Origin of the sequence: Mucilaginibacter sp. SG564 (assembly GCF_013149275.1) — a bacterium.
Classification (GTDB): domain Bacteria; phylum Bacteroidota; class Bacteroidia; order Sphingobacteriales; family Sphingobacteriaceae; genus Mucilaginibacter.
The window spans coordinates 288,358-346,028 of the sequence record NZ_JABGNA010000008.1 but is presented as its reverse complement, the minus strand read 5'-3'; the positions used below and the strand labels follow the sequence as shown (position 1 = coordinate 346,028).

52 protein-coding genes (2 of these 52 only partly in view) are annotated in these 57,671 nt (G+C 42.6%); 23 read left to right on the top strand and 29 right to left on the bottom strand.

Features of this window, described 5'->3' with window-relative positions; translation table 11 throughout:
- The 4 genes from FHW89_RS20115 to FHW89_RS20100 all read right to left on the bottom strand — a co-directional run.
- On the bottom strand, positions 1-904 hold the 5' portion of the coding sequence (locus tag FHW89_RS20115) for a cytochrome C (RefSeq protein ID WP_172336832.1). The gene continues 86 nt to the left of window position 1, outside the view; the window shows 904 of its 990 coding nt (coding positions 1-904); the start codon lies at positions 902-904; its stop codon lies off the left edge, out of view.
- 233 nt (positions 905-1,137) lie between these two features.
- Positions 1,138-1,857, bottom strand: coding sequence for a head GIN domain-containing protein (locus FHW89_RS20110; protein ID WP_172336831.1), 720 nt, complete (start codon positions 1,855-1,857; stop codon positions 1,138-1,140).
- A 186-nt stretch (positions 1,858-2,043) separates the two neighbouring features.
- On the bottom strand, positions 2,044-2,655 hold the full coding sequence (locus tag FHW89_RS20105; protein WP_172336830.1) for a GIN domain-containing protein: 612 nt from the start codon (positions 2,653-2,655) through the stop codon (positions 2,044-2,046).
- A gap of 485 nt (positions 2,656-3,140) precedes the next feature.
- Positions 3,141-3,437, bottom strand: coding sequence for a hypothetical protein (locus tag FHW89_RS20100; RefSeq protein WP_172336829.1), 297 nt, complete (start codon positions 3,435-3,437; stop codon positions 3,141-3,143).
- Positions 3,438-3,537: 100 nt separating this feature from the next.
- Here FHW89_RS20100 and FHW89_RS20095 point away from each other — a divergent pair, with 100 nt between their 5' ends.
- Together FHW89_RS20095 and FHW89_RS20090 are read left to right on the top strand one after the other, a co-directional pair.
- Positions 3,538-4,368 carry an AraC family transcriptional regulator gene (locus FHW89_RS20095; RefSeq protein ID WP_172336828.1) on the top strand — a complete coding sequence of 277 codons (831 nt, stop codon included), beginning with the start codon at positions 3,538-3,540 and terminating at the stop codon, positions 4,366-4,368.
- Between the two features lie 15 nt (positions 4,369-4,383).
- A complete protein-coding gene (locus FHW89_RS20090; protein ID WP_172336827.1) occupies positions 4,384-4,923 on the top strand; it encodes a shikimate kinase in 540 nt (179 codons plus the stop codon).
- 133 nt (positions 4,924-5,056) lie between these two features.
- Here FHW89_RS20090 and FHW89_RS20085 read toward each other — a convergent pair whose 3' ends face one another.
- The 3 genes from FHW89_RS20085 to FHW89_RS20075 all read right to left on the bottom strand — a co-directional run bounded on the left by FHW89_RS20085 (position 5,057) and on the right by FHW89_RS20075 (position 8,368).
- On the bottom strand, positions 5,057-6,265 hold the full coding sequence (locus FHW89_RS20085; RefSeq protein ID WP_172336826.1) for an MFS transporter: 1,209 nt from the start codon (positions 6,263-6,265) through the stop codon (positions 5,057-5,059).
- Between the two features lie 82 nt (positions 6,266-6,347).
- On the bottom strand, positions 6,348-7,268 hold the full coding sequence (locus FHW89_RS20080) for an AraC family transcriptional regulator (RefSeq protein ID WP_172336825.1): 921 nt from the start codon (positions 7,266-7,268) through the stop codon (positions 6,348-6,350).
- 116 nt (positions 7,269-7,384) lie between these two features.
- Positions 7,385-8,368 (bottom strand): phytanoyl-CoA dioxygenase family protein, encoded by a 984-nt coding sequence (locus tag FHW89_RS20075; protein WP_172336824.1) that lies wholly within the window; start codon positions 8,366-8,368, stop codon positions 7,385-7,387.
- Positions 8,369-8,496: 128 nt separating this feature from the next.
- Between FHW89_RS20075 and FHW89_RS20070 the strand changes: the two genes are divergently transcribed.
- Together FHW89_RS20070 and FHW89_RS20065 are read left to right on the top strand one after the other, a co-directional pair.
- On the top strand, positions 8,497-9,363 hold the full coding sequence (locus tag FHW89_RS20070; RefSeq protein ID WP_172336823.1) for an AraC family transcriptional regulator: 867 nt from the start codon (positions 8,497-8,499) through the stop codon (positions 9,361-9,363).
- Between the two features lie 60 nt (positions 9,364-9,423).
- On the top strand, positions 9,424-10,098 hold the full coding sequence (locus FHW89_RS20065) for an SGNH/GDSL hydrolase family protein (RefSeq protein ID WP_172336822.1): 675 nt from the start codon (positions 9,424-9,426) through the stop codon (positions 10,096-10,098).
- Between the two features lie 67 nt (positions 10,099-10,165).
- On the opposite strand, the gene FHW89_RS20060 is transcribed toward FHW89_RS20065, so the two are convergent.
- The 7 genes from FHW89_RS20060 to FHW89_RS20030 form a co-directional block, all read right to left on the bottom strand.
- On the bottom strand, positions 10,166-10,768 hold the full coding sequence (locus FHW89_RS20060; protein WP_172336821.1) for a GIN domain-containing protein: 603 nt from the start codon (positions 10,766-10,768) through the stop codon (positions 10,166-10,168).
- A 234-nt stretch (positions 10,769-11,002) separates the two neighbouring features.
- Complete coding sequence (locus FHW89_RS20055) at positions 11,003-11,851, bottom strand: oxidoreductase (RefSeq protein WP_172336820.1); 849 nt, start codon at positions 11,849-11,851, stop codon at positions 11,003-11,005.
- A 104-nt stretch (positions 11,852-11,955) separates the two neighbouring features.
- On the bottom strand, positions 11,956-12,552 hold the full coding sequence (locus tag FHW89_RS20050) for a TetR/AcrR family transcriptional regulator (RefSeq protein ID WP_172336819.1): 597 nt from the start codon (positions 12,550-12,552) through the stop codon (positions 11,956-11,958).
- Positions 12,553-12,647: 95 nt separating this feature from the next.
- On the bottom strand, positions 12,648-14,543 hold the full coding sequence (locus FHW89_RS20045; RefSeq protein WP_172336818.1) for an ATP-dependent DNA helicase RecQ: 1,896 nt from the start codon (positions 14,541-14,543) through the stop codon (positions 12,648-12,650).
- Between the two features lie 227 nt (positions 14,544-14,770).
- Complete coding sequence (locus tag FHW89_RS20040) at positions 14,771-16,057, bottom strand: citrate synthase (RefSeq protein ID WP_172336817.1); 1,287 nt, start codon at positions 16,055-16,057, stop codon at positions 14,771-14,773.
- 262 nt (positions 16,058-16,319) lie between these two features.
- Entirely contained in the window at positions 16,320-16,853 is a 534-nt protein-coding gene (locus FHW89_RS20035; RefSeq protein ID WP_172336816.1) for a DUF3347 domain-containing protein, read from the bottom strand.
- Between the two features lie 7 nt (positions 16,854-16,860).
- Positions 16,861-18,108 carry an ABC transporter permease gene (locus FHW89_RS20030; protein ID WP_172336815.1) on the bottom strand — a complete coding sequence of 416 codons (1,248 nt, stop codon included), beginning with the start codon at positions 18,106-18,108 and terminating at the stop codon, positions 16,861-16,863.
- Positions 18,109-18,356: 248 nt separating this feature from the next.
- Here FHW89_RS20030 and queA point away from each other — a divergent pair, with 248 nt between their 5' ends.
- On the top strand, positions 18,357-19,406 hold the full coding sequence (gene queA, locus FHW89_RS20025; protein ID WP_076374303.1) for a tRNA preQ1(34) S-adenosylmethionine ribosyltransferase-isomerase QueA: 1,050 nt from the start codon (positions 18,357-18,359) through the stop codon (positions 19,404-19,406).
- A gap of 192 nt (positions 19,407-19,598) precedes the next feature.
- The gene (locus FHW89_RS20020) at positions 19,599-20,327 is read left to right on the top strand and encodes a 2-C-methyl-D-erythritol 4-phosphate cytidylyltransferase (RefSeq protein WP_172336814.1); all 729 of its coding nucleotides are present in this window, start codon (positions 19,599-19,601) and stop codon (positions 20,325-20,327) included.
- 42 nt (positions 20,328-20,369) lie between these two features.
- Here FHW89_RS20020 and FHW89_RS20015 read toward each other — a convergent pair whose 3' ends face one another.
- The 3 genes from FHW89_RS20015 to FHW89_RS20005 form a co-directional block, all read right to left on the bottom strand.
- On the bottom strand, positions 20,370-20,516 hold the full coding sequence (locus FHW89_RS20015; RefSeq protein ID WP_172336813.1) for a lmo0937 family membrane protein: 147 nt from the start codon (positions 20,514-20,516) through the stop codon (positions 20,370-20,372).
- Between the two features lie 101 nt (positions 20,517-20,617).
- On the bottom strand, positions 20,618-20,839 hold the full coding sequence (locus tag FHW89_RS20010) for a DUF2795 domain-containing protein (protein ID WP_002996718.1): 222 nt from the start codon (positions 20,837-20,839) through the stop codon (positions 20,618-20,620).
- A 92-nt stretch (positions 20,840-20,931) separates the two neighbouring features.
- Positions 20,932-21,480, bottom strand: coding sequence for a cob(I)yrinic acid a,c-diamide adenosyltransferase (locus tag FHW89_RS20005; protein WP_172336812.1), 549 nt, complete (start codon positions 21,478-21,480; stop codon positions 20,932-20,934).
- A 242-nt stretch (positions 21,481-21,722) separates the two neighbouring features.
- Between FHW89_RS20005 and FHW89_RS20000 the strand changes: the two genes are divergently transcribed.
- Together FHW89_RS20000 and FHW89_RS19995 are read left to right on the top strand one after the other, a co-directional pair.
- Entirely contained in the window at positions 21,723-22,733 is a 1,011-nt protein-coding gene (locus FHW89_RS20000; RefSeq protein ID WP_172336811.1) for a chitinase, read from the top strand.
- Positions 22,734-22,747: 14 nt separating this feature from the next.
- Positions 22,748-23,797: a cyanophycinase gene (locus tag FHW89_RS19995; protein ID WP_172336810.1), complete on the top strand. Its 1,050-nt coding sequence runs from the start codon at positions 22,748-22,750 to the stop codon at positions 23,795-23,797.
- A 124-nt stretch (positions 23,798-23,921) separates the two neighbouring features.
- Here the strand turns inward: FHW89_RS19995 and FHW89_RS19990 are convergent, their stop codons facing one another.
- From FHW89_RS19990 to FHW89_RS19975, 4 genes are all read right to left on the bottom strand, one after another.
- Complete coding sequence (locus tag FHW89_RS19990; RefSeq protein ID WP_172336809.1) at positions 23,922-25,568, bottom strand: serine hydrolase; 1,647 nt, start codon at positions 25,566-25,568, stop codon at positions 23,922-23,924.
- Between the two features lie 44 nt (positions 25,569-25,612).
- Positions 25,613-26,353: an ABC transporter ATP-binding protein gene (locus FHW89_RS19985; RefSeq protein WP_172336808.1), complete on the bottom strand. Its 741-nt coding sequence runs from the start codon at positions 26,351-26,353 to the stop codon at positions 25,613-25,615.
- Between the two features lie 124 nt (positions 26,354-26,477).
- A complete protein-coding gene (gene gatC / locus FHW89_RS19980; protein ID WP_172336807.1) occupies positions 26,478-26,768 on the bottom strand; it encodes an Asp-tRNA(Asn)/Glu-tRNA(Gln) amidotransferase subunit GatC in 291 nt (96 codons plus the stop codon).
- On the bottom strand, positions 26,765-27,496 hold the full coding sequence (locus tag FHW89_RS19975; RefSeq protein WP_172336806.1) for a 1-acyl-sn-glycerol-3-phosphate acyltransferase: 732 nt from the start codon (positions 27,494-27,496) through the stop codon (positions 26,765-26,767). Before FHW89_RS19975 ends, gatC begins: the two co-directional genes overlap by 4 nt.
- 112 nt (positions 27,497-27,608) lie before the next feature.
- Here FHW89_RS19975 and trpS point away from each other — a divergent pair, with 112 nt between their 5' ends.
- From trpS to FHW89_RS19950, 5 genes are all read left to right on the top strand, one after another.
- Positions 27,609-28,604, top strand: coding sequence for a tryptophan--tRNA ligase (gene trpS, locus FHW89_RS19970; RefSeq protein WP_172336805.1), 996 nt, complete (start codon positions 27,609-27,611; stop codon positions 28,602-28,604).
- Positions 28,605-28,727: 123 nt separating this feature from the next.
- A complete protein-coding gene (locus FHW89_RS19965; RefSeq protein ID WP_172336804.1) occupies positions 28,728-29,342 on the top strand; it encodes a deoxynucleoside kinase in 615 nt (204 codons plus the stop codon).
- A gap of 103 nt (positions 29,343-29,445) precedes the next feature.
- The gene (kdsB, locus tag FHW89_RS19960) at positions 29,446-30,180 is read left to right on the top strand and encodes a 3-deoxy-manno-octulosonate cytidylyltransferase (protein ID WP_172336803.1); all 735 of its coding nucleotides are present in this window, start codon (positions 29,446-29,448) and stop codon (positions 30,178-30,180) included.
- 350 nt (positions 30,181-30,530) lie between these two features.
- Positions 30,531-31,109: a hypothetical protein gene (locus FHW89_RS19955; protein ID WP_172336802.1), complete on the top strand. Its 579-nt coding sequence runs from the start codon at positions 30,531-30,533 to the stop codon at positions 31,107-31,109.
- Between the two features lie 346 nt (positions 31,110-31,455).
- On the top strand, positions 31,456-32,031 hold the full coding sequence (locus tag FHW89_RS19950) for a dihydrofolate reductase family protein (protein ID WP_172336801.1): 576 nt from the start codon (positions 31,456-31,458) through the stop codon (positions 32,029-32,031).
- Positions 32,032-32,440: 409 nt separating this feature from the next.
- On the opposite strand, the gene FHW89_RS19945 is transcribed toward FHW89_RS19950, so the two are convergent.
- Positions 32,441-35,479: a DUF2723 domain-containing protein gene (locus tag FHW89_RS19945; RefSeq protein WP_216650635.1), complete on the bottom strand. Its 3,039-nt coding sequence runs from the start codon at positions 35,477-35,479 to the stop codon at positions 32,441-32,443.
- Positions 35,480-35,886: 407 nt separating this feature from the next.
- On the opposite strand from FHW89_RS19945, the gene FHW89_RS19940 reads away from it, so the two are divergent.
- From FHW89_RS19940 to FHW89_RS19920, 5 genes are all read left to right on the top strand, one after another.
- The gene (locus tag FHW89_RS19940) at positions 35,887-36,984 is read left to right on the top strand and encodes a hypothetical protein (protein ID WP_172336800.1); all 1,098 of its coding nucleotides are present in this window, start codon (positions 35,887-35,889) and stop codon (positions 36,982-36,984) included.
- Positions 36,985-37,514: 530 nt separating this feature from the next.
- Positions 37,515-39,125, top strand: coding sequence for a CTP synthase (locus FHW89_RS19935; RefSeq protein WP_172336799.1), 1,611 nt, complete (start codon positions 37,515-37,517; stop codon positions 39,123-39,125).
- A gap of 211 nt (positions 39,126-39,336) precedes the next feature.
- Positions 39,337-41,151: a membrane protein insertase YidC gene (gene yidC / locus FHW89_RS19930; protein ID WP_172336798.1), complete on the top strand. Its 1,815-nt coding sequence runs from the start codon at positions 39,337-39,339 to the stop codon at positions 41,149-41,151.
- A gap of 400 nt (positions 41,152-41,551) precedes the next feature.
- Complete coding sequence (locus tag FHW89_RS19925; protein ID WP_172336797.1) at positions 41,552-42,919, top strand: exonuclease domain-containing protein; 1,368 nt, start codon at positions 41,552-41,554, stop codon at positions 42,917-42,919.
- Between the two features lie 115 nt (positions 42,920-43,034).
- Entirely contained in the window at positions 43,035-43,574 is a 540-nt protein-coding gene (locus FHW89_RS19920) for a pyridoxamine 5'-phosphate oxidase family protein (RefSeq protein WP_172336796.1), read from the top strand.
- Positions 43,575-43,628: 54 nt separating this feature from the next.
- Here FHW89_RS19920 and mutS read toward each other — a convergent pair whose 3' ends face one another.
- Complete coding sequence (mutS, locus tag FHW89_RS19915) at positions 43,629-46,238, bottom strand: DNA mismatch repair protein MutS (protein ID WP_216650634.1); 2,610 nt, start codon at positions 46,236-46,238, stop codon at positions 43,629-43,631.
- A gap of 173 nt (positions 46,239-46,411) precedes the next feature.
- On the bottom strand, positions 46,412-46,891 hold the full coding sequence (locus tag FHW89_RS19910; protein WP_172336795.1) for a hypothetical protein: 480 nt from the start codon (positions 46,889-46,891) through the stop codon (positions 46,412-46,414).
- Positions 46,892-47,118: 227 nt separating this feature from the next.
- Between FHW89_RS19910 and FHW89_RS19905 the strand changes: the two genes are divergently transcribed.
- From FHW89_RS19905 to FHW89_RS19890, 4 genes are all read left to right on the top strand, one after another.
- Positions 47,119-47,637 carry a hypothetical protein gene (locus FHW89_RS19905; protein ID WP_172336794.1) on the top strand — a complete coding sequence of 173 codons (519 nt, stop codon included), beginning with the start codon at positions 47,119-47,121 and terminating at the stop codon, positions 47,635-47,637.
- Between the two features lie 266 nt (positions 47,638-47,903).
- Positions 47,904-48,332, top strand: a complete 429-nt coding sequence (locus FHW89_RS19900) for a DUF2809 domain-containing protein (protein ID WP_172336793.1) — start codon at positions 47,904-47,906, stop codon at positions 48,330-48,332.
- Entirely contained in the window at positions 48,313-49,068 is a 756-nt protein-coding gene (locus FHW89_RS19895) for an oxygenase MpaB family protein (protein ID WP_172336792.1), read from the top strand. The genes FHW89_RS19900 and FHW89_RS19895 overlap by 20 nt, the downstream gene beginning before the upstream one ends.
- A gap of 38 nt (positions 49,069-49,106) precedes the next feature.
- Complete coding sequence (locus FHW89_RS19890; protein ID WP_172336791.1) at positions 49,107-49,952, top strand: DUF817 domain-containing protein; 846 nt, start codon at positions 49,107-49,109, stop codon at positions 49,950-49,952.
- Between the two features lie 209 nt (positions 49,953-50,161).
- Here FHW89_RS19890 and FHW89_RS19885 read toward each other — a convergent pair whose 3' ends face one another.
- The 3 genes from FHW89_RS19885 to FHW89_RS19875 all read right to left on the bottom strand — a co-directional run bounded on the left by FHW89_RS19885 (position 50,162) and on the right by FHW89_RS19875 (position 53,287).
- A complete protein-coding gene (locus FHW89_RS19885) occupies positions 50,162-50,650 on the bottom strand; it encodes a hypothetical protein (RefSeq protein ID WP_172336790.1) in 489 nt (162 codons plus the stop codon).
- Positions 50,651-50,753: 103 nt separating this feature from the next.
- Positions 50,754-51,542: a hypothetical protein gene (locus FHW89_RS19880; RefSeq protein ID WP_172336789.1), complete on the bottom strand. Its 789-nt coding sequence runs from the start codon at positions 51,540-51,542 to the stop codon at positions 50,754-50,756.
- A 20-nt stretch (positions 51,543-51,562) separates the two neighbouring features.
- The gene (locus FHW89_RS19875; protein ID WP_172336788.1) at positions 51,563-53,287 is read right to left on the bottom strand and encodes a hypothetical protein; all 1,725 of its coding nucleotides are present in this window, start codon (positions 53,285-53,287) and stop codon (positions 51,563-51,565) included.
- Positions 53,288-53,709: 422 nt separating this feature from the next.
- Between FHW89_RS19875 and FHW89_RS19870 the strand changes: the two genes are divergently transcribed.
- Positions 53,710-53,955 carry a hypothetical protein gene (locus FHW89_RS19870; protein ID WP_172336787.1) on the top strand — a complete coding sequence of 82 codons (246 nt, stop codon included), beginning with the start codon at positions 53,710-53,712 and terminating at the stop codon, positions 53,953-53,955.
- Here the strand turns inward: FHW89_RS19870 and FHW89_RS19865 are convergent.
- Together FHW89_RS19865 and FHW89_RS19860 are read right to left on the bottom strand one after the other, a co-directional pair.
- A complete protein-coding gene (locus FHW89_RS19865; RefSeq protein WP_172336786.1) occupies positions 53,952-55,886 on the bottom strand; it encodes an LTA synthase family protein in 1,935 nt (644 codons plus the stop codon). The two genes, FHW89_RS19870 and FHW89_RS19865, sit on opposite strands and share 4 nt — an antisense overlap.
- 518 nt (positions 55,887-56,404) lie before the next feature.
- Positions 56,405-57,671 carry the 3' portion of an alpha-L-fucosidase gene (locus tag FHW89_RS19860; protein ID WP_253952277.1) on the bottom strand. It continues 530 nt past the right edge of the window, so 1,267 of the gene's 1,797 nt are visible here — the last part of the coding sequence; its start codon lies off the right edge, out of view — the gene reads right to left on this strand; the stop codon is at positions 56,405-56,407.

Genomic DNA, 57,671 nt, shown 5'->3' with positions numbered 1-57,671 from the left:
GGTCGCTTACTTTCATTTTGCCGTATTTGTACCAGGGCATAATGGTTTGAAATTCGCCCGGTATTATTCTCTGGTGCTTATGGGTGCTATCGGCATATTGCGTAAACTTGCTTAAAAACTGCTCCTTAGTCCAGCTGCCAATACCGGTTTCCCGATCAGATGTAATATTTGCCGATCTGATGGTACCACCATTTGGCGAGGTATATTCATGCCCGCCGGCAAATTCCAGTCCTTCAATTATTTTACCCTTATTGGCCTGGCTATGGCAATCTTTACAGGCTGCAATCTGTACCAGGTAAGCACCGTAGGCCAGTGTATCATGCTGATCTGGCACGGTACCCAGGGTTGCTTTTGCCGGCATGGTATGCACCAGTATATTTAATGGAAAATCGAGTTGGCGCGCGGGATAATCGGTTCTTTGCGGTTTCAGCGTACGGAGATAGGCTATAATGGAGTAAACATCCTCCCGGCTCATTTTGGAGTACGACTCCCAGGGCATGATCGGAAATATAGCTGATCCATCCTTTTTAACACCCGTAGTAATAGCCCTGAACAGTTCGCCATCGGTCCAGTTTTTTAAATGGTATGGGGTAATATTGGGTACATAAACACTGCCCGGGAAACCAACATTAGCATCAAACTTTTCGCCACCGGCTCCTAATGTTTCCTCTTTTATGGGTCCGGCCAGTATTGTCCAGTCGCGGGTGGAGTGGCAATCCACACAGGCAGTTACATGATTGGCCAGGTATTTACCGCGCTCAATACGCTGCGGTGTGGCCTCAACTTTAATATTTTCGGGCGGGCCCACATTGGGCAAGGCCAGGGTAATGTAGCTTATACCGGCTACAACAATTAAAACAATGGCTATTACAATATAGCTCGCATACTTTAATATCTTTTTCATGACAGGGGTAATAATAAGGAGGCAAAACTAAGGAACTTTCCAGGGCCTTTTGCTCCGTATTTCCACGGGAAAATCAGCGTAGAATTACGTAAAAGCCTCACCCCAACCCTCTCCAAAGGAGAGGGAGCAAAACAACATGATATTAAAAGCCCCCTCCCTTGGAGAGGGTTGGGTGAGGTCAAAAAAAAAGCAGGAACCTTAGCTCCTGCTTTTACCCATAGTGGATATTTTACTTAGTCGACCTTTTCAACACTTGAGGCGCCCGATTTATTATTATTAATAGTTGATGGCGAACCTTTGTACCTGATCTCTGAAGCACCTGATGAATGGATATTCAGCGTTTTTAATACGTTGATCTTGCAGTGGGTTGCACCTGATGAATTGATAGTGTATTCGCCAACTACAAAATCAAAAGCGTTGATCTTGCCTACGCCACTAAAATCTACCTGATGTGTTGTTGCCTGTCCGGTTAAATTCAGTTCGCTTACACCGCTGCCATGGCTGTTTACGTTGGCAGCGTTCAAATCAAGGTTAACCTTGGTAGCGCCCGATAAACGAATATTCAGATCGCCGGTATTGATCTTTCCGGTTGATGATACTTCTACTGCCCCTGATGCTTTCAACTCCTCCAGCTTACGGATGCCAATGTTGATAACTACACTATCATCAAAACACACTGTTTTTGTGGTTTTGATAGTAAGCTTATCACCATCAACAGAGGTTGACACATATTTAAGCAGGTTATCGTCGCCGCTGATAGAAATACCCAGGGAGCTATCCTGTTTCAGATGGATCTTATAGGCGCCCGAGATATCGATCTTGGTAAAATCATTGGCTTTACGTTGTTCGGTAGTTGTTTTTCCTGAGCCATGTACGCATACCAGCTTACATGACGATATGATCATTAATGATGCGCACGCGATAACCGCGACCGCTAAACCTGCTTTTTTCATAGTAATTAAGTAATTAGATTTTTCTTTGATCATAAAACTATTATGAGCCATAACTCATGATCGTTTATGCTATCTTTTATTTTTTTGACGCTGTTTATAATATTGAAGTTACATCAAAAATAAAAAAAGCTGCCACATTTAGTGGCAGCTTCTCAGAATATATGATGAACTTTTGCAAAAGTTGGATTAAAGACCGGCAAACTCGTTTGCTATATCTACCTTAGGTGTACCATTCAATTTGTCGGTAAAGCTTTCGGCAGCAAAGTTGTTATTATTTACACTTGATGTAATGCTATGATTTAAGCTGTATATAGTAGCGTTACCACTCAGGTCAATTTTCGCTTTATCATTCAGGTTAACATTTGCGGTATATGCATCTACATTTAAGTTAGCAGTAGCGTTATTGTGCAGGTTAACTTCCAGGTCAATGGCTGATAATTTACCAAATGTTTTTACCTGGGCGTTGTCGTAAGCGGTAATAGAACGCAGATCGGCAGCGGTTACCCAAACAACCAATTTTTCGGCTTTATATGATGTAACACGTAACACACCGTTTTCATTTTGAACAAGGGCGTTTTCGCCATAGTAGCGGTTGTAAACTTTTACCTGGTCGGCAGATCCGTCAGATACAAACAGTTCCACATTACCGCGAATCTCGATCTTACTGATCCTGCTTACTTCTTTTACCACGGTTGCGGTGTTACGGGTGTTGTTATTGTTGGTAGTTGCATAAGTTGTGCCTGCGATACCACCTACTAAAACTAACATAGTTGCGATGGTGAATAATTTTGTTTTCATGATATTAATATTTTGATTGTCAATTAATTGTATGTCCTTATTTTTTAAATACAACTATATGACGCCTCCATTTTTAAAACGTTACAGCTATTTGGGGCCAATTAGATGTACGGCCTTATTTTGTCGGTAAACGGCGGATTTGTATCGGTGAACGGCGAAAATATTTTTATGGAGAAATGGGGGAAATGGCTGATTATGGTGACCGCAGTCGCTCGGCTCCAGCCGAGTGACGATTATCTACAGGCCTATGGCCTGCGATCTGAGTATATTATGGTATAACATCGGCCGGAGGCCGGGTAATAGTGGTCACTCGGCCAGAGCCGAGCAACGGCAGAGTAGTATTATATTAATTATATATAATAAGAAGAGAGGTAATTCTGAACTTGTTTCAGGATCCCACAAGGCAGGTTAACCGTCGTGTTGTACACTTTGCTCATGGGGTGCCGAAACAAGTTCGGCATGACCCATAGTTTGAATATACGGCCTCAGTTAACCACCGCATTTACCGGCCTATAATAAACCTCACTGCGGCCATTCACAGTTTTGACCACAAAGCCGTGCTCAATAAGCCACTGCAGCACCAGGTAAATACTGCTGGTACTCACTTTAACCCCATTGATACGGATATGTCTGGACAAGGTATCCACATCGGCGTCCTGACCCAGTTTTAAAATATGCGCTATAATATGTTTTTTTTTAACCGACAGGCTATACTGATGTAGTTGACAGTATTGTACAAATTCGTCAGGAAGGGCTATTGCCGACAAGTTGAAGTGTGTCATAACTGTGACTCTATTGAATTACCGTTTTATATTTCAAAGAAAAAAATATATGCACGTACAATTGTTGTACATAGGGGCGATATAATTGTAAATTTACGACATGAAGAAAAAGCAATTTGCGCCCCTGGTAATTTGCGATGTGGAGGGTGCCGCCATCATGCAATCCCGGCACAGCCACACCTACTATGAAATTATTTATGTACACAAAGGCTCTGGCACACACATCCTTAATCAGAACCGCCTGCCCTATAAACCAGGCGACCTGTTTTTAATATCCCCGGAAGACGAACACTGTTTCGACTATAAAAAGTACACCTATGTTACCCTCATCAAGTTTACTGATGAGTTTTTTAGTTCGCAAAATCAGGCCATTCCGCATGTGGGTATCATGTTTAGCCCACAGGATCTGATGCGGCACAAACTATTAAAAGAGATAAAACTTACCTTCGATGAGCCTTTCAAAACCATTTTACGCAGTACTATTGATAATATTACCGCGTACAATGGGTCGACAGATATAGCCACCTGCCCCTATATCTTTTACCAGATATTGTCGCTCTTTGGTTTAATAACCCAGGCACTGGGACGTATCGACGCGCAATTGGTCAACTGCCCCCCAGGCAAGCAGGAGCTGATATCCTATATCCACCAGCACATTTATGAGCCCGAAAATATACAGGTAAAAAAGGTGGCAGCGCATTTCAATATCGCTCCCAGCTATTTTAGCGCCTGGTTTAAAAGAAATTTTGATATCAGCTACCGCGATTACATCAATGGGTACCGGGTTAAATTGATCGAGATACGTATCAGCAACAAAACCGCAACCCTAAGCCAGATAGCCGAAGAGTTTGGTTTTACCGATGTAAGCCACTTATCTAACTATTTTAAAAAACAAACCAATATTAACGCGAGCCATTACGGTAGGGTCTGAAGTCTATACTTAAATATGAAAATACACATCATGGGCGCATCCTGTGCCGGTTCAACAACATTAGGTGCCGCTTTGGCCGAACGATTGAACTATCCGTTGTTTGATAGCGATAAGTATTTCTGGGAGCCTACCGAAAAACCCTTTACTTTAAGGCGTGATCCTGAACTGCGCAATGCCAGGATATTACATGATACCGCCCAACAGCCCGATTGGATTCTCAGCGGATCGATGGTAAGCTGGGGATCGGAATGGCTGGACATGTTTGACCTGGTGGTATTTTTATACATCCCCCACCACATCCGGATGCAGCGCCTGCACAACCGCGAACTGGAACGCTACGGCGATGCCATTTTTACCGATCCGGAACGCGCCGCTAACTATCAGGCATTTATTAAATGGGCAGCTGGTTATGATGATAACACCACCAAAGGCCGTACCCTACAGGTACACCAAAATTGGCTAAACCAGGTAAGCTCCCCAGTTTTAGAGATTAAAGGCGATACTACCCTACAGCAACGAATAGACCTGGTTTTGGAAAAGATGAACGAGCTGTAACGCCTTAAAGACTTACGAAGTTCCAGTCCACCCAGTGTCCTCTGCGAGAGACCCTGAGTTATAAGCCACGCAGCCTCAGGGTCCCTTTCAGGAGACACTGAGAGGACAAAAATTCTTCTCTGTACTTTGAATCTTACGCGACACTATTGGCTATGTTCTCTTTTTTTAAAGATAATAAGGCCACTGTAATAGCCACCGAAAGCACAATATAAATGGTTGCAAAGCTACGCTGATCATGAATATTGATGAGGCTTACCAAGGCTGAGCTTACAATGGAAACCACAACATATGAACCGCCGCTGGTTATGCCGCTCGCTGTTCCGGCATAGGCGGGGAACCGCATAAAACAGTAAGTGAGATAAATGTTATACACAAAACCGGCCAAAAAGTGCAGCATGACCACAAAAATCAGCAACGAAAAAATATTGAAATAGCCGGCATAAAACACACCAAACATAAACATTAGCAAAGCCACACCAAATTGTATCAGGTTGCCGAGTTTTAATTTTTTATGAAAAGGTTTATCTATCAGCATCCGGCTCAGCATACCACCCGTTAATAATGATACACCAGAACATAACGAAGCGTATCCCGTAATTACAGGGGAGTAATGAAATACGTGTTCGATAATAAAGGGGGCAGACATACCAAAGATGATCACCATGGAATAGCTTAATCCCAAAACAAGCACACCAATACTAAAATCCTTTGCCGATAAAAACTCCCGGTAGGTATTTAAAATGGTTTTAATGTGAAAGGGTTTATAAGCCGCAATGGTTTCGCCGCTGTATATCAACTCTAAAACCAGCATCACCGATCCGTATAAGGCCAAAAAATAAAAGTTAGCCTCCCAACCGATAAAGCTTTGCAGGTAACCACCCACAAAAGGCGCTACCACAGGCGCGGTTGACCATACTACAGAAAGCAAGCTGGTATATTTTTTCCGCTTATCACCGGTATATATATCTATAAAAAAGGTTCGCTTTGCCACCATGATCAGCGAAATCACCAGGCCCTGAAGTGCCCGCATTACAAAAATAACTTCGATGCTTTTGGTAATAACAATGGCAAGGTTACTTAATACAAACACCAGTAAAGACACAAGCGCTATCTTATACCGGCCAAAACTATCTACAATACTGCCTACAAACAATTGAGATACACCATAACTGATCAGGAAAATAGAGAGCGTTAACCTGATATCAGATGGCGTGGCGTGAAGGTCGTTCACCATTTGAGGAAACGATGGCACATAAACATCTATTGCGAAACCCGATATGGGTATGATCATAAATGCTAAAATAGTACCTATCCATTCGTTTTCTTTTTTAAGCCGCTTCATATTACTTCTAAATTTTCTGATGCAAAATTAGAAATAGCCGGGCGTACCTATATTACACCATTCAAAGCAATTATTAAACAATTCAAACATTTTCGACTAATTGACCTCGAAATGATTTTGGACTGCTGCCGGTTTGCTTTTTGAAAAAAACATTAAAATGCTGCGGATACTCAAACCCAAGGCCGTTACCAATTTCCGAAATATTCCAGTCGCTGTTCTGGATCAGCGCGACAGCTTCTACCGCAATCCGTTCATTGATAAGCTGCGTGGTTGATTTTCCCAATACAGCTCTTAACGAATGATTGAGGTGATTTACATGTACATGCAATTGATTGGCAAAATCTGCCGGAGTTTTATACAAGATGCCATTTTGCGGTGATTCTACAGGGAACTGGCTATCCAGTAATTCTATAAAATTATTTACCAGGCGATCTCTTTTTTGTACGCCGACATCCTCGGGACTAAGCGCACTTTGAATTTTTATGGCTGTGTAAATAATCAGCCGGAGTATATTTTCAACCAGCTCTTTTTTATAAGCAAAGTTGCCGTTGTATTCATTATACATCAGGCCGAAGTAATACATCAGCGTATCGTATTGTTCTTTATCCAAAAAAATGATCGGATAAACACTATTCTTAAACAGCTCGTACAATTTTTTAAATTCCTTCCTGAGCTCTGTACTCAGATATTGCTCATTGAAAAGGCATATGTAACCATCCTGTTCGCTTGAAAGCCCTTTCCAGCCAAATTTCACATTCGGACTGGAAAAAATGATAGCGTACCGGTCAATAGCTACCTCACCGTTTGCCGTATACAGCATTGCTTTGCCATATATCAAACATATCTTGTAATAATCCCTGCGCTGAAAAGGGAACGCGCTTAAACAATTATTCCGCTTCAAAACATTAAAATGACTCGTAGTACCCTTGGTATTGAGCAACTCAGATGGGATTTCCCTATTGGTGAGTTGATAATAATGTAATAATGTTTCTACCTGCTCCATGTTACAAAATTAAACAATTCAAATAAAGCAGATAGTATCTATCCTTAATCTTTATGTCATTATCAGTAGATTGATCCTGATCATCAGGGGTGGTTTAAAAGCCAGGGCACTGCGATTCACCATTTATCCAAACCCAGCAACTTTTTACCCAGAGGTGAAAGTTCCGCGACGGGATTTTTCTTCTCCCGTTCCAGCGGATCGCCCGGGAAAGCGTAGCCTTGCATGGCCTCCCTGTTTTGCCAGCTGTTGATGCGCCATTGCCGCAGCTCCTCATTATGTTCCTGCGCGGGCATCATAGCCACATACTGGGCAATACGTACTTTATTACCACTGGTATTGGGCCTGATGCCGTGCGGCTGTAAACTATTGAAAATCAAAAGATCACCGGCTTCCAGCTTTACTTTAACAATATCAAAGCCCGTAGTATCGGGTTTATAATGGTCGCGATCAGCGGGTTGGGTCAGTTTCCAGGTATCATAGGTGCGGTAAAGTTCGGGGATACATTGAAAGCCGCCCATGTTTTCGTCGGTTTGATCGGCCAGTGCCAGCACGCCCTGCACATTTTGTGGCCTGGTTTCGGGATCGTAATCCCAATGGATAAAACCCTTGTACTCAAAACCGGGCCGTACCGGAAAATTCAGGTTGGCGCGGTCGATATTGGCCCAAAGCTTTTCGGTACCCCAGATATCGGCAAAAGCCTGGTGCACACGAGGATACTGGCGGTTGTCCCACAAATACTGGTGGTTGTAAATTTCAACCATACCGGTATTATTGAGTTCTTTCATTTGCATTTGTATATTGGGCCTTTTATACCAGCTTTCTATATCGTTTGGATCTTTATCCTCATATTGCCACAGGTAATCGGCTGTGCGTTGGGCCATTTCTTGGGGAATAGCGTTTTTAACTACCACATAACCATTGGTGATCCAGAAAGCCCAGTCGTCTTCGCTCAGCACCCGCAAAGGTTCGCCGTTGCTGCGGTCGTTCAATTTTACCTGGCTCGATTTGGCCGCGGAGGGATTGCCAGGGATATCTTTATGAGCCTCATCAGGGTTCATTGTGGGGGCCATAGCGGCCATTGTTTTGCTTGTTGCATCCATGATCTACGTATTGGTTAATAATTCAAAATTATCGGGATACAGCAGATGATATATTCGTTACAGTGATCAATATTTGCTCTACATTGACCTATTTACTATATTTAGAATAAAAAATATAACAATGTAAGATGAACCAGATACAACTGGAGCGGGTAGAATTTGAGCCGGGAAAATCATTCAAACTGTTTTCGCCCAGGTTGCGCAACACTTTTCTGTGGCATTATCACCCGGAGGTGGAGCTGGTGTATGTGGAGGCCGACGCCGGCATCCGCCATGTAGGCACCCATGTTTCGAGCTATACCCAAAGCGACCTGGTATTTATCGGCCCCAATCTCCCCCACCTAAATTTTGATTATCGCCTGCGCAGCGACTATCACCAAATAGTAGTGCAGTTACGGACTAATTTTATGGGTGATGCCATCAAGTACGCGCCCGAGCTTCAACTGGTGAATAAGCTATTTAAAAACGCCGCATACGGTATTGCCTTTCATGGCGATACCCGAGCCCTGGTGGCGCAAAAGTTGAAAGCCATTGGAAACCTGAGCAATTTTGATCAGCTGCTGGAATTGTTGAACATTTTTCGCATACTGGCTGATTCTAAAGAATATACCCTACTCAATAACGATGAAAGCAGTACAGATTTTATCTTGAAGGACAAGATCAGGATGGGCGCCATTTACGAGTACATTGATGCCCATTACGCTAAAAAACCAGATGTAAATGTAGTAGCCGGAAAGGTAAATCTCACTACATCAGCTTTTTGCCGGTATTTTAAACGGCAAACCCATATCACTTTTACCGATTTTGTAAACCAATACCGTATCGAACGCGCCAAAAATCTGCTCATGCAGGATAAAAACATCACCGAAACCTGTTATGCTGTTGGATTTGAAAGCTTGAGTTATTTTAATAAACTGTTTAACAAATTAGTTGGTCAAAATCCATCAGCGTTTAAAAAGAGATGGGTTTCCGGTTCGGCTCCTGCAAAAAGCTGAACTGTGGCTCATACCCTGAAAATAAAGATTTTATATCTTTAACACCACAATACAACACCTATGAAAATAAACCTGTTAATCATTGTACTCCTTTTACTTTCAATAGTATCATCAGCGCAAACGCAGCTGGTTAAAAACCTGCAGGCGGGTAAGCCACAGATCCTGGTGGTTTATGGCACCAGCTTAACCGCGGGCGCCGGTGGGCATGCCTGGGTAGATGCCGTGGCTGCCGACCTGAACGCCAAGTATAATAATAAATTAACCGTATATAACGCGGCTAAAAGCGCTATGTGGTCAACCTGGGGTGTACAGCACCTGGAAGATAGCGTGATCAGTAAAAAGCCCGATGCTGTTTTGATTGAATTTAGTATGAATGATGCTTTCCTGAAGTACAAAACCAGCAGGGAACTGGCCGGGCTTAACCTTAATTACATGATCGATCGTATCAAATTGCTTAACCCCAACTGCGAGATCATCCTGCAAACTATGGACATCCCACTTGACAGACACGCGGCCGACAGACCCGAGCTCAACAGCTATTATGATCTTTACAGGCAGATCGCTAAAAAACGAAAATTGTTATTGATTGATCATTATCCGCATTGGAAAGCAATACTGGATAAGGGGAAAGAGGAATATTTAACCTATGTACCGGATGGACTGCATCCGGACCCTGATGGCGCCCGTAAGATCATAGCACCATATGTGATTGAAAAGCTAGTGGCAGGGAAATAGCTATAAAAAGACAAAGCCACCTGGCTTCAGGTGGCTCTGTTCGGTTGTGAACCTGTTGTGATGGTGATTATAAACCTGCATACTCATCTGCTTTAACTTTTGCACCATTCAATACTTCGTTGGTGTGTTCGGCTATCAGGTTTGATCCGTTTACACTTGAGCCATAGCTACGGTTTAAGCTATATTCATTAACTGTACCGCTTAGGTTTGCGCAAGCTTTATCGTTCATGGTAACACGGGCACTGTAAGCATCTAATTTTAAAGTAGCAGAAGCGTTGTTGTATAGTTTCACATCCAGTTCGATGGCAGAAAGATTACCAAATGAGCTGATGTTAGCATTGTCATAAGCCGTGATAGCTGACAGTTCTTTTGCTGTAACCCAAACTACTAATTTTTCGGCTTTGTTATAAGAGCTGATGCGTAACACACCGTTCCTTGATTGTACCAATGCGTTTTCGGCATAATAGCGGTTGTAAACCTTTACTTCGTCGGCTGTGCCGTTTGAAACATATACCTGAACATTACCATAAACTTCGATCTTGTTGATACGGGTGATGTCGGTTAAAACGATGGCCTTGTTGTTATTATTATTAACGGTGGCTTGTGCTTGATTTCCTAATCCAAATACCATAGCTGCTACGGTAAACATGGTGATTGCTAAAGTTTTCATAATTTTAATATTTTGATTGTCAGTTGATTAATATTGTTATTTTAAATACACCAATATGACGATCGCACTAAAAAAACGTTACAGCGATATAGCCTGTAATAGTTGTACGCCGGGATTTTGTCGGTAAACCAAAGAATGTAGTCGGTGAAAAGCGGAAGATTTTTTAACAAAAAAAGGCCCTGTTACCAGGACCCTCTATATCATACCAAATAATTGTACTTCTCGCGATTAGTTTTACTGTATATAACTGTGATCTGTACTGGTTGAAACCACCTGCCATTGCTCAATCAACTTGCTGGTTTTTTCCAGGCTGTTTTTAGCGGTTTGGAAAGCATCGCTGCCTAATGGCAAATGCAATGGAGGATTTTCGGTATGGACCAGATCGGCAATTACTTTAGCCAGTTTTGCAGGATCACCAGGCTGGTTACCGTGAAGCGCGCCTGCACCAGCCCTCATCGGGCCAACGGTGCTATCATAATCGGCAATAACGTTCTTTGATTCTACATATGATTCGGCACTCAGAAAATCGGTACTGAACAGCCCAGGCTCAACAGCGGTTACCTGTATACCCAGTGGAGCCAATTCCAAAGCCAAACCTTTGGTTATACCTTCAACCGCGAATTTGGTTGAACCATACAAAGCCCAGCCCGGGATGACATCAAAGCCAAACAGAGAGGATATATTAATAATATAGCCGGAACGTTGTGCCCGCAGGTGAGGTAAAACCGCGCGAACTACATTCAACAGGCCAAATACGTTGGTATCGTATTGTTTTTTCACTTCGGTATCGGTAGCTTCTTCAATGGCGGTTACTATACCATAGCCGGCGTTATTGATCAGTACATCTATCTTACCAAAATGATTGATGGCTTGTTTTACAGCCTGTTGCACCTGTTCTTCGTTGGTTACATCCATAGTTACCACCAGTAAATTGGGATTGCTGCCCAGCGATTCAAATAGTTCCTGGCCTTTGCTACGTACGGTACCTACTACTTTATCGCCGCTGGCTAATGCCGCTTTTACAATTTCGCGTCCAAAACCTTTTGAAGCGCCTGTTACAAATATTACTTTTTGAGTTTTCATGACCGTTTTAATTATATGTTGTTTGTTGATTTATCTATATTTGAGACTATTTAGTCGCTTTTTATTGCTAAAAAAAGACCAATACCTATTGATCCTTCTGTTCTTTATTTCTTTGTTAATACATAGCTTTTCAATTCTGCTTTAAACATATCAATCAGGTTTTTCATGTGCTTGTCGCTACCTGTTACTCTGGATACCAGCATACCGCCTTCCAGGGCAGCAAAAGTTTTCAGCACAAAACCTCCCGCATCAATATCTGCGGCAAGTTCTTGATCAGCTATGCCCTGTTTAATGATGGCGGTTAGTGTTTTTTGAAGCCTCTCTATCCGTTGTTTCATGTTTTGTTTAAGGGTTGGGTTAGTATCATCAACCTCTACACCAAAATTTAGCACCGGGCAGCCGCCATCGATATAAGAGGTTAAGGGGTGCAGGTAGACATCCATATAGGCAAATAACTTACCCTGGGCTGTTTGCTGCCTGGCCATGTCGCCGGCAATTTTAGCCGAAAGTTTATCCAGCAGGAACTCCACCATCACCGTGGCTATTTCGTCCTTGCTTTCAAAATGCCGGTACAACCCACCTTTGGCCATTTTAGTGGCAGCCAATATATCATCAATGGTGGTACCCGCTATACCCTTTTGGTTAAAGATGGGCGCCGCCTGCTCTATGATGAATTGCCTTGTTCTTTCTCCTTTGCTCATTATATTGTGAAATGACGATACAAAAGAGACTAAAAAGTCTCAAATACACAATAGGCAATTGTCACGCAAGCATCATGATTTAAAACGGGAGGATTTCAGGAGAGATAATACTTCTCGCCGTCGGTTTTTATTTTGCCGGCATCCAGCAGCAGGCGAATGGTTTCCATCTTTTCCTTCTCGGTGCCCACGTTAATGGTATTCACCAGTGTACCGATATCCGGTGTGGCTATACCCAAAAACTGTACAATTTCATGGGTGATGTTGTCAAATATCTCATCGGCGTTTTTCTGGCGTTTTTCTTCGAGGCAAATGTCGCATACGCCGCATTTACGGGCGTTAGCCTCATCAAAATAGGCCAGCAGCATTTGGCTGCGGCATTTTTTGGCCGTAGCATAGGCAAAAACCGCCTCCATTTTCTGGCGATAGGTTTCCTTGCGTTCTTCAATATATTTCTTGTTGATGAAGAGACGGTCGGATTGCTGCCGGGGCTTTAAATAAGTGACCTGCGGCTGATCTGTTTGCTGTAAATAACTGATCAGTCCAAAGCTCTGTAATTGCATCAGGCCATCGATTACCTGCTGAACGTTCAGATGAGTGCGCCGGGACAGGTCATACTCTTTTAGTCGCACATAATTTTCAAACGAACCGCCGTATGAGCGCAGCAAGGTTTTAATAAAAGGATCCCAGCCGGCATTCTGTATCTGGAAGTTATACAACACCTCATTCACCACCTCAAACCGGAAACGCGAGGGCAGAAACACACTCTCGTTGAACGCAAGGTATTCATCCTTTTCCAGGAACTTGAGGGCATTGAGTGTTTTAACAGCATCCAGCTTAAAGCGGCTGCAAAAATCGCCCAGGTCAAGACCAAAGCTCAGACCCTCGCCTGCCCCATAGGCCAGCTGGTAATAGTTAGCCAGACAATGGTACACATGCTTGATCTCGTCCACTGTGGGAAAATTCAGCACAAACATTTTTTCCTGCCTTAGCCTGTCGGAGTGGGTATATAGTAAAATAGCATAGGCCTTGTGCTCATCACGTCCCCCACGGCCACCTTCCTGGTAGTAAGCTTCCAGGCTTTCGGGCATATCCTTGTGGATCACAAAGCGCACATCTGGTTTATCAATCCCCATTCCAAAGGCGTTGGTAGCTACGATGATGCGGGTACGGTTATTTTTCCAGCTTTCCTGTTTTTCGGCCCGTTGATCCATGGATAAGCCGGCATGATAATAGTCGGCTTTGATGCCACTTTCGTTATAAAACTTGGCAATATCGGCAGCATCCTTTCGGCTACGTACATAAACAATACCACTGCCTTTTACACCACGGGCAATATCCAGCATCTTTTGCAGCTTATTTTCGGCATTTTGCACTACATAACTAATGTTGCGGCGTTCAAAGCTTTGCTGGTAAACAACCGCGTCTTTGAATAATAATTTCTCCTGGATGTCGAGCTTTACTTCGGCCGTAGCAGTAGCCGTAAGTGCTAATACGGGTACTGCGGGATGCAATTCCCGGAGATCGGCAATATGCAGGTACGGCGGACGAAAATCATAACCCCATTGTGATATACAATGCGCTTCGTCAACAGCTATCAGGTTTACTTTCATATACCTGATCCGCTCGCGCACCAGTTCGGATAGTAGACGCTCGGGCGATAGGTACAGGAACTTAACTGAACCGTAAATACAGTTATCCAATGCCAAGTCTATCTCCCGCAAACCCATCCCTGATACAATGGCTACGGCGTTGATGCCTTTGGCTTTCAGGTTTTCTACCTGATCTTTCATCAGCGCTATCAGAGGCGATATTACGATGCATATTCCCTCTTTAGCTAATGCAGGCACCTGGAAACAAACAGATTTACCACCGCCAGTAGGTAACAGGGCCAAAGTATCACGACCTAATAAAACAGACTTGATGATCTCAGCCTGCATCGGCCGGAAGCTATCGTGATTCCAGTACTGTTTTAATATTTCCTCTATGGTCATTATTAGTTCATGGTAGATGGTTCATGGATCATAGTTGATGGTTCATAGATAACCGTCTGAAGGCAACCAGGAACAAATTTGTCATCCCTCACTTGCAAACTACAAACATATTCATTCAAAGTCAGAGACTTCGAATGACCTGCAAAAAAAATAGCGATGATTAAATCATCGCTATTTTTGATAGTTGAATACCATGAACCATCAACTATGATCCATGAACCAAAAATTTATCTTTTTTTCGCGTCAACGTACTCCCGCTCAGTATCGCCGGTGTAGATCTGGCGAGGGCGACCGATTGGTTCTTTGTTTTCTTTCATTTCTTTCCATTGTGCTATCCATCCCGGTAAACGGCCCAGGGCAAACAGCACGGTAAACATTTCTGTTGGGAAACCTAATGCACGGTAGATAATGCCTGAATAAAAGTCAACGTTCGGATATAATTTACGCTCCACAAAATATGGGTCTTTCAGGGCTACTTCTTCCAACTTTTTAGCTATTTCCAGTACCTCGTCATTGATGCCCAGCTTCTCTAATATATCATCGCAGGCTTTTTTAATGATCTTGGCGCGCGGGTCGAAGTTTTTGTATACACGGTGGCCAAATCCCATCAAACGGAACGGATCATTTTTATCTTTGGCTTTGGCTATCCATTTATCGGTGTCACCACCATCATTTTTGATCTTTTCCAGCATCTCAATAACCGCCTGGTTAGCACCACCATGCAGCGGACCCCATAAGGCAGATATACCGGCAGAAATAGATGCGTACAGGTTGGCATCCGATGAACCAACTATACGTACGGTTGATGTCGAACAGTTTTGCTCATGATCGGCATGAAGGATCAACAGTTTGTTCATTACATCAACCACTACCCTGTCAACCTTGTAATCTTCCGTACGCTCGGCAAAGGTCATATACAGGAAGTTGGTCACATAATCAAATTTATTTTGAGGATATACAACCGGGTGACCCAATGATTTTTTGTAGATCCATGATACTACCGTGCTCATTTTAGCCAGTAATTTTATGATCTCCAGGTTAACTTCCTCGGTAGTAAGACCTTGTTTTAATGATTCAGGATTGAAAGCAGCCAGGGCGCCAATCAATGATGATAACTGACCCATAGGATGTGATTTTGACGGGAAACCATCAAAAAACTTCTTCATATCCTCATGCACCAAAGTATGGCGGCTTATCTGGTATTGAAAATCGGTAAGCTGCTGCTCAGTTGGTAATTCACCATAAATAAGCAAATAGGCTACTTCAATGAAACTGGCGTTTTCGGCCAGCTGTTCAATTGGGTAACCACGATATTTTAGTATGCCTTTTTCTCCATCTAAAAAAGTGATGGCACTTTTGGTAGCACCTGTATTTTTATAGCCGATGTCCAGCGTTACGTAACCGCTCAAATCCCGGAGTTTTGAAATATCAATCGCTTTTTCACCTTCTGTACCCTCAATTACCGGGAGTTCAAATGTTTTATCACCAATCTTTAGTTGTGCTGTATCCGACATAGAAAAATATTGTTGCAACAAATGTAATTAAATCTGTGTGTTATAACCACCCAGATCGTTTACTGTTTGTAAATTTTATGTGCAAATCTATTAATTAGTATCAAGTAGCAAGTATCCAATATCAAGATTTTTGACATTTCCGAATGCAGGGTTGCAGCGGTCTCAATTTTAGTAGCAAGAAGTTAGTATCAAGATTTTTAAAATTCCAGAATACAGAATTGCAGCTGTCTTGATACTAGCTACTTGATACTAAAGCTAAAATTTAATTGATCTGCTCTTTAACCTGTCCGCAGGTTTTCATGTGCTCGGGGAAGTATGGATTTTCGATGGCTTTATTTACCGATAGCCAATAGCCGCCTTTACCACTATCGGCCATAGGGCAAAAATCAACGTATATGGGAGCCGATTTAAATTTAGAACCTTTTATGAGGGTGATTACATCTTTACTCAATATCAAAAACAAGTCGCGCTGTTGCTTGATATCATTGCTGGTTGCTATCTGGTGAGCAAGCGTGGCGGTTTCTGTACAACCTTTAATACCGGCCAGTTTATCCTCAAGCATACCAGCAGTACTTTTAATGCCTTTGATATTCGATCTCAGGAACTGATTTTTGAGACCTATATAATTATTAAATACATCGGCGGTGTTGGATGTATCAGCAACTTTGGCTACAATAACTTTAGCACTATCTTTTTTGATAGCTGTTTCTTGTGCAGGTTTGCTGACTTGTTTACAGGCAGCCGCGCTAATCATAAAGCCTGCAAATAAGGCAAAGTTAAAAAAATTGGTCTTCATATGAGTATTAATTTGTGCGTATAGCCTCAACAGGATCGAGCCGTGAAGCCGAGTACGCTGGAATAATGCCCGAAAATACACCTATTGTTACTGAAGTACCAATACCTACTATAATATTCTTCAAATCAAGTACTACTTGAATGTCAAAAACAGCCTTAACACCAAAAGTTAAAAGATAAACAAGCAAAAGACCAATTAAGCCCCCCAATAAGCAAAGCACAACAGATTCAATTAAAAATTGAAGTAGTATGAAATAATTTTTAGCGCCTAATGATTTTTGAATTCCAATGATATTGGTGCGCTCTTTTACCGAAACAAACATGATATTGGCAATACCAAAACCACCAACCAAAACAGAGAAACCACCAATAATTAAACCTGCCACATTAACTACACTAAACAAACTATCCAGCGCATTAGTAAGCATAGTGGTACGATTAAGCGAAAAATTATCCTCCTGCCCGGGCCTCAAACTCATGATAGAGCGCATCAATCCACGAAGCTCGCTTTCTACATCGTCAACCGGGATACCTTTTTTTCCTCTTACAATAATCTGTGGCTGATATTTTTCGGCTTGCACATCAAGCAAATTGTGCGCAAAATTAAGCGGCAGCAAAACCTCCTTATCGGTAGATATGCCCAGCATGTCTTTCCCTTGTTTGGAGAATACACCTACTACAGTAACGTAACGGTTCATTACTTTAATCTGTTTACCTACGGCATCTCCCGCCGGAAACAAACTTTCGGCTATATCAAAGCCGATATTAACAACAGGGGCACCTGTTCTGGATTCCATTTCGGTAAAATACCTGCCGCTTGCAAAATCAAAGTTCCAGGTTTTATCATGATCCTTTGAAGCGGCATCTATCTGAGCACCTTCAACGGTATTGCTTTTATATTTAATGGTGCGGTTATCTATAGATATCTCGTATGATAAGGCTTCGGCGGTTTGGCTGCGGCGCTGTAACTCCTCAAAATTGCGCAGTTTGGGTACCGGGCGTTGTAAATATTTCCACCAGGGAAAATCGCTGCCGCCAACCCATGGCCATTTTTGGACATAGATACTATTGTTACCCAACTTGTCGACACTCTTTTGCAGGTTATTGCGCAGGGTATCTACCGCCGAAAAAACCGCTATTATAGTAAATATGCCTATGGTTACCCCAAGCAGGGAAAGCATGGTGCGCAGTTTATTTTGTCTTAGCGCATCATAAGCAAACAAAAAGCTTTCTCTGAAAAGTTTTAAAAATAGCATACAACTTATTTTGATCTCGATGGTTAATCATTCTGTTACACGGGCTTACAACCTACAGGCTGTATCATATTTTTGTAAAATATGTCCGCATGGAATATTTAGTTTTTTAGACGATATTACAGCTGTTAAGTTACATTCTTTTTATATATAAACTGAATAATATGCCAGCCATCTTGTTCATAAAAAAATCCGTGAAACTAACAAAAAAAATTAATACATTTGCGCCCTGAAAATTCATAAATACAAGCATGAAATTATCTCAATTCAAATTCAATTTACCAGAATCATTAGTAGCACACAATCCATCTGCCACCCGCGACGAAGCCCGTTTAATGGTTTTACACAAAGATTCAGGAAAAATTGAGCATAAAATATTTAAAGATGTACTTGATTATTTTGATGACCAGGATGTAATGATCCTGAATAACACCAAGGTATTTCCTGCACGTTTGTATGGTAATAAAGAAAAAACAGGCGCTACTATTGAAGTATTTTTATTACGCGAACTCAATAAAGAACTGCGTTTATGGGATGTACTGGTTGATCCGGCCCGTAAAATACGCGTAGGTAACAAATTATATTTTGGTGACGACGATTTGCTGATTGCCGAAGTTGTGGACAACACCACTTCACGTGGCCGTACCATCCGTTTCTTATTCGATGGTACCGACGAGGAATTCCGCAGAAATGTGGAAATCCTGGGCGAAACACCGCTGCCAAAATACATCAAACGTAAAGCTACAGCCGAAGATAAAGAGCGTTACCAAACCATTTTCGCTAAACACGAAGGCGCTGTTGCCGCCCCCACTGCCGGTCTGCACTTTAGCCGCGAGCTTATGAAACGCCTGGAATTAAAAGGTGTTGATTTTGCCGAAGTTACCCTGCATGTGGGTTTAGGAACCTTCCGCCCGGTTGAGGTAGAGGACCTGACCAAGCACAAAATGGATTCTGAGCAATTCATCATCGAGCAAAAACAAGCTGATATCGTAAACCGTGGTATCGAGCGTAAAAAACGCATTTGTGCCGTAGGTACTACTTCTATGCGCGCCATTGAATCGGCAGTATCTGCTGGCAAAACACTGAAAGCTGCTAACGACTGGACAAGCAAATTCATTTTCCCGCCGTATGATTTCAGCATCGCTAACAGCATGATCACCAACTTCCACACACCGGAGTCGACTTTATTGATGATGGTGTCTGCATTTGGCGGTTATGAGTATGTAATGAACGCTTACGAAGTTGCCGTTAAAGAAAAATATCGTTTTTACAGCTATGGCGATGCCATGCTGATCATCTAAGCTTAGATGTAAGATATCAGATTTGAGATACGAGAATTTCTTGTATCTCATTTTTTTTGCTTTAGATTTGGGAAACTTAAGCATTTAGTCATCCTGAACTTGTTTCAGGATCTCTCAGGACGGTTACCGCTATAGTAAACCTTACATGTGGGATGCCGAAACACGTTCGGCATGACTATACGGAGCATTAAAATGAACGAACAAAATCTCACATCTCCAATCTCACATCTCCAATCTCAAAAAAACTACGCCATTATAGTAGCCGGCGGAACAGGTACCCGTATGCAATCGGCTGTTCCCAAGCAGTTTTTGCTGCTTAACGGCCTGCCTGTTTTAATGCATACCATACTGGCTTTCATGCAATCGGCTATCAAACCGGATATTATTTTAGTTTTACCAGCCGCCTATCATAATTATTGGAAAGAGCTTTGCCATACCCACCAATTTGACACCCCTCATCAATTGGTTACCGGCGGCGAGGCTCGCTTTCATTCGGTAAAAAATGGGCTTGATCTGATAGCGGCTGATGATGACACTTTAGTAGCCATTCATGATGCGGTACGTCCACTTACCAGTGGTTATATTATTGAAAAATCTTACCAACAGGCCCGGGAGCACGGCAGTGCTGTTGTAGCTGTTAAAAGCCGCGATTCGGTTAGGCAGCTGATCAATAACAGATCTGTAAGTTTATTGAGGGATCAGATCTACCTGATACAAACCCCGCAAACTTTTAAGGCGGGCTTGTTAAAAAAAGCCTACGAACAAGCCTATAGTGAAAACTTCACCGACGATGCCAGTGTGGTTGAACAATATGGAGCCGAAATACATCTTACCGAAGGCAGTCATCAAAACATCAAGATCACTTTTCCCGAAGACGTAGCCATAGCCGAACTGCTTTTAAACAAAAAGCCACAGGCTTAATACCCGTGGCTTATAATTTTTAGTTGCATGAGCAGGTAATTGCTATGCCCTGCGGATAATTCCTAAAAGCACGGCTATAATGGCTATAACTAATAAAATATGGATCAATCCGCCAACGTGACCGAAGAAAAACCCAAATATCCATCCTATTACCAGGATAACGGCGATAATGTACAATAGACCTCTCATTTTGATGTGTTTTAAGTGATAAATATTTTAGGGTTATTACTAAAATCATTCCAAAATGAGCCATTAACAAAAAAACCCTCCAAAAGAGGGCTTTTATGCTGTTAATATTCGTCTTCGTTAAAAAAGAAATCGTCTTTTGTCGGGTAATCCGGCCATATTTCTTCGATGTTTTCATACGGTTCACCATCGTCTTCCAGTGCCTGCAGGTTTTCAATAACCTCAACAGGAGCTCCTGAACGGATAGCATAATCAATTAATTCATCCTTTGTTGCGGGCCAGGGCGCATCTTCAAGGTGAGATGCCAGTTCAAGTGTCCAATACATGTTTCTCTATTTATATTTAATTTCAGTAAATTTACTTTTTCGCAAAAGTATAATATTTTCTATTGGAAAATCAAGATTTTTTTTCACATTTTTCAGATGCGGGGTATCCATTGATTTTCAGGTATTTTATGCTCGTTTGCAATTTTACGTGCTAAAACAAACAGGTAATCGCTCAGCCTGTTCAGATAAATATTCACTTTTTCATCAACCGGGCTTTCCTCAGCCAAATGAACTGTTATCCTCTCGGCCCTGCGGCAAATACATCTTGCAATATGGCAAAACGAAATGGTATTATTCCCTCCTGGCAAAATAAAATGACGCAATTCAGGCAATTTTTCATTCATGGTATCCATTTCCTGCTCCAGCAATTCCACATCCGTCAAATGCAGATCAGGAATAATCATTTTTGACCGTTCCGGATCGGCAGCCAATGAGGAGCCTATTGTAAACAATCTGTCCTGTATCTGCTTCAATATGTCCTTATCATGGTCAGAAATCTCCTGATCGCGGATAAGGCCTATATAAGAGTTGAGCTCATCTACCGTTCCATAACTCTCAATCCGTATATGATGTTTGGCTACCCGGGTTCCTCCTATTAATGATGTAAACCCTTTATCACCCGTTTTAGTATATATCTTCATATTTTATCCGGCAGCATTTATCCTTTAAGTTCAATATACGTGTATATATTTTGTATTGATACCATTGTAGTATAATTTTTGCTAATAAAGTGTAAATTTTTAAATGATAGGCTTTAAACTTGCATAAAATGAGAATCAAGAGATAAGAGTAAGGAATCAAGAGAATATTACAGTAACGAATACGTTTTTATCTTACCTTGATTCCTGACTCTTATCTCTTGATTCTTCTTAAAACAAATACTATGAAATCGATCATATTATCATCAAAACTCGTTATTATACCTTTTGCAGCACTGGTGGTCTCGGCCTTTAGCTGTGGCAACAGCAATGGCTCCAAAGCGCCTGCTACTACAACCGCTGCTCCCGAAAAAGTCGCATCCATATCCACCCTGATCAGCGAAAAACAGTTCAATGATCTTTTTCCGCAGCGCGATAAGTTTTATACTTACGCCGCCTTTATCAAAGCAGCCGACGAACTGGGACAGATAAGCATAAAAGTTACCCGCAGGGCCACATCAGTTTACCAATATATACGCACCGATAAAAAAACAGGCAAAACAAGTACCGTTCGTCAGGATGTGGATTGGAACGAGGACTGGGCTAAAAAGAAACCTGACAGCACTTTCACGGTAGATTATGGTAATTTCTGTACGCAATTTAGTACCGAAGCTAATAAAAAGGAATTGGCGGCCTTTTTTGCCCATATAGCCCATGAAACCCGCCATGGTGTAAATGCAACCTATACCGACGGATTGATGTTTATTCATGAAAGCAACACCAGCCAGTCCTATATTTCCGAGAGCGACGAATATCCGCCTGTTGCTGGCAAAAAGTATTATGGTCGTGGCCCCATGCAGCTAAGCTATAACGGCAATTACGGCCTGGCTTCTACCTGTATATTTGGCGATTCCAAAATTTTATTGAACAACCCAGACCTGGTGGAGACCGACCCTGTAGTGGCTTTTAAAGCCGCCATTTATTTCTGGATGACTCCCGAAACGCATAAACCATCGGCGCATGATGTGATGACCGGCAAATGGCAGCCCAATGCTGTTGATAAAGCAAAAGGCCGCACACCAGGCTTTGGCATGACCATCAATATTGTTAACGGAGATGTAGAATGCAATAAAGGCGAAAACATGTACAACATGAACGACCGTATCGGTTTTTACCAGTTCTTTTTAAAGAAATTGGGCATTACCGATACCAACTGCGCCTGCTCATGCGGTAAAATGGAACCGTATAAATATTAGGCGTATATTTACACATGCGTTTTTTTCTTTCGATAATTATCCTGTTAGGTTTTGGCCTTTCGGCATGGGCGTTGCCTATGCCTGATACTGTTAAATCGGGCAAGCATATTCCAGGTCGTCCTGCGTCAATAGGTATTATTGGCGATACGGCCAATGTAAACACCACTGTTAAGGCCGGACTGGTGATGATTGGCGGCGGCAGGGATGTTGACGAGGCCTTTAAATGGATGATAGACCGCAGCGGCGGCGGCGATGTGGTGATCATCCGCGCATCGGGCAAAGACGGCTACAACCCTTATATCTATAACCTGGGTAAAGTAAATTCGGTAGAAACCCTGAAGATCGATTCGCGGGCATTGGCCAATAACGATACGGTAGCTTACATCATCCGCAATGCCGAAATGCTTTTTATATCAGGCGGCGATCAATCCAACTACATGAACTATTGGCGGGGCACCAAAACTATGGATGCCATCAATTACCTGCTCAATGTAAAACACGCGCCCGTTGGCGGCACCAGCGCGGGCTGTGCCATTATGGGCGGTATATATTACAGCGGCGAAAATGCCAGTGTTACCGCCGAGCAAGCCCTGACCAATCCCTACAACCCATTGGTGAAATTATATCATGACGATCTGTTGCATGCCCCCTTCCTTCAATCAGTTATTACCGATCAGCATTACATCACCCGCGACAGGCAGGGCCGCCATGTGGCCTTTTTAAGTCGTATTGTAAAGGATTGGAAACTATTTGCCAACGGCATGGCAGCCGACGAGCACACCGCGGTTTGCGTTGACGAAACCGGTCATGCGGTGGTATTTGGTACCAGTAAGGCCTATTTTTTATTGACCAGTAACCAAAAACCACCAGAAACATGCGAACCGGGCAAGCCTTTAACGTGGGATAATAACCACCAGGCTATCCAGGTGTATGAAGTACAGGGCTCAGCAACCGGCAACGGAAGGTTTGACGTAAGCAATTTTAACCCCACACAGGCATCAGGCGGCAAATGGCAATGGTGGTGGGTAGAGGCTGGAAAATTAAAGCGGCAGGAAGTGCAGTAAAGTACGGAGAGCGATACCAATTACAAAGGTAAGGCGTCATGGAGCTCCGTCGAAGCATGGAGGCAGGCCTCTGCACGCAAGTCCTCGACGGTGCTCAGACTGACAGCCTTTTTACTCAGCTAACCTACTTCAACACCGCTGGCAAAATATACTGCTGCATTATTTTATCGACTTGCGGATGTGCGTAGGGTTTGTTATAAGCTGTAGCGGTAACAATCACTACCAGTGGCACATCGGTAAAAACAAATATTTTGTTGCCCCCATTGCCAGAGCAATAGAATGTTTCGTACGGTTGATTATTGACGGTGTACGTTTTGTTCCAGAACAGGTAACCATAATACCCCTCGCCTACCACATCTTTTGGCAGGCTAAGATATTTGGTAAACGATTGCTTTACCCAGCTTGCCGGGATAATCTGTTTACCGTTCCAGGTTCCATTGTTTTTATAAAGCTGCCCGAATCTGGCATAATCCAATGAACGCATCTGCAAACCACCTGCGGTACTGGGAACATGCTGCGGAGAATACGACCATTGATATTTTGTTATTCCCAATGGTTTAAACAGCTTTTCGTCCGCGTATTTTTCTAAACCACCGGGAGCCGTTTTATTGATAATATCGCCCAACAGCATGGCCCCGGCAGTAAAATAGTTCCATTGTTTACCGCCTGTTTTAGTGCTGTCTACACGCAGATCCAGCGTAAATTTTGCCCAATCGGGCGTAGGGTACATATTTTCTTCGTTGCCGGGCGAATCGTTGTCGTTATCGTCCCCGTCAAATATCGAGCTCATGGTGAGCAGGCTTTTTAGGGTGACACCTTCTTTACTGGCTGAGTAATTGTTGAATTTTTTGAGATCGTAAAAATCCTTGAGTGTTTGGCTCTCACTTTTTATAAAACCATCATGAATGGCAATCCCCATCATAGCCGAAGCAAAGGTTTTACCTACTGAACGCGGATCATGCAATGAATCGCGGGCACTACCATTAAAATATTCCTCAATCAACAGTTTCCCATTTTTGATGACCACTATACTGGTAATATCTTTCAGTTTGTTTTGGACAATTAAGCCATTCAGTTCCATGATCTTTTGGTGATCAAATGGTTCACCAGAAACAGGCCAGCCGCTATTGACTTTTATAGTCTGTATTTGAACAGCTTTCGCATCGGCGGGCGGCACTACAAATTGAAGCTCGCCACTGGCAATTACTTCACCAGTTTTTAAATCGGGGATACTGATATACGGGCGCACCTCTATTTTCAATAAATGACTGCCTGTATTCAACGCGTCATCACCACCACGGGCTATAAAACGATACCAAAGCCCTCTTCCCCAGGAATCCTCGTTACGGTTACTGATCAACGGAACGCTTATAGTTATTTTGGTATTTTTGGTAGCCGGTAAATTGGCGCCCTTGTTCAAATTTTCCTGGTAGATCTGCCTGCCATCAACATAAAAAGTGAACTGAAAATTCCCTTTATTCAAATCGTCTACAATTAGAGACGGATTAAGCTGATGCTGGTAGTTGGTTAGGGAATTGGCAATAAAAAGCCTGATATACAAATTGTTTTGGGACCTGGCCTCATATGTACGGAGTAGATCGGCCTGTTTAAGCCTTTTTAAATCGATAGTATCGGCCAGGAAAATTCCTTTTCCTACGTTTGCCTTGTATACGGGTAACGGGATAAGTTCGGGCTGGGTAATATTACCGATTTGGGCAAACGAATAGCTGACAATCGCGAAAGTCAGAACAAAAAGAATATAACGTTTCATTATTTTTTTTCTTGATTCCTGACTCTAAAAGTCCTGCATCTTCTTTACACTTCCTCTACGCGCCTGTTTACGGTTTGTATTTCGGTATTGGCATAGTCCTTCTCAACCAGTCCATCGCGCATACGTACAATGCGGTGGGCATGCAGGGCTATATCTTCCTCGTGTGTAACCAGGATAATGGTATTGCCTTTGGCGTGGATATCTTCTATGAGCCCCATGATCTCGATGGATGTTTTGGTATCGAGGTTACCGGTAGGCTCATCGGCCAGAATAATAGATGGATTATTGATCAAGGCGCGCGCTACAGCCACACGTTGGCGCTGACCACCCGATAGCTCATTGGGTTTATGATCGATACGATTGCCCAAACCCACATTTTTAAGCGCGTTGGTGGCACGCTCTGTACGGGTCTCTTTGTTAATACCGGCATAGATCAATGGCAGGGCTACGTTATCAAGGGCGGTATTACGGGGCAGTAAGTTAAATGTCTGGAAAACGAAACCGATCTCGGAGTTACGCACTTCAGCCAGCTCATTATCGCTCATGTGGCTTACATTAATACCATTCAAAATATATTCGCCTTTTGATGGTGTATCCAGGCAACCCAGGATATTCATCAAGGTTGATTTACCCGAACCTGATGGACCCATCAATGCTACAAACTCACCTTTATTAATATTCAGGGTAACTGATTTAAGCGCGTGGATCACCTCGGCACCGATCACGTATTTACGCCCGATATCTTTAATGGTTATTAATGGTTTGTCAGTATTCAATGGCTCCATATATATTTTTAGTTTTGACTAAGGTACACTTCTGAATGTTACAATAATTCAAAATTAAAAAGTCAAAATTCAAAAACGAATAAGCAGGTTTCGACTTTTTAATTTTGAATTTTGACTTTGCAACTTATTTCTCGATCACTTTGGCAACCAGGAAGTAGTTTTCATCGTGTTTTGGAGCGTTTTCCAGCGCTTCCTGGTGGGTTACCTGTTGTTTTACCACATCATCGCGCAACACATTAGCGTCGCCAGTCATGTACACCAGGGGCTCAACACCGGTTGTATCCAGTTCATTCAGTTTTGCCATAAAGTCAAGGATCTTACTCATATCCTTGATCATTTCCTGTTTTTCTGTTTCATTAAGTTCCAAACGGGCCAAGTGGGCAACTTTTTCAACTGTTTCTTTATCAATGGTCATGCCTGCTGCAATTTTTGTTTAATAATAGCGTGAACCTCATCGCGTAGTGCATCAGCGTCATCTAAAGTTAAATGGGCCGTTTGGATGGGTTTATGTACAAATATATCACAAATTCCGGGTCTGCTGCCAAATTCAAGGCCGGTATCCCAAAGTACCTTCCAGGTATCGGGACAACTGATCGGGATGATGGGAACCTTCATTTCGATAGCCAGCCTAAAGGGGCCATTCTTAAAAGAGTGTAACGCGGGCGGATAAACATCGGGAATAGTAGCCTCGGGAAATATTACCATACTTACTCCCTCATTCAATTTTTCGGCTGCTTTTTTAAACGCCCGGAACGACGACATTTTACTTTCCCGGTTTACAGTGATATCAATAGTATTAAAAAAGAAGTTCAGTATAAAATGGCTTCGAAGCTCCTCCTTAGCCATAAAACAATGGTTATTGCGCAAATGCACACTTATGGCCGATACATCCAGATTGGAAGTATGATTAGGGCATATGACATAAGTGCGGCTCCAATCAATGGGTTCTTCAAAGGTAGCCCGGTAAAATATGCCCGAGCTTGCCGAACTAATAAAGGCAATAAACTGGCGCAGCTTATTGATGTATTTATAAAGACCAGTTTTTTTTGATAGCAGAAACAACACCGGCCAAAAAAGTATAAAAAAGAAGCCCACACTATACCGGTAAAAATAAGTGTGTATCCTTTTTAATGCTAATTTCATGGCGACCAAAATTAGAAAAAATACTCACTTAAGCGCAAACCAAACTGATTTGTCAAATATCCACACCTTTCATCCGTATCAGAAATAGAAAAATTCCTTACTTTCGCAACCTATGGAAACTGTTGTTAGTGGCATCCGTTCAACCGGAAATCTGCACTTAGGAAATTACTACGGAGCGCTGCAAAATTTTATAAAAATGCAGTCGGAATATAACTGCTTTTTCTTTATCGCCGACCTCCACTCGTTAACCACGCACCCTACTCCTGCCGATCTGCATACCAATGTAAAGCAGGTTCTGGTGGAGTACCTGGCTGCCGGCATCGATCCGGATAAGGCTACTATTTACGTACAATCAGACGTACCCGAGATATCCGAACTATACTTATATCTTAATATGAACGCCTATTTAGGCGAATTGGAACGCGCTACCTCTTTTAAAGACAAGGTGCGCGCCAACCCCGATAACGTGAACGCCGGTTTGCTTACCTACCCGGTATTGATGGCCGCAGATATTATCATCCATAAAGCCACCAAAGTGCCCGTTGGTAAAGATCAGGAACAACACCTGGAAATGGCCCGCACCTTTGGCAACCGCTTTAACAGGCTGTACAATCATGATTATTTCCCCGAGCCTTACGCGTTTAGCTACAGCGACAACCTCGTGAAGATCCCGGGGCTTGATGGTAAAGGCAAAATGGGTAAATCAGAAGGTGAAGGCAATGCTATTTTCCTGGGCGATACCCCTGAAGCTATCCGCAAAAAAGTAATGCGCGCGGTAACCGATGGCGGGCCAACCGTTGAAAACCAAACCAAACCCCAGGAGATCCAGAACCTGTTTGATCTGATGAAGGTTGTTTCATCGGCCGATACTGTGGCTCATTTTGACAACCTGTACAATACCTGCAGCATCCGTTATGGCGATTTGAAAAAACAGCTGGCCGAAGATATGATCATCGCTACCGCCCCTATCCGCGATCGTATCAACGCCATTGCCGGCGATGCCGCTTACCTGAGCAAAGTAGCCCAGCACGGTGCCGATAAGGCCCGCGAAAGCGCTGCAAAAACCATACGTGAAGTAAGAGAAATTATAGGTTTCAGGAAATTTTAATTGTCTGAATCAGGATTAACAGAATTAAAGAATTTTCAGAATTAGCTTGTAAAAGATTTTTATAATTCTGATGATTCTGTAAATTAGGAAAATTCTGATTCAGAAAATTACAACGAATAACGTATGCACATAGCTATTGTAGGAAACATAGGAGCGGGCAAAACTACCCTCACCGAAATGCTGGCCCGGAACTATGGATGGGAACCATTGTTTGAAGCTGTTGACAATAATCCCTACCTCGAAGATTTTTACAGCGACATGAAACGCTGGAGCTTTAACCTCCAGATCTATTTCCTGAACAGCCGTTACCGCCAGATAGTTGACATACAAAAAAGCGGTCGCAATATTTTGCAGGATCGTACCATTTATGAGGACGCCTATATTTTTGCCGAAAACCTGCATGATATGGGTCTCATGACTACCCGCGATTACGAAAATTATCAATCCATATTTGATAACATCACCGAGTTTATTAAACCACCCGATCTGCTGGTATACCTCAAAGCCTCCGTACCTACCCTGGTAAGCAATATACAGCGCCGGGGCCGCGAATATGAGATCGGCATCCGCCTGGATTATTTGTCCAAGCTGAACGAGAAGTACGACAAATGGATCAAAAACTACAAGCTGGGCAAGTTATTGATATTGGATAAAGACAACCTTGATTTTGCCAATAACACCGAAGACATGGCCACCATTGTTCAGCTCATTGAGCGTGAAATTAACGGGCTGTTTTAGGATGTTGTACGTTTGATGTTAACGTAATACGTCGTCTGGGCATACTTTTGAACACATGAAAATTAAATACGTAAAACTTACCACGTAAGGTACAACCTAAAAAATGAAAGTATTAGGTATTATCCCCGCCCGTTACGCGTCGTCCCGGTTTCCGGGCAAGCCCCTGATTGATATCGGCGGCAAAAGCATGATACAGCGGGTATATGAGCAGGCCAAAAAATGTACCGGTTTGAGCGAAGTTGTTGTAGCTACCGATGATGACCGCATATTTAGCCATGTAGAGGCTTTTGGCGGCGTTGCCGTAATGACGGCTGATACCCATCAAAGCGGCACCGATCGTTGCGCTGAGGTAGCCCTGGTGCATCCGGAGTACGATGTGATCATCAATATACAGGGTGATGAACCTTTTATAGATCCCGAACAGATCGGCAAACTGGCGACCTGCTTTACCGACAAGGAAACCCAGCTGGCAACCCTCATCAAAAGGATCAAAACCGAAGAAGAACTGTTCAATACCAATTCGCCCAAAGTGGTGGTGAACAAATTATCCGAAGCCGTCTATTTTTCACGCTCTGCCCTGCCACATATCCGCGGTCAGGAGCCCGAGAACTGGCTGGAGTTTTATACTTTTTTTAAACACATCGGCATATATGGCTATCGCGCCGATATATTACAGCAGATCACCAAATTGCCGGTATCATCGCTTGAAAAAGCCGAAAGCCTGGAGCAACTGCGCTGGATAGAGAACGGTTACCGCATCAAAGTTGCCGAAACCGAACTGGAAACTTACGCTGTTGATGTACCGGAAGACCTGTTGAAATTGAAATTTGATCAGTAAAAATCCTGCTTTAACGCTTCTCATCCAATAGTTCATGTACAGAAGGTTTTTCTCAAACATTATTTAAGTTGTCATTTCGAACGAACCACAAGAGAATTGAGCATTGGAGGTGAGGAGAAATCTTCTAAAAGCAGATACTCAGTTATGCTAAGCGTATAAGATTTTTCGCTATCGCTCAAGAGATAGTTTCTCCTCGCGCCACTATTTTTCCCCAGCATACTCGTTCGAAATGACATTTTCCATTAATCCTGCTCAATACAATTTAATCGTTTGATTAAAATATGGCATTCATATAACACTATGGGGTTAAACATGTAATAACTTTGCCTTTACATTAACCACACAGTGCTATGAAATCCCTATTGAAAAAAGCCGCTATCTGCATAGCTGCTACCCTATTTGCATTAGGTGTAAAGGCGCAAAGCCAGGATTATGTGATCACAACCAAAGGCGATTCAATACCATGCACTATCAAGATCCCGCTAATATCCTGCGGTGATGGTAATTATAAAACAAGCTCCAGTGCCCCGGCCATCAAGATAAAACCCGAAGAAGTTAAAGAATACTATATCAGCAAAAAAAATACCCTGTATCGCTCTGTTACTAAAGAAGGAAAAACCAAACCCGAGTTCCTACTTGTTTTGGAAACCGGAAAAATAAGTCTGTACGAAGAAGCTACCGAGGTTTATGTAAACAATACCGTTACCACGGTTACCAAATGGTACGTCAGCAAAGGCTCAGATATCGTCCGCCCTTTAAAAACCGACGATGTATTTATGTCTAAATCAAAAAAGCAGCGTAAGGGGGAGTTTACAACATTGATCAGCGATAATCAGGAGGTTTATACCCAATACACCGCCGAAAACAAATTCAGCTTTAAACGGATCAGAAACCTGGTTCAGCAGTATAATACCACAAAAAGTATTTAAAAACACCCCCAATATACCATCAAGTTAAAGGGCGTTATAAACCCCATCGGGGTAAAAGCTTTGTAGAAAAAAGTCTCGGTTTCAAAGCCAGTGCCGTAGGTACTGTACTCAGGTTGCATACCTACGGCATGCTAAATTTTATGTTTTTTTTCTACAAAGCTTTTACCCCTACGGAGTATATCCGCGCCATTGTTGGTGTTGTCACCAACAACTTATTATCATCGACCAAGCAGGATCTGTCGTAATTGCCCCCGTTATTTGTCGGTTTTTCCCTATTCTATTATCTATATTTCCCTGAGATTTGTATCGCATACAAAGCAATCATTTTAATTAAAATAAAACCAATATGGGAAAGATAGTATTATTCATGCACGCGTCGCTCGATGGCTTTGCAGCCGGTACAAAAGGCGAAATGAACTGGATCCATGTAGACGAGGAGATCTTTAATTTCGTTGAGGAAAGGATCGCGCAGACCAATACGGCATTATATGGGAGGGTAACCTTTCTGATGATGGAAAACTATTGGCCAACGGCAGCGGAGCAGCCCGGTGCAAGCAAACACGACAGGGTACACGCCGCCTGGTACAAAACCGCGCATAAAGTGGTACTATCAAATACGCTAAACCAGGCAACATTCACCAATACCACGGTACTTGGTGAGGACTATGCTGCGGCCCTTAGTAAATTAAAAGAGGAAACAACAGGAGATATCCTGTTATTCGGAAGCCCTACCACAGCACACTCCCTTTTGGCAGAAGACCTGATCGATGAATGCTGGCTCTTTGTTAACCCGGTATTGTTGGGTGCAGGGATTCCGGTATTTAAAAATATTAAAGAAAAACAGTCATTAAAACTCCTGAAAACCCATGTTTTTAGCTCAGGTGTAATTTGTCTGCAACACGAGGTGCGGCGCGAAAATTAATTAGTAAAAAAGTCTGCCTTCAACCGAGGCAGACTTTTTTGTTTCCTTCAGAACACACTCACCCATCGCCGTTGTTGGTGTTGTCACCAACAACAATCTACACGAGTAATTAACCAGAACGTATAATGTTGGTGACAACACCAACATTGGCGGAGAAGGCTTTAAAATGCATTTTATTCCTGCGCTCGTTTGCAACCACAGATGTTGGGAAGAAGAAAAAAGCGGGAGGATGTGCGATTCCCCTCTTGAGAGGGGTGGAGGGGTGTGTTTTTCTGCTTGATGAACACACCCCTGCTATTGCGCAATCCCGTGCGCCCCCTCTCAAGAGGGGAATTTTTGTCCACGCAGGGTCTCCTCTCCGAGAGACCCTGCGTTTAGCGTTGTGCAGAGAAAAACCCTTGTTTACTTATTACTCCTGTCTGTTCAGCAAAGCCGCGAATTTATTCCCATAGTCATCCAGTTGCGCCTGGTATTGCTGATGCAGGGCGGTTTCTTTATAATTTTTGGTGGTATCGGCCAGTCCGTTCAATACATATAGCTGAAACTGCACCTCATTAGGATTCAACGCTTCGGGCTTGTTCTGCAGCAGGGTATAATTATAAGCCAGCTGATCGGTCAGATAGTCATCAATCCCCTTTACATAACGGTTGGCCAGCTCCTTATCATTTAGCTTGTAAGCCACTTGTGCCAGTTGCAGTTTACGATGCGCCGAGTCGATATTGGGGTTGATATCGAGCATTTCCTGGTCAAATTTATGTAGCACATTCAGCGCCAGATCGTTCCGGCCATCCTTGATCAATCCCTGGGCCAGGTCATGGAAGGTTGTCTCCATAAAAGGATAAAACTCAGTTTTGGCCACCGGGTCAAGATTCCGGGCATGTTTAAAATTGCCGAATTTGAACTTGGTCATCACATTATTATAGGCCACCAGGCTGTTTACCTTGCCCAGCTGGTTTTGTACAGATGTATCGGCTTTAAATGGTATCAGATGATATACAAACCCTTCTTTATACAAATAAGGCTGTAAGCCGCCCATGCTCTCAGGCGAATACCCGATACTAAAGCAAATAGGCCTTTTCCAATTATTATGGGCTATAATATCCATAATGGCCAGGTTATCTTTAAATATATATTTGCCCGGGTACTTCCACTCCATTTCCTGGGTGAGTTTATCTTTTTGCTGCGCAGTTATTACGCCGTTTTTCAGCACCTCATCCGGGTTGATACTCATTTTAAAATTTTTTGTGGGCAGATAGTTCATGGTTTCGCCGCTTTGATACTGCACCTTGGTACGACTATCGTCCGAAGTGATAAAATCAAACACTTCCTTTACATCTACCGATCCCGGTATTTTGGCATCGTTGTAGGCAATTACATCGCGCGTGCCCAACCTGTATTTTTCAAATGGCATGGTTAAAGGCAGCGGAGCCGATTGGTTCATGGGCTTATCCATTTGGTGTATATACCAGTCCATCCCCAGCAAACTATTACATACAATACGCACATCGGGCCTGATGCCTTCCACCTCCTGGTCGTACCAAAGCGAATAGGTATCATTATCGCCATAGGTAAACAGGATAGCATTCTTGGGGCACGATATCAGGAAATTATAGGCCATGTCATGCGGAATCATTTTGGTGGAGCGGTCATGCGCCCCCCACTCCTGCCGGGCCAGCAGTATCGGGGCAACCAACAGACAAGTTGCCACCGATGCCAGCGCAGCACCGCGGGCGTTTACCCTGCGGCGTAAAAGATCATGAATAGCCAGTACCCCCAACCCTATCCAAATAGCGAAGGCGTAGAAGGAACCCACGTACGAGTAGTCGCGCTCGCGCGGTTGCAGGTTTACCTGGTTAACATACAATACAATGGCCAAACCGGTAAAAAACCAAAGCAGGCCGATTACAGTAGCGTCGCCCCTTCTTTTTTTGAAATGATAAACCATTCCTAACAAGCCAATAACCAATGGCAGGGCGTATAAAGGGGTATAAGTATTTGAATTGGTGATAGATTTAGGCAGATGACGCGCACCGTCAAACAGGCCCGATGTCCAGTTGCCATCCGTTGATGCAGTACTGGTTTGCCCATCAATGTCATTGTACCGACCAACAAAGTTCCATAAAAAATAGCGCCAGTACATCTGGTACATCTGCCAGCTCAGCATCCACCGCATATTATCGGCAAAAGTTGGGCTTTGCCCATCGGGCAGGTTAAGCCATTGCTTATAAAATTGTACGTTCTGGGCAAAGTCCTGGTCGCCCTCGGTGCTGTGCATACGGGGCATAATGGTGTTATGATCAAACACATAGTTTTGTTTCTTTCCGTACATCTCGTAGCGGTTGCGGCCCTTGCGGTACAAGGCGTTGCCTTCGCTCTGATCAATAACCTTGGCGTCAAACATGGGGCCGTACAGCAGCGGATTATCACCATACTGAGCTCTGTTAAGGTAATTGTTCAGGGTAAAGGCGTTATCCGGATGCGTGTTGTTCAGGTTGGTATTGGCGGTAGCACGGATAGGGATATACATAAATGACCCGTACCCAAAATAGATAAAGGCCACGCATACTAAAGCCAGGTTTAAAGCAGCTTTTTTATGTCGGATGCTATACCTGATAGCGCCAACCAGCGATGCAATGATAGCCAGAAAAACAAACGCCGCCCCGCTGCCAAAACCCAAACCCAGGGTATTTACAAAAAACAGATCGGCATAAGCAGCTATTTTGATGGTGTATTCCCTGATGCCGTATTGCACCAGGCCCAGGATCACAATGCTGATCAGAAATACTACGATGCTGCTTTTTACAGTAGGATTTTTATATCTGCGGAAATAATAAACCATAGCTATGGCCGGTATCGTAAGCAGGTTAAGTAAATGGATACCGATAGAAAGGCCCATAATGTAGGCGATGAGTACTATCCATTTATCGGCGCCGGGTTCATCAGCATGGGCTTCCCATTTCAGTATCGCCCAAAACACAACAGCGGTACATAGTGATGATAGGGCGAAAACAATAGTTTCCACAGCCGAAAACCAGAAAGTATCGGTATAGGTAAAAGCCAGCGCACCTACCAAACCGGCGCCCATAATGGCGATCATTTGTGAGGAGCTGATGTCTTGGTCTTTAGTCACCAGTAACTTTTTTGCCAGTGCGGTTATCGTCCAAAACAAGAACATGATAGTTGCCCCACTCGCCAGCGCCGAACCCAGGTTGGTAAAATAAGGCACCTTAGTAGCATTACCGAAGGATAACAGCGAAAACAATTTGCCCAGCATGGCAAACATCGGGTAACCGGGCTGGTGCGACACCTGTAAACGGTAAGCACAGGAAATAAACTCGCCGCAATCCCAGAAACTAACAGATGGCTCCAGGGTTAAAGCATAGGTGGTAAAAGCGATAAGGAGGCAAAGCCAGCCCAACAGGTTGTTGATCTTATTGTAGCGTATCATAAATAAGGTTGTAAAATTTAGTCATATGTAATTGAACACCAAGTTCGGGCTAAAGGGTTAAAAGTCCATGCACATTAACATTCCTTAACATCTTTTAACAGATTTTAACATATTGATTTTAAGGAGATAGCATATATAAGAAGTTTGTCATGCTGAGGAATGAAGCATCTATTAACCGATGTGTATTGTACATTTGTACAATGCACAAGAACATAAATAATATATTAAAAATCAGTTATTTATAAACATTATCATTCGTTATTCATAAAATAAATCACCCAAATCTTTCTCCAATTAACTAATTTTCAATACCTTGCTTACTGAAACATATTTAACCTATAATTTAAACCAACTTTAATACCTGCTTAATATTCACCTCATATTCACATCAACCTTATTTTACATGTATGTTTATTAAAAAATGGTCATGCGCTATAGCCCTGCTGGCTGTGGTAGCTGTTGGCTGTAGCAAAAAGGATAGCCCTGTAGTGCCCAATCCACCAAAGCCGCCAACATCACCCGTAAAAACAAATTATAAAAAGATTCAAATAGATTCGGTACGCAAGGTTCTTGAAATTGAAAAGTATAAAATTGTAAGAGACAGTATTTGGAAAGACAGCTTGGGCATTAGCTTTTTTGTATTAGACAGTGTTTCTGAATTTGGTGTAACTCCTAAAAATGAAGATGGGGTATATCCCGGAAGTTTATTTGCTGTTGCTGATTTAAAAAAGCTCGCTTTTACACCCATTACCAACTATGAAAAATTACCAATAACAGTATTTACCGATGCGTGGAACGTAGATAAGTTTTCAGACATCATCGTTCCTTCTAAAAAAAATGCAGACGACGCGCTATCCAAAATAATCTCTTCGGCAAAAGGGCCCCGAAAACAAATTAACGGTCAGTCTTCAGGCAAAACGGAGTTTACCGATTATACTTTAACCGCAAAATACTTGCTGGGCATTGGGGATGGGTTTGGTTCATTATTAACACCCAAACTCCAGCCGGGAACAGCTGATATTCAAAAGAAAACAGGACTCATTCTGTATTATATTACTTCCTATTATTCATACCGGACTGATGGACCAAATGACCCTTTTTTCAATAAAAACCAATATCCGGATCTGGCCGCCAGATCGGCCGTGGTCGGCGGTATTAATTATGGAAGGATCGGTATGGTTTTCCTGGAGTCCGACTCTTCGTGGACAAGCCTCAGCAGGGCAGTTACAAGATTTACAGACGATAAGGGGCAACCGACCCAAAATGATATAAGCATTCTTAAATCTGCCGCAGCACATGTTTACTACAAGGATTTAAGCGGAGAAAAGCTCATTGATCAAAATAATTTAAACGGTTATGACAGGATCATGGAATTTAAAAAGATCAACGCCTTATATAACGATAAGGATAAAGGCGTTCCCATTTCTTTTTACCTGCAGTCGGTAGCCAATTTTGGTATATATTATAATGTTTTTGTCAGGCCGCTGGTATATCGCGTCCATTAACATGGGTTGAAGAGATAGTCTGTCAAAAGGCGAGTTATACTCCCCGATATTTTGAATATATAAACAGCCCGGCTTTTCTGATCAAAAAGAAAAGCCGGGCTGTTTTGTCAAAGGAGCTAAATCCCCCAAACTTACCGTTTGGCATGTAGCTATTTAACCGTTAATTTTTAAAAACTTTTTAAAGTTTTTAAATCCATCAAAAATTTGTAAAAAAGTGTTAAAATGGGTGTTTTGAATAAAAAACGATCTGTTTTTGAGTTGCTTCCCCCCCGTTTTTGACTAAAAAAGTGTTAAAATTTAAGGTTTAAAAAGTTTTTTTAGGATAGTATCAAGTAGCGAGTATCAAGTATCAAGATTTTTAACTTCGGTAGTAAGAACACCAATAGTAGATCCAATGGTCTTGATACTTGATACTATCCTCCCCATTTTTCTGAAAAAACAAATCATGGAACCCAAAATTTTTCCTACTTTTGTATCCCGTACACAAACAATTGGTGCCGCGTAAAAAAGGTGCCATTTTACACAAAATCATGACTAAATATATTTTTGTTACGGGCGGCGTTACCTCGTCGTTAGGAAAAGGTATTATCTCAGCCTCATTAGCCAAATTGCTTCAATCACGCGGTTATCGCGTCACTATCCAAAAGTTTGATCCCTATATCAATATCGATCCGGGAACATTAAACCCTTATGAACATGGAGAGTGCTATGTGACCGAAGATGGCGCCGAAACAGATCTGGACCTTGGCCATTATGAGCGTTTTTTGAATACCCCTACTTCACAAGCCAACAACATTACCACCGGTCGTATTTATCAAAATGTCATCAATAAAGAGCGTGAGGGCGCTTTTTTAGGTAAAACTGTACAAGTGGTACCACACATTACCGATGAGATCAAAAGAAACTTTCGCATACTGGGCGAAAACGGTGAATATGATATCGTGATCACCGAATTGGGTGGTACTGTGGGTGATATCGAATCGTTACCGTATATTGAGGCGGTAAGGCAGTTCCGTTGGGAGGTTGGTTCGGCCAATTCCCTGGTGATCCATCTTACCCTGATCCCTTTCCTGGCAGCAGCCGGCGAATTAAAGACCAAACCAACCCAGCACTCGGTAAAAATGCTGTTGGAGTATGGTATCCAGCCAGATATACTGGTTTGCCGCACCGAACATCACCTGAACAACGACCTGCGTAAAAAAATAGCCTTGTTCTGTAATGTGAATATTAACGCGGTTATCGAATCGATAGATGCTTCAACCATTTACGATGTACCATTGCTGATGCTGAAAGAGCAATTAGACAAAACCGTACTGACCAAACTTAAACTACCTCACAAAAACGAGCCCGACTTGGAAAGCTGGAAAGATTTCCTGGGCCGTTTAAAAAACCCTACTGCCGATGTACGTATTGCTTTGGTAGGTAAATACGTGGAATTACCTGATGCTTACAAGTCAATCACCGAAGCGTTTATACACGCCGGGGCCAAAATGGAGTGTAAAGTAAGGGTTGAATATATTCCGTCTGAACAATTAACTCCAGAAAATGCTGTCGAAAAACTAAAAGGCTTGCATGGTGTACTGGTTGCCCCTGGTTTTGGCGAGCGTGGTTTTGAGGGCAAAATACAAGCCATACGCCATGTACGCGAAAACAATATCCCTTTCTTTGGTATATGTTTAGGCATGCAATGCGCTGTGGTGGAGTTTGGCCGTAATGTTTTAGGACTGGAAAATGCCAATAGTACCGAAATGAACCCGGAAACACCATACCCGGTGATCGGTATGATGGAAGATCAGAAAAACATCACCAACAAAGGTGGTACCATGCGTTTAGGCGCCTATGCCTGCGATATTAAAAAAGGCACTAAAGCGGCTGCCATATACGGAAAAAACCGTATTTCAGAACGTCACAGGCATCGTTATGAGTTTAATAACGAGTATCTTAAGCAATATGAAGCTGCCGGTCTTACCCCTTCAGGTATCAATCCGGAAAACGACCTGGTAGAGATTGTGGAGCTAAAAAACCACCCGTTTTTTGTAGGCGCGCAATTTCATCCCGAATTAAAATCAACAGTTGCTAATCCGCACCCACTTTTTATTAACTTTGTCGCCGCTTCGCTGGCATATGCCCGCAAGAAGTAATAGAGCAGATAAGATACCATCAGACGGTATGGATAAAAGAGCGGGTGTACCATAATTACATCTGGCCTACAGTAACATACCTGCTGATGATAACTCTAAGCTATATATAGCGGCTGGGCGTGTATGAGGATAGCCCCGATCTGCTAAATAGAGATGGAAATTTAACAGTGATGATCAAGAATTGATAAGTGATCATTCGATACAATAGATAATGGACAAAAATACATTTACAGGATTATTCCTGATCATGGCAATTATTGCTGGCTCAATTTACTTTCTGAAGCCATCTGATGCCGAACTTAAAAAAGAACGACTGGTACAGCAGCAGGACTCTATAAGAAAGGGTTTAATTAAAGCGCAGACAGCCGCGGCAAAAGCAGCCAAAACAGATACCAGCAAAGCCTATGTAGTTGACTCGGCCTTGTTAAAAAGCCCTTTTGGAGCAGCTTCTGTAGGCAGCGAAAAAGTGGTAACCTTAGAGAATAAGGACTTATTGGTAAAACTGAGCACTAAAGGTGGCAAAGTTGCTTCTGTTGAATTAAAGAACTTTAAAACCTTTGATAAAAAGCCGCTTATACTTTTCAGTGGAGATCAAAATCATTTTGGGTTAAATTTTACCGCAGGTAATACACCAATCAATACCGACAACTATTACTTTACGCCAAGCGCACCCGAACTTAAAGTTGCCGAAAAAGATTCAGCTTCGGTAACCTTGCGCTTAAGCTACAGCCCTACCCAGTACATTGATTATGTGTACAGCTTAAAGGGTACCGGCTATAAACTGGGCCTAACCATTAAGCCAACCGGGCTTGATGGCGTTATCAACAATAGCGGTAACATCAACCTGAACTGGGCAGCCAGCCTGCACAAACAGGAAAAGGATATGAAGCAGGAGCGTCAGTATTCAACCGTTTACTATTTTAATACTGAAGGGCAAGTTGATTATCTGAGCGAAACCAAAGATGATCAGAAAGACATCAGCGATAAAAAAATGGCTTGGATAGCCTTTAAACAGCATTTTTTCTCGAACGCATTGCTGGTTAAAAACAGCATAAGTCGTTCAAATTTAGCTGTATCGACCGATGTTGCTGATACTTCGGATGTTAAACAAATGAAAGCCGATCTGACCATTGCGCGCAGTGCCGATGGCAGTGTACCAATGGAGTTTTACTTTGGCCCTAACCGCTATTCTACCTTAAAAGCTCAGGGATCAGAGTTGCAAAAGCTGGTTAACCTGGGTTGGGGACCATTAAAATACATCAACCAGTTTGCCGTATTACCGGTGTTTAACTTTCTGAACCAGTTTAACTGGAGCTATGGCTTGATCATCCTGGCTTTAACCATCCTGCTTAAATTGGTATTATCACCACTTACTTATAAATCATATCTATCTATGGCTAAAATGCGTGTGCTGAAGCCGGAGATGGACGAAATTAAAGCTAAAGTTGGCGAGGATAACCCTACACTTTTACAACAGGAATATTTAAAACTGTACAAAAAGGCTGGTGTAAACCCACTGGGTGGTTGTTTACCACTGTTAATTCAAATGCCGATAGTGATCGCGTTCTTCCGCTTTTTCCCAAGCTTGTTTGAGCTGCGTGGTCAAAGCTTTTTGTGGATGCATGACCTTTCGACCTATGATTCGGTGATCACCTTCGCGCCAATAGCCGGAGTAAGCCATATCAGCTTAATGTGTTTGCTGATGACCATATCAACGTTGATCTATACTTACTTTAACAACCAGATATCGGGTGCTACAGGCCAGATGAAATACATCGGCTACATCACCCCTATCGTATTCCTGGTTACCCTGAACAGCTATCCTGCAGGTTTGAACTATTACTACTTCCTGGCCAACATGCTTACCTTTTTACAGCAATACCTGATCAAATTCATGGTGGATGATAAAAAGATCCATGCCCAGATCCAGGAGAACAAAAAGAAGCCGGAAGAAAAGAAAAAGAAATCAGGTTTCCAGGCCCGCATGGAAGAAATGATGCGCCAGCAACAACAAGCTAAAAAATAATTTTTTTGACTTTGAGACTCTGAGATTTTTGGACTTAGGACTGAAAGATAAAAGAGACAATAGAAAAGCCCTGAAAGATAAATCTTTCGGGGCTTTTTGTTACGCATCTTTCGCTGCTGACGGGCATCTGTGAGTTGACGTTAAGCGGGTGATTTTTATGCAAAAAGTGGGTTTACACTTTTTTGCATAAAAAATTCACAATAACTTTATTATCAGATACATAGCTAAATGTAAACCCTAAAAAGTGTAAACCATGTAAACCCACTTTTTACCAATTAAGTAAACCCGGGGCTATACATACATTCGTGATTGAATTATCCGCAGCTCCTTTAGCTTTATATCTTTCCTTCAAAAATAAAAAAACACTAAAATAATTAGCAAAATGTATTACATTTGAAATATGTATGCAATTGTCGATATTGAAACCACCGGGGGGCATGCCAGCGCAAATGGCATTACCGAAATTGCCATATGCATACATGATGGTAAAAAGGTGGTTAAGCGTTTCCAGTCGCTGGTAAACCCGCTGAGGGAGATACCGGTTTATATCAGCGCATTAACCGGCATTACTAACGAAATGGTACAGCAGGCCCCTCCGTTTGAGGATGTAGCCGCCGATGTTTACCACCTTATCCATGGTAAAATATTTGTTGCCCATAACGTTAATTTCGATTATTCATTTGTTCGCTACCATTTAGCCGCGGCCGGATACGATCTGCAGTGCAATAAACTGTGTACTGTACGCCTGGGCCGTAAAATATTACCTGGATTACCTTCCTATAGTCTGGGTCGCCTATGCAAGCATCTGGGTATTGATAACGAAAGCCGTCACCGCGCTGGCGGCGATGCCGAGGCCACTGCCGAGCTGTTTACCCTGTTGTTGAACAGCGATACGGAAGGACATATTAAAGGAGCGCTGAAACAGGGCTCTAAAGAGCAGCTGCTCCCTCCTAACCTTCCTAAAAAAGATATCGACCAATTGCCGTACATGCCGGGTGTATATTATTTTCATGATCAAAAGGGGAAAGTAATCTATGTAGGTAAGGCTAAAAGCCTTAGGAAGCGGGTAAGCAGCCATTTTACCGGTAATAACCCGGGATTGCAGCGACAAGAGTTTTTACGGAACATACACCAGGTAACTTACCAGGTTTGCGGCACCGAACTGATTGCTTTTGTATTGGAGGCCATCGAGATCAAACGCCTGTGGCCTAAATATAACCGCTCCCTGAAACGATTTGAGAATGCTTACTGTCTGTATGCCTTCGAAGACCAGCGTGGCTACCTGCGCCTTGCAGTGGATAAATACCGCAAATACAGTAACCCGATATATACCTGTAACTCACTGCTTGATGGATACAACCTGCTTAATAAACTTATTGAGGGTTTTGAGCTATGCCCTAAGCTGTGTTTTATCCAGAAAAATAATGACCCTTGCGCCAGTGTAGCGGGCATATCCTGCGCCTGCGAAGGCATTGAAACTGTGGATGATTACAACCATAAAGTAAATACCGCTATTGACCAATTAAAGCAGGCCTTACCTACCTATGCCATCCGCGATGAGGGCCGCACAGGTGATGAACATAGCTGTATATTGGTTGAAAAAGGACAGTTTTATGGCATGGGTTATATCTCCCATTATTTTGATGCCGATAATATCCAACAGCTCAAAAACTACCTGACCCCATACCCGGGAAATGATTACATCAAGAATATCGTATCTAATTATGCCAGCCGCTATCCGGATAGGATGGTGGTGTTTGCTTCTTAAACAAACCACTCTGAATTTCATAATTAACAATTAATTATCTCAAAAATTAATCCCAGCCACACAATGAAGGTTTTTCAAGGTTATATATTGACACGCCTATTAAAACATTTATAAAATGGATAGTATTAATCAACAACAGCCGGAAGATAATTTTAAGAATCTTGGTGGCCCGGAAGCTATAGCCAAGATTAAAGAACTGGTTGACAGTGCTAAGAGCTGCTTTTTTTTAAGCAATATCAAAACAGGTATTCCTGCTTCTGTACGTCCTATGGCGGTACAAAAAGTAGATGAAGATGGTAACCTTTGGTTTTTAAGTGCCAAGGACAGTCATAAAAACAGCGATCTGATTAAAGACCCTATGGTGCATTTGTTGTTCCAAGGCTCTGCTCACTCTGATTTTCTGAATATTTATGGTATTGCTACTGTAAATGACGATCAGAATAAGATCCATGAACTTTGGGAACCTATATTAAAAACTTGGTTTACTGAAGGTGAGCAAGACCCACGTATATCTGTAATTAAGGTTGAACCCACCGAAGGCTATTATTGGGATAATAAACACGGCAACGCCATAGCCTTTGTAAAACAATTGGCAGGTGCTGCTATAGGAAAAACATTGGATGATTCGATTGAGGGGAAATTAAATGTAGATTAAGAAAAAGGGGTTAAGTAAGCACTTAACCCCTTTTCAAATCGGTATAGCTAAGTATTAGCTCTTTATTACTCTTTGTATCTCGTCCAGCTTCATCAATGCTTCAACTGGGGTTAGCGTATTTACGTCAAGGTTATTCAGCGTATCACGGATTTTCACCAACACCGGATCATCTATGGAGAACATCTGCATCTGCACAGCTTGCTTTTGCACTTTTCGGATACTCTCCTTGATATGCTCGCCGCCGGTACGCTCGTTTTCCAGTTTCTTCAGGATCTCATTGGCACGGGTGAGCACTTTTGGCGGCATACCAGCCAGTTTGGCCACATGGATACCGAAACTATGCTCGCTGCCGCCTGGTACCAGCTTACGCAGAAAAATGATCTGGTGGCCAACCTCTTTTACCGAAACATTAAAGTTTTTGATGCGGTTAAAGCTGTTGCTCAATTCGTTCAGCTCGTGATAGTGGGTAGCAAACAACGTTTTGGCTTTGGCCGAAGGGTGATTATGCAAATACTCGGCAATTGACCAGGCAATGGAAATACCATCATATGTTGATGTACCGCGACCGATCTCATCCAATAGGATCAAACTGCGATCTGACAGGTTATTCAGTATGCTGGCCGTCTCGTTCATCTCTACCATAAAGGTTGACTCACCGGATGAAAGGTTATCCGATGCACCTACACGGGTAAATATCTTATCCACCAAACCAATAGAAGCTGATTTAGCAGGCACAAAACAACCCATCTGGGCCATTAGTACAATCAAGCCGGTTTGCCGTAACAAGGCCGATTTACCCGCCATGTTGGGGCCGGTAATAATGATGATCTGTTGCGACTCCGAATCGAGGTACACATCATTGGTGATGTACGACTCGCCCAGTGGCAGGTTCTTTTCGATCACAGGGTGACGTCCACCCTTGATATCCAACTGTTTGCTATCGCTTATTTCGGGCTTTACATAATAGTTTTTGATCGATATGGTAGCAAAGTTAAGCAGCACATCCAAACGGGCTATCAGCTGTGCATTCAGCTGTATGGGTTTAATATATTCAGTAAGCGCATATAGCAGATCGTTATATAAACGTGTTTCCAGTGCCAGTATTTTTTCTTCGGCACCTAATATCTGCTCTTCGTATTCTTTTAGTTCGGGGGTAATATAGCGCTCGGCATTCACCAAAGTTTGCTTACGGATCCACTCCGATGGCACTTTATCACGGTGGCTGTGTGTAACCTCCAGGTAATAACCAAATACGTTATTGAACGATACTTTGAGCGATGGAATGCCTGTTGCTTCGGCCTCACGCTTTTGTATCTCCAGCAGGTATCCTTTACCCCCAAAGGCTATCTTACGCAGCCTGTCTAACTCTTCATCGATCCCCTCGTTCATTACTGATCCTTTTACTATCATAACCGGTGGCTCAGGATGCAGCTCTTTTTCTATCTTTTCGCATATCAGCACACAGGGGTTAAGCTGTTCGCCAATAGCCCGGAGTGGCTGATTCTCTGATGTTTCAGCTATTTTTTTGATAGAACCGATAGCCATCAACGCTTTTTTTAGCTGGCATACCTCACGCGGATTGGCTTTTTGCAAACCAATTTTAGAAATGAGCCTTTCCAGGTCGCCTATCTGGCGGATGTATTGCTGCAGCTCCTCACGCAGTTCCTCCTGCGCTATCAGGTATTCCACTACACCCAGGCGGTCGTTGATCGGTTTTATTTCTTTCAGCGGCATCACTATCCACCGACGCAGCAAACGTGCTCCCATGGGTGAACTGGTTTGATCAAGCACATCAACCAGGGTCTTAGCATTCTCATTAGCAGAACCAATTAACTCCAGGTTGCGGATACTAAACCTGTCGAGCCACAGATATCTATCTTCCTCAATACGGGATATAGATGATATATGCTGTAGATTACGATGTTCGGTCTCGTTGAGGTAGTGGATAGCCACACCTGCGGCGATAATACCCAGGTTAAGTTTATCAATACCAAAACCTTTGAGCGATTTTACACCGAAATGCTTTAACAGCGTTTCGTTGGCATAATCACCGCTGTAGGGCCATTCGTCAAGCGCATAGGTATAAAAACGATCGCCATAGGTATCCTTAAAATCCTTGGAGCGGCTTTTGGGGTAGATAACCTCACTTGGCGAAAAACTTTGCAACAGCTTATCAATATAATCGCTGTTACCCTGGGCAGTCATAAACTCCCCCGTCGAAATATCAATGAGGGCAATGCCTATGGTATTTTTTTCAAAATGAAGCGACGCCAGGTAATTATTGGTCTTTTGGTGCAGTATATTGTCATTGGTAGCCACACCAGGGGTAACCAGTTCCGTAACTCCCCGTTTTACAATAGTTTTGGTAGTCTTTGGATCTTCCAGCTGATCGCAGATGGCTACACGCTGACCTGCCCTAACCAGTTTTGGCAGATAAGTCTCTAATGAATGATGCGGAAAGCCAGCCAGTTCGATATGCGTGGCGGCCCCATTGGCCCGGCGTGTGAGCACAATGCCCAGGATACCCGATGCTTTAACGGCATCTTCGCCAAAGGTTTCGTAAAAATCGCCCACACGAAATAGCAGCAGAGCTCCGGGATACTTAGCCTTTATGGCGTTGTATTGCTGCATTAAGGGGGTTTCTTTGGTAGTGTCTTTAGCCAAGCGGTTACTCCTTTTATTAATCGGGTAAAGTTAATGCATTGGCTGCGCATTTACGGGATTGTGGAAAAGTTACAACGTTGTGGATATTATCAAAACAGAGGTCAATGAGCATCAGATCATTCCTCATAAACAGCACTCAAACACATTAATAATATCTGCCCGGAATTATACGCTCAACCCACCAGGGTTTTCTGATCAGTAAAAGGAGGCATAGTTTTGATTTTAACCGCTATGTAGCGTTCTATAATATCATTATAAATTTCCTTATCACTGCCCGCTATCAGATCAGTAGTTACACAAATACAACTGTTCCGGATACCCTCGCCCTTTACAGTAAAAAAGATCGACATACCCTGCCCACGCATTTTCCCACAGCTGATGTCTGTAACATCTTCCCAATAAATAACTTTGTTTTCAATATGATAAATCAACTTTTCATGGTCGATCTGCAAAGCGGCTTTATCTTTCAGATCGTAAGTAAAGCATTGCCTGCAATAATATACAGCTATAGCACTAAGAACAGCTATCACCGGCAAAACACCAGGCCAATTATAAGCGTTAATATCAACAACACATATAAACGCAATAGCAAAGGGTATAATGATACCAACAAGCCATAGGGCTTTACTACATTTATAAGTAATGACGTTCATTTCAGGTTTTACGGTAATACTAAAATAAAAAAATTATTGAAAAATAAAAAAATATTAATGTCAATAATACAGTTTTAAATATTAGCTCCTATCAATTGGTTTACAAGTACATATACGATAGGCATTGCACATCGGTTTGCTCGTACAAAACTTTTTTTCCAACTTAATTTATACCCTTAATCACAAACAACTTTTGCCAGATACTGTTAAAGCTAAAAATTTACCTTATGAGCAATTTAAGACTACTAAGCGAGGAACAAAGTAACCGGATCAGGCTTTTTTATAAAACCGGTTTCCCTATCGGGATTATATTTATACTCGCGTTCGGTATCCCGATAAGTATTGTTGCAGCTGCTTTTGCGGGTATTATAGCGGCCATGGCTGTACTGCTTTTAATTGCCGTGGGTATTTATCTTATTGTCAAAAAACGAAATCAAAAAATAGCTCATGCCCTGGAGGTATATCAATACGGAACCGAAGAAGATATATATTTCGATTCCATAGAACTAAACTATAGCTACGAAGTAAATGGCCGGCCGCAACAGATCATTAACATACGACGCCGTGACGAGCTAATACAGGTTAAAACCTTCAGCAACAGAGTTTGTGATGCTTTCAGATTACCATCGCAAAAGGCCTACTTTTATGACCGGTACCCTGAGATTGTTTTGCCCTCTTCTATATTTTATACCGCTTTTGATAACAAACAAGATCCTCCTCAAAAAACCAGGAGCGTAAGCATTTAACCTCTTCTTACATCGCTCCAAAACTTTTTAAACCTTAAATTTTAACACTTTTTTAGCCAAAAACAGGGTAAAAACATTTCACTTTTGGGCATTTTAACTAAATTTTAACGCCATTTTAACACTTTTTAACAAATTTTTGATGGGTTTTAAAAGCTTTAAAAAGTATTAAAATCCAATTCCTGATTTCCTGATACGGAGCCTTATTTCCAATTTCATTTGGAATTCCAATTCTTTATTAATTACTTTGAATTACAAAGTACTTTTTAATGACAAAATCATATCGATATTTTTCACCCGCACTATTGCTTTTATTATTGGAGGCTATAATTGCCAGGTACGTGCATGACAACATCATCAGGCCGTATGGCGGAGATTTCCTGGCCGTACTATTTCTTTATTGCCTCATCAAAAGTTTTTTTAATATGCCGGTGCTTAAAGCCGCGATATACGCTCTGCTGGTAGCTTACACTATAGAAGTTTCGCAATATTTTCATCTAACCCACTTGTTGGGATTGCAAAATTCAAAAATCATCAGGCTGCTTTTAGGCAGTTCCTTTTCATGGATGGATATCCTATGCTATACCTGCGCCTTTGTACTTATCATCATCATTGAACAATGCCGAACCCAGCCAGTTGCAGGCGGGCAAAAAATCAGAAACCCTAAAAAATTAAATCATGGAATATTTTGTAGATGAGCGTTCTATAGTACGTAAGATCTGGGGTAAAGCCGATACCATCCTGTTTATTTTCGCGGGAGCTGCGGCTGAGTTTTCCCTGAACAAGGCAGTCGACTGGCTATATTTTACCGGTAAACTACCGGCCGATCCGCTGGCCAGGCTGTTCTCTACTGTAGCCTATTCACGCCAGATCATTTTTTCGGAACGCGACGCGGCTCTGCGGGCTATTGACCAAATTACGGCCATTCATCGGGGTGTTGAAGCCGGCCGGGGAACACAGATACCCGACTGGGCCTATCGGGATGTGTTATTCCTCCTGATCGACCTTTCTATCAGTTCCTACGAACTGCTGGAACGCCCCCTTACCTTGCTGGAGAAAGCCCAGACTTTTGCCGTATTTAAACGCGTGGGCACCCGGATGCAGCTTACCGGCTTGCCTGCCACCTATTCGGAATTTCTGCATATGCGCCGCGAGCACCTGCGGCAAAACCTGGTTCGCAGTGAGTTTACTGCCGACCTGTACCGGCAATACCGCCGTCATTTGGGTGGCGCACGTTATCAGGTACTCAAACAGGCGCAATTACTGGTGACACCACAAGAGGTTCGCAGGCATTTACAGTTAAATACCGTAGCCTGGTTACGACTTGTACTATGGGGGTACAAATTTTTAAAACTAATAAGGCTGAACTCTTTTTTACGCGATGCGCTGCTGCCCGCGACCTATAAATCACAAATTTTAAGTATGGAGTCTTGAGTCTGATTTTTAATACCGCGCAAAAAACAATCTTCATTATGGACTTTCAACCTAAACCTAACCGAAGACTTCGGGCTCAAGGCTCCAGACTTAAAATTGATCATTTTCTCACATTTGTTAAGCAGGAAGCCTTATCCTGCCTGTTCCCGGTATTGGTTTTTGCGATGCTGGCAGTTTCGCATTTATTTAAGCCGGTTATCCCCCGGTATGATTTTATGCTGATAGCCTGCGTATCGATACAAATCATCATGTACTACACCAAAATCGAAACCAAAGACGAGGTATTGGTGATCTGTGTGTTCCATCTCCTGGGCCTGGGGATGGAACTGTTTAAAGTACATTATGGCTCCTGGGCCTATCCGGAGTTTGCCTATACCAAAGTTTTTGGCGTGCCTTTGTACAGCGGTTTTATGTACGCCAGCGTAGCCAGTTACCTATGCCAGGCCTGGCGAAGGCTTAAACTCAACATCATTTACTGGCCACATCACCCTACAGCCCGCATTATAGGGGCGCTTATCTATCTTAATTTTTTCACCAATAAATTCATCTATGATGTGCGTTACCTCATCGGCTTACTCATCCTTTACTTTTTCTGGCGATCGGTAGTAATATTTGAGCTGAAAGGCAAGCTTTACCGCATGCCTACCATCCTTTCATTCCTGCTCATCGGCTTTTTTATATGGCTGGCCGAAAACATAGCCACCCTGCTCGGCGCCTGGAAATATGCATACCAGCATCATGGCTGGGCCATGGTGAACTATCAAAAAATAAGCTCCTGGGGCTTCCTGGTGATCGTGAGCTTTATTATTGTAGCCGAATTAAAGATGTTGAAAAGCGGAGCTAAAAAGCCGGTTCCGCTCCTTGCAGATGCAGTGCCCCTTTAGCGTAACACTTGCGTTAATGGAGAATATTCTATTAAAAAGTGGGTTTACATGGTTTACACATTTAATGGTCAAAACCTATTTAATGTATTCATAATCAAATATTTATAAAAATTTAGCCATTAAAAAGTGGGTTTACATGTAAACCCACTTTTTATACTTAGGGGCTACAAATGCCGTCTCCTGCTGCCGCAAGCATTCGGATCTCCTTTTTATTTTATTACGGGTTTAAAAACGATTGGATTAACTTCATACACGGCGCCACAATGAATAGTGTGGAACATTTCTGTATATTCTTCAACGCCTTCTTCTAAAATCCTATCCCTATTGTTACAAATTTCATCAGCCATTCCACTATGCGAACGCTTGGGATTATTTTTATTGATAGTTAAATACCCATAAAATTTGCCATTCCTATCCAATACCTGCGGCGGATATTTCGCATTGATATTAAACGACGAGTAATCACTCGTTTTACTGCCATAAATACCGTTTTCATTCCATATAGATTTGGCGCTATGCGTAGCGCCATAATCACTGAATTGACTCCATATCGAGTTTAATTCATCATTCTCGATATAGCTAAGGTAACCTAAAAACTGATCGTGATTTTTACCACCGTACAATTTTAGCTTGGGTTGCGCATTGATGTTAAATGCTATAACAAGCTGTAATAAGATGATAACGGCCAGTGATTTCATGAATTGATTCCAATGTAATTCTACAATATTTATTTATCCATTGCTCCTGCTGCTACCACAAGTGTCTCGCGTGTGGTCATATGCATGGAATTAAACCTGTCTTTTATTTCCTCCGGACTTGCTGAATTTGATTTTCGTTACTTATCTCTATAGTTGGTTTTCCCTTATACTCAAATACTTTCCCGGTCACTTTTACTAATCTGTTTTTGCCTTTAAGCAAAAAGTCCGGTTCGAATTTATTGATATTGTTTTCTCCTCTGATCATGATCGTAAAATCCTGATTAGGATAATCGGCTCCCATAATTAACAAAACCATATTATTGTCAACAATTCTATTTACAATACTCCCCATGGTGATTACCGATTTGTTGTAATATTTTGCGAGGTCTTTGGAGTTTGCCTGTATTAATCCTTTTATCTCGAAGGCACTGTTATCAGGCTTTGCAATTATCACGTCGGGGAGCGATGTGATATGTGTTGTTGGATTAATAAAGTCAACCTCATGCATCATATATCCTCCCCTATTGGGTTCAATCAGAAAAATGGCATAATCGCGTCTATCAGTAGTATCAATCCGTTTTGATGTAACTATTAAAGTACGAATGCTGGTTAGCTTTATGGTGTTTAGCTTTTTCTTATCAAGAAAGATCCCATTATCTTTTCCCTCAATATTATAAAAAAAGGTTGGTTTCCCGCCATACCTAAGACAGGAGCATTCTATAGTGTAATTTTTATATATTGAGTTTTTTTCACTATTGATACTCCACATCCGATTGGCAGCAGATGTTTTAGCGGTATCGAGTAAATAGAATAAGGAATCTATTTTTTTATTTTCTTGTGCGAACGCATTAACTGAAACAAAGAATAAGATAATAAAAAGTAACTTCTGCATGTTAAAATGATTTATTGTGACTAATTACAACCGCTCGTTGGTAATTTATCTATAGTAGCATTCAAATTTGTTATATTAAAAGTATTAAGATCTGCCGCTGTGATGCTATACTTTGTTAACAATGAGTTGAATTCCGTTTGTAGTTGTGCTTGTTGAGCCGAAGTCCCGTCCCTTCCATTATCTAATCCAAATAGTGTGGCCATTTGATATTCCTTATCTGTATGTGCTCCATTATCCCATGTTTTTAATGCAGTTACAGCTTTATCAAAATAATCAGCTATCATATCAAGATGGTTTGAGTAATTAGGAGGAAGACCATTTAAAGCTATCCATGTATCGATTCCATAAAACCAAGAATCACCCGTAGGATACCCATGTGTTATCCCATCTACCCCAGTATTAACGCTATAATTAATATAAGCATGTAAAGTTTCGTGTATAGCTGCAGCTGCTATTAATAATCGGGAGCTATTTTTTAGCATACTGCTATTAAGTGTAATAATAGAGGATTGACCTATACCAGAAGTTGGGTCGAGGCTAGTGTGACCTAATTCAAAAGTTCCACTTGATGAAGTTGACCAAGACAAAGCCCCATCCTGCCAAGTTAGATCCGGTTTACTTGTTTTTGTAAATGCCGCCACTAAATTTGTATAAACCCCACATTCTCCTAAGTTATTTATAATCAATTTTACCGCACAAGGAAAATGTTTAGCTAAACTATCAGTTTTAATAGTAAAAGGCGTATTTGAATTCACTGTACACGGATTACTTGATGGAGGCTCAGGTGGGGGGAAGCCCGGGTCCGGTGATCCCCATGGCGGGTTCGGATCAACAATATTTACCTGTTTGGTACTATTAACCGCTGTTTTGCCCGGTGAAACAGCATGTACGCCGGCACAAGGGTCAAATGGGCTGCCGGTAACGGTTCCGGAACCGTCTCCACTATTGCCACCGCCGCCGCCGCCGCCACCTGTAGGTACATAAACCTGTTTACAATCCACACCGGTATAAGTTGCTATAATGTAGGTACCCGTTTGGTCCCATAAAGAAATGGACCATGCATCGCACTGCTCTACAAACATATTGGTTTTTATGGCCTGTACCTGTTTTGATCCATCAGTATTACCAGAAGACGATGCCTGGGTTAACAGGCGACCGGCGAGCGCCCCATTTTTATAAAACCATCCGCTTACTATTTTACCGCCCGGGGTAAAATACAATACTGTTCCGCCAAAGTCATCATCCTTTTTGTTGTATTTATTATTGCTGAGTTTTGCCGGGTTATTTTTGATGTAGGCAGAGTCGGCTATTACCAGCATGATAAATGCGCGGTAGTTTTCGCCCTGTTTTAAAATGAGGTAGGACAGTTTACTGTACTCTTTTTTAAAGTATTCATTGGTTTGCAGGTTTTTCAAATCGGCCTGTACAGGGGCAGCCGGGTCAATCGGTATCTCTAAAACGTCGTCGCTAAACCGGTGATAGCCTACAGCACTACCCCAATCAGCTTTTGTATTTTTTGCAAAATTTAAGGGAGTATAATCATCGGCAGCCGGGGCGCTATTGATTGATTTAGATCCGCCAGCGGCCAGGTATGTATTATTATACCAGTTTTTGGCCTGCAAAACAACCGGATCGGTAATTGCGGGTTGCTGTTGTTGCGTGTGCGAATCTTTTTTACAGCTATTGATGATCACAGCAATTAAACAGGCAGCGGCAAGTAATAGCAGGGGCAGTTTTTTGAACATAGGTTTAGGTATTAGATCAGACAGTTTCTTAGTTAATTAATACCCCAATATGTACTTAATATTTTTGCACTGCAATAGGTGAAAACACGGTATTTGAAGTTTCGTGCCTCCTTGGCTGGAGCGTTGATCATCCTATTCCTTAAACCCCTTCCTCCCCTTCCCGAGGGAAGGAATCGCACAAGGCTTTGGCTTTTGAACAGCATGGCGGCAGGCTCCTACACACGAGTCTTCGACAAGCTCAGACTGACAGGCCTACTTTATTTGTGATTTCTGCAATAACCCTTCCATGGACTATCGACTATGGACCATGGTCTATAGACTATCAACCCCAAACCTATCTGTAACATTTTTGATGCCCGGCCAACTGCCATAATAAGCCCGGATACCTTGCCGTTCCTGTTTAAACCAATTCGCTATACAACATGAATAAACCATACAGCCAGGTTAAAATACGATACAATACCGATAGCAATGGCCAGGATCAGTGCTGGCGCCTTATTCTTGATGGCGACGAAATACTGGTAGAATCGGTACAGATCAACGCGCCGGTTTGTACTTCCCGGGACTGGATCGAATCGGTTGGCAAATTTAAGCACCACATATCCGTAAGCAATTGCCACGTGCAGATCGATACGGAAGGAGCCGCGCTGATCACCGCTAAGCTTTAATTCGCCGCCAGTCTGCGGTTTACTATCCTGTCGGCATAATCCTGGATGAGGGCTTTGCAGTCCATCACGCCCTTTTGCATTTCGGGATTAAGCTGTCCACCAGCCAGGTTTTTCTCTAAACCTTTATCGGTAACTGCGAATATGCCGGTGATATTTTTTCCATCAAACAGGTAGGTATAATTACCCTCCATCAACTGGTAGATATTGCCCAGGGAATTGATGATCCTCGGTGTTTCGGTTGGCAGGTTGCTTACCAGGCTGCGCCCCCATGACCTGAATGGCTTGTTATAGCCTATCAGATCAACTACTGTTGGATAGATATCCATTTGCGAAGCCAGGTCTGTACGCACGCCCAGGAGCTTATAAGCGCTATTGGCGCTGTAAAACAGAATGGGCACTGCAAAGCGGTTTACCTGTTTGCTGTATTCTGGATAGTAGGTTTGGCTGGTATGGTCGGCAGTGATCACAAATATGGTATTCTGGAACCAGGGCTGCGTTTTGGCATAATTGAAAAAGATGCGCAGGGAATTGTCGGTATACTGAACGCATTTGTCAATAGCCAGCGGGCCGCCTTTAAACCTTGTCTTATATTTTTCGGGCAGTTGGTAAGGATCATGTGACGACAGGGTGAACAGCGTAGCCATAAAGGGCTGTTTTTGCTGTGTAAGCGTGCGCCCCATAAACTGGAAAAAATGCTCGTCCCAGATACCCCAGATGCCGTCAAAATCTTTATCATTATTGTATTCTGTACGACCGTAATAGTGTTGATATCCCAGGATACTGCCAAAACCCTGGAAACCCATTGAACCGTTTGCCGCACCGTGAAAGAACGAAGTCTGATACCCCATGCTATCACAAATGGATACTACCGACTGGATCTTTTGCTTGGCATAAGGCGATGAGGTAAAAGCATTCTGAAACGATGGGATGCCCGCCAATACCGACGACATGGCGTGGATGGACTGCCTGCCCGTAGCATAGGCATTGGTAAATATAAGGCTGCTGTTGGATAGTGAATCTAAAAACGGGGTGTATGATTTAAAGCCTGGGATGTTTACATCGCGGTTCATGCTGCCCCAATATTCGCGGGCCATACTCTCCAGTATAATGATCACCACATTGGGTTTACTGGCCGGATGCGAATTGTATTGTTTTAACGGCTTAAGATTGGTGGTTATATACGCTTCGTCTGTCCAGTGCTGGAGCTTGTAGTTGTTGCTGTGTAAGGTCCTGAAAACAGAAAAAGGGGTATTGAGCACAATATCGCCCTGGTTGGGTATGGTAACGTGTTTATAGGCATCCACCATGTTGATAGGCCGTGTACTATGCGCGAAATCGCCCCGGATACCGCCAATAACAAGTGTGAGAAAAATAAGGAATGAGGCTACAGATGACAGGAAATATACTTTCCTATCGGTTACCCCGGCTGGTTTTACCTTTACCTGCTTGTACAACCCAATCCAGCAAAATGAGCACAGTATAAACAGGAGGATCACATACCAGTATGCTTCGGAAAAATGGGTAAACAGCAATTTCTTGTTATTCTCATCGGCCAATACATCCAGCGTTGCTTTGGTTGAGCGTACCTGGCTAAAGCGATAGTAAATAATATCAACAAAGTTGGTGGCATAGGCCAGCAAATTGGTAACAAAATACAGGATAGCCATACCCTTTTGAAACCCGGGCCGCGTGTTTACAGTTAATGGCAAAACACTAAGCACAATAAATAGGCTATTGATATACAACAAGGCCGTAGTATCAAAGGCTATACCGTAGTAGCATAACTTAAGCAGCGCCCAAAGGGTATCAACCGCAAACAGGTGCGTATTAAAAGCAAAAAACAACACCCTTGCTATAAAATAAAACAAATACCCCAAAAACAGCCTGTATAAAAGCACCTTATATTCGGCTAACCTTAATTTATTTTCCATGAAAACACATTGCTTTTAGTTTCTCCGGCATCAGGTCGACGGGGTATTATGATCGATCTGTATATATACCGGGAACTTTTAAAAAGCGGAAAATAAAAAAAATCAGACTAACAATTGCTTAATATTAAAATAACATTCATTTAATGACATTAGATTAGCAATAACATAGCCGAAAAAACTGTTATGCTGAGCTCTATGATAAAAGCAAAAAGCTTCTGATTAAGCATTCATCTTTAATTCCCTCCCCACGGGAGGGGGGTGTAAGGATTGTGTAGTAACAGGGAGGGGTTTATGCCGCATACAAGGCGAACAAACCCCTTCCTCCCCTTCCCGAGGGAAGGAATCGCACAAGGCCCTGGCTCTTTTGATGGCTGTGATGCTCAGCTCCGTCGAAGCATGGCGGGTTGGGCCGCTGCGCGTGCCCCTTCGACAAGCTCAGGGTGACAGGCCATTTAGAGAGACGCATGTGATACGTCTCTACGTTTATTTTTTATAGAGACACATCACATGTGTCTCTTTTACTTGTTATTTATCCAGATCCTGTTCAGCCATAATTCAGCCTGTTCTTTTGAATCGGCTTTTAAAGTGATCTTGTAAAAACCTTCTTTGGGGAAATTGAACGTGCCTACCCTATCGTTCACAAACTCATCGGTATAACTGTCATGCGGTTCTACCACCACTTTTCCTGTTGGTTTTAATGATGCCGACAGGTTTTGATCACCGGCGGTAATTTTTACCGGCGTGGCTGTTTTTGAATTGTTATGGTAGGATATATCGGCGTTATAAGCTCCGGCAGCGGGTACATAAACCTGCCAGGTCAGCAAGCCATCATTGTTAATGATCAGGTGCGAGGGGCGTACGCCATCAAACGCTTTTTTTTTGTAGGCTGATGTTTTTTCTGATAGATTATCACCGGTCAGCGCTAATCCTCCGAATGTTGATTCGGCTACCGTCTTTTCATCCAACGCAAGTGGTTGCGCATATTGCAGCGCGATCACCGATACAAAATGATCCCCGGCAGCATCCGGCAATTGGATATGGGTATACGGGCCCGATTGCGTAAAGTTTAGGGCAACCTTACCGGCATCGGTTATCAGCTCGGCTTTTTCGGGTTTCGACAGGATGCCGGTTAATCGTAATACTTTGTCCAGCGGCCAGTTGTACACCTGCAGGTAAACCATCTGTTTGCCATCCAGTTTCTTTGTGGTTATCCGTCCCCAGTCGTGCTGATCTGGGCGTAACTGAAGCCCGGTGCAGCCATAAATCGATTCACCGTTTTTGGATAGCCAGGCGCCCATATCATCCAACCGGGTTTTGTCTTCGTAAGGCACATCGCCATTTGCCCGCGGACCGATGTTTAAGGTAAATCCACCGTTAAGGCTTACGTTACCTATTAACGATTGCAGTAACTGACTGGTAGATTTATATTCATTCTCCAGCGCGTTATATCCCCATGAGTTGGCAATGGTGCCCGATGTTTCCCACGGATGATCGGTGTAAGCGGCGCCCAGCTGGTTATCGCCCATGGTTTCGAAACTAATACCCGGGTAACTTGCCGGAAAACCCAACCTTGAATTGATGAGACAGGCCGGTTGCAGCTCGTGTATCAGTTTAATAACCTGGTCAAGCTGTTCTTTTTTTACAATGGTGGTTTTATAATCAACCCACATATCAAACCAGATCATGGCAATGTCGCCATAGTTGGTAAGCAGTTCGCGCAGTTGAGGCAAAACCTTGCCCTGCCAGTATTTATTGTATTGTTCGTCGGTAACGCGGCCGGTTATT

What these genes read in the sequence shown, in the direction of transcription:
- FHW89_RS19985 (WP_172336808.1), bottom strand. Translation starts at nt 26,353, where the DNA reads ATGGAGCCATTGAATACTGACAAACCATTAATAACCATTAAAGATATC.
- queA (WP_076374303.1), top strand. Translation starts at nt 18,357, where the DNA reads ATGAAATTATCTCAATTCAAATTCAATTTACCAGAATCATTAGTAGCA.
- FHW89_RS19950 (WP_172336801.1), top strand. Translation starts at nt 31,456, where the DNA reads ATGGGAAAGATAGTATTATTCATGCACGCGTCGCTCGATGGCTTTGCA.
- FHW89_RS20095 (WP_172336828.1), top strand. Translation starts at nt 3,538, where the DNA reads ATGAAGAAAAAGCAATTTGCGCCCCTGGTAATTTGCGATGTGGAGGGT.
- kdsB (WP_172336803.1), top strand. Translation starts at nt 29,446, where the DNA reads ATGAAAGTATTAGGTATTATCCCCGCCCGTTACGCGTCGTCCCGGTTT.
- FHW89_RS19920 (WP_172336796.1), top strand. Translation starts at nt 43,035, where the DNA reads ATGGATAGTATTAATCAACAACAGCCGGAAGATAATTTTAAGAATCTT.
- FHW89_RS19895 (WP_172336792.1), top strand. Translation starts at nt 48,313, where the DNA reads ATGGAATATTTTGTAGATGAGCGTTCTATAGTACGTAAGATCTGGGGT.
- FHW89_RS20000 (WP_172336811.1), top strand. Translation starts at nt 21,723, where the DNA reads ATGAAATCGATCATATTATCATCAAAACTCGTTATTATACCTTTTGCA.
- trpS (WP_172336805.1), top strand. Translation starts at nt 27,609, where the DNA reads ATGGAAACTGTTGTTAGTGGCATCCGTTCAACCGGAAATCTGCACTTA.
- FHW89_RS20010 (WP_002996718.1), bottom strand. Translation starts at nt 20,839, where the DNA reads ATGTATTGGACACTTGAACTGGCATCTCACCTTGAAGATGCGCCCTGG.
- FHW89_RS19910 (WP_172336795.1), bottom strand. Translation starts at nt 46,891, where the DNA reads ATGAACGTCATTACTTATAAATGTAGTAAAGCCCTATGGCTTGTTGGT.
- FHW89_RS20020 (WP_172336814.1), top strand. Translation starts at nt 19,599, where the DNA reads ATGAACGAACAAAATCTCACATCTCCAATCTCACATCTCCAATCTCAA.
- FHW89_RS20050 (WP_172336819.1), bottom strand. Translation starts at nt 12,552, where the DNA reads ATGAGCAAAGGAGAAAGAACAAGGCAATTCATCATAGAGCAGGCGGCG.
- FHW89_RS20085 (WP_172336826.1), bottom strand. Translation starts at nt 6,265, where the DNA reads ATGAAGCGGCTTAAAAAAGAAAACGAATGGATAGGTACTATTTTAGCA.
- FHW89_RS19955 (WP_172336802.1), top strand. Translation starts at nt 30,531, where the DNA reads ATGAAATCCCTATTGAAAAAAGCCGCTATCTGCATAGCTGCTACCCTA.
- FHW89_RS20045 (WP_172336818.1), bottom strand. Translation starts at nt 14,543, where the DNA reads ATGACCATAGAGGAAATATTAAAACAGTACTGGAATCACGATAGCTTC.
- FHW89_RS19865 (WP_172336786.1), bottom strand. Translation starts at nt 55,886, where the DNA reads ATGGAAAATAAATTAAGGTTAGCCGAATATAAGGTGCTTTTATACAGG.
- FHW89_RS19875 (WP_172336788.1), bottom strand. Translation starts at nt 53,287, where the DNA reads ATGTTCAAAAAACTGCCCCTGCTATTACTTGCCGCTGCCTGTTTAATT.
- yidC (WP_172336798.1), top strand. Translation starts at nt 39,337, where the DNA reads ATGGACAAAAATACATTTACAGGATTATTCCTGATCATGGCAATTATT.
- FHW89_RS19940 (WP_172336800.1), top strand. Translation starts at nt 35,887, where the DNA reads ATGTTTATTAAAAAATGGTCATGCGCTATAGCCCTGCTGGCTGTGGTA.
- FHW89_RS20090 (WP_172336827.1), top strand. Translation starts at nt 4,384, where the DNA reads ATGAAAATACACATCATGGGCGCATCCTGTGCCGGTTCAACAACATTA.
- FHW89_RS20055 (WP_172336820.1), bottom strand. Translation starts at nt 11,851, where the DNA reads ATGAAAACTCAAAAAGTAATATTTGTAACAGGCGCTTCAAAAGGTTTT.
- FHW89_RS20080 (WP_172336825.1), bottom strand. Translation starts at nt 7,268, where the DNA reads ATGGAGCAGGTAGAAACATTATTACATTATTATCAACTCACCAATAGG.
- FHW89_RS20040 (WP_172336817.1), bottom strand. Translation starts at nt 16,057, where the DNA reads ATGTCGGATACAGCACAACTAAAGATTGGTGATAAAACATTTGAACTC.
- FHW89_RS19945 (WP_216650635.1), bottom strand. Translation starts at nt 35,479, where the DNA reads ATGATACGCTACAATAAGATCAACAACCTGTTGGGCTGGCTTTGCCTC.
- FHW89_RS19965 (WP_172336804.1), top strand. Translation starts at nt 28,728, where the DNA reads ATGCACATAGCTATTGTAGGAAACATAGGAGCGGGCAAAACTACCCTC.
- FHW89_RS20060 (WP_172336821.1), bottom strand. Translation starts at nt 10,768, where the DNA reads ATGAAAACTTTAGCAATCACCATGTTTACCGTAGCAGCTATGGTATTT.
- FHW89_RS19870 (WP_172336787.1), top strand. Translation starts at nt 53,710, where the DNA reads ATGAATAAACCATACAGCCAGGTTAAAATACGATACAATACCGATAGC.
- FHW89_RS19990 (WP_172336809.1), bottom strand. Translation starts at nt 25,568, where the DNA reads ATGAAACGTTATATTCTTTTTGTTCTGACTTTCGCGATTGTCAGCTAT.
- FHW89_RS20100 (WP_172336829.1), bottom strand. Translation starts at nt 3,437, where the DNA reads ATGACACACTTCAACTTGTCGGCAATAGCCCTTCCTGACGAATTTGTA.
- FHW89_RS20065 (WP_172336822.1), top strand. Translation starts at nt 9,424, where the DNA reads ATGAAAATAAACCTGTTAATCATTGTACTCCTTTTACTTTCAATAGTA.
- FHW89_RS19880 (WP_172336789.1), bottom strand. Translation starts at nt 51,542, where the DNA reads ATGCAGAAGTTACTTTTTATTATCTTATTCTTTGTTTCAGTTAATGCG.
- FHW89_RS19905 (WP_172336794.1), top strand. Translation starts at nt 47,119, where the DNA reads ATGAGCAATTTAAGACTACTAAGCGAGGAACAAAGTAACCGGATCAGG.
- FHW89_RS19995 (WP_172336810.1), top strand. Translation starts at nt 22,748, where the DNA reads ATGCGTTTTTTTCTTTCGATAATTATCCTGTTAGGTTTTGGCCTTTCG.
- FHW89_RS19925 (WP_172336797.1), top strand. Translation starts at nt 41,552, where the DNA reads ATGTATGCAATTGTCGATATTGAAACCACCGGGGGGCATGCCAGCGCA.
- FHW89_RS20110 (WP_172336831.1), bottom strand. Translation starts at nt 1,857, where the DNA reads ATGAAAAAAGCAGGTTTAGCGGTCGCGGTTATCGCGTGCGCATCATTA.
- FHW89_RS19935 (WP_172336799.1), top strand. Translation starts at nt 37,515, where the DNA reads ATGACTAAATATATTTTTGTTACGGGCGGCGTTACCTCGTCGTTAGGA.
- gatC (WP_172336807.1), bottom strand. Translation starts at nt 26,768, where the DNA reads ATGACCATTGATAAAGAAACAGTTGAAAAAGTTGCCCACTTGGCCCGT.
- FHW89_RS19975 (WP_172336806.1), bottom strand. Translation starts at nt 27,496, where the DNA reads ATGAAATTAGCATTAAAAAGGATACACACTTATTTTTACCGGTATAGT.
- FHW89_RS20005 (WP_172336812.1), bottom strand. Translation starts at nt 21,480, where the DNA reads ATGAAGATATATACTAAAACGGGTGATAAAGGGTTTACATCATTAATA.
- FHW89_RS20030 (WP_172336815.1), bottom strand. Translation starts at nt 18,108, where the DNA reads ATGCTATTTTTAAAACTTTTCAGAGAAAGCTTTTTGTTTGCTTATGAT.
- FHW89_RS20035 (WP_172336816.1), bottom strand. Translation starts at nt 16,853, where the DNA reads ATGAAGACCAATTTTTTTAACTTTGCCTTATTTGCAGGCTTTATGATT.
- FHW89_RS19890 (WP_172336791.1), top strand. Translation starts at nt 49,107, where the DNA reads ATGGACTTTCAACCTAAACCTAACCGAAGACTTCGGGCTCAAGGCTCC.
- FHW89_RS19885 (WP_172336790.1), bottom strand. Translation starts at nt 50,650, where the DNA reads ATGAAATCACTGGCCGTTATCATCTTATTACAGCTTGTTATAGCATTT.
- FHW89_RS20015 (WP_172336813.1), bottom strand. Translation starts at nt 20,516, where the DNA reads ATGAGAGGTCTATTGTACATTATCGCCGTTATCCTGGTAATAGGATGG.
- FHW89_RS19900 (WP_172336793.1), top strand. Translation starts at nt 47,904, where the DNA reads ATGACAAAATCATATCGATATTTTTCACCCGCACTATTGCTTTTATTA.
- FHW89_RS20105 (WP_172336830.1), bottom strand. Translation starts at nt 2,655, where the DNA reads ATGAAAACAAAATTATTCACCATCGCAACTATGTTAGTTTTAGTAGGT.
- FHW89_RS20070 (WP_172336823.1), top strand. Translation starts at nt 8,497, where the DNA reads ATGAACCAGATACAACTGGAGCGGGTAGAATTTGAGCCGGGAAAATCA.
- FHW89_RS20075 (WP_172336824.1), bottom strand. Translation starts at nt 8,368, where the DNA reads ATGGATGCAACAAGCAAAACAATGGCCGCTATGGCCCCCACAATGAAC.